The organism is Pseudomonas sp. B26(2017) (assembly GCF_002113045.1).
In the GTDB taxonomy this organism is placed as follows: domain Bacteria; phylum Pseudomonadota; class Gammaproteobacteria; order Pseudomonadales; family Pseudomonadaceae; genus Aquipseudomonas.
Map to the genome: position 1 here is coordinate 1 of NZ_NEJJ01000020.1, position 56,716 is coordinate 56,716.

Consider the following 56,716-nt stretch of genomic DNA (forward strand, 5'->3'; position numbering starts at 1 on the left):
CGAAATCTCCCACGGATCTGTACTGCGCCAACAGTCAGAATCGAGCCTTGTCCCTCCTCCTCCCTTCAAGTACCAGCATACAAGCGAGCTTGCTCGCGAATGAAGGCGACTCGATTCCGGATTATTCCAGAGCAGCAGCCGGCCCGAAGAACTCATACCGGCTCTGCTTCTCCGGCACGCCCAGCGCCTTCAGATGACGCTTGATCGCCCCCATGAAGCCTTTGGGCCCAAGGAAGTAGGCGTCCACATCACGCTCCGCCGGCAACCACTCGCCCAGTTGCTCCTCGCTCAACAACCCGACCTTGTCCGCCGCCGGGCTCACGCCGTCATCTTCGGCGTAGCAATAGAAGCGCTTGAGCTGCGGATGACGCGCGGCGAGCCCGTCGATCCAGTCACGGAACGCATGCACGCTGCCGTTGCGGGCGCTGTGGATGAAGTAAACCGGACGCTCGGTTTCCAGTGCCGCTTCCAACATCGCCAGCGTCGGCGTGATACCGACGCCGCCGCTGATCAGCACCAGCGGTTTGTCGCTGGCAGTCAGGGTGAACTCGCCCGATGGCGGGAACAGTTGGATGCTGGAACCGACATGCAACTGATCGTGCAAATAATTGGAAGCTCGGCCACCCGGTTCACGCTTGACGCTGATGCGGTACTGACCTTTGTTGGCCAGGGCCGACAGCGAGTAGTTACGGCGGATTTCTTCGCCGTCGAGCATCAGCGTCATGCCGATGTACTGACCGGGCTCGGCTGCCAGGATCGGGCCCTTGTCCGCCGGCTCGAAGTAGAACGAAGTGATTTCCGCACTCTCTTCGACCCTGGCTGCGACGATGAACTCCCGCGCCCCGCGCCAGCCGCCGACGGCTTGCTCTTTCTGGTCATAAATGGCGGTTTCGGCGCCGATCAGGATCTCGGCCAACTGACCGTAGGCCGCGCCCCAGGCGCTCATCACTTGCGGGGTGGCGATCTCTTCGCCGAGCACTTCGCTGATCGCGCGCAGCAGGCAGGCGCCGACGATCGGGTAGTGTTCGGGCAGAATTTGCAGGGCCACGTGCTTGTTGATGATCTTGGCCACCAGATCGCCCAACTGGTCGAGCTGATCGATGTGACGGGCGTACATCAACACGCCGTTTGCCAGAGCGCGAGGCTGGTCACCGCTGGCCTGGTGGGCCTGGTTGAACAGCGGGCGGACTTGCGGGTATTCGGAGAGCATCATGCGGTAGAAATGGGTGATCAGCGCTTCACCGCCGCTTTCCAGCAGAGGCACAGTGGATTTGACGATGGCACGATCCTGGACGCTAAGCATAAGGGTGACTCCTGAGCTTTCTCTAAAAGTGCCTTATCCATTCCAGTATTCGTGCCAACTATTTTTTCTATACAAATCAATCACTTGAAAAGTATGTAGTCAGATCGACACAAACACCTCTATAGTCGCTTCGACTACAACATGTCTCTTTGACTACAAATCTATGTCCGCCAAATCATTGCTCACCGCCCTGCTCCCACTGGTCTCCGACCTGTCCCGCGAACTGCCCGAAGGCGAGCGCTACCGACGCCTGCTCGAAGCCATGCGCGCCCTGCTGCCGTGCGACGCTGCGGCCCTGCTGCGTCTCGACGGTGAATGGCTGGTGCCGCTGGCGGTGGACGGTTTGAGTACCGATACCCTCGGCCGCCGCTTCAAGGTCAGCGAACATCCGCGTTTTGAAGTGCTGCTGGCCGGCGAAGGGCCCACCCGCTTCGCCGCCGACAGCGATCTGCCCGATCCGTATGACGGACTGGTCGACGGCCTCGACGATCACCTCGAAGTTCACGATTGCCTCGGTTGCCCGTTGTTCGTCGATGAAAAACTCTGGGGGCTGATCACCCTCGACGCCCTCGATCCCGAACGTTTCGAACCGATCGAACTCGACGCCCTGCAAGCCTTCGCCAGCCTCGCCTCGGCCACGGTCAATGCCGCCGAACGCATTGAGCGCCTGGCGATTCGTGCCGAGGACGAACACCAGCGCGCCGAGGTCTATCGCCAGGCCAGCGGCCAGCAGAACCGCGAAATGATTGGCCAGAGCAAGGCGCATAAACGGCTGGTGGAAGAAATCAATCTGGTCGGTGGCAGCGACCTGACCGTGCTGATCACCGGCGAAACCGGGGTCGGCAAAGAGCTGGTGGCCCAGGCGATCCACGCCGCTTCCAAGCGCGCCGACAAACCGATCATCAGCCTCAATTGCGCGGCCCTGCCGGACACGCTGGTGGAAAGCGAACTGTTCGGCCACGTGCGCGGCGCCTTTACCGGCGCCACCAGCGACCGACGCGGCAAGTTCGAACTGGCCAACGGCGGCACGCTGTTTCTGGATGAAGTCGGCGAGTTGTCGCTGACCGTCCAGGCCAAGCTGTTGCGGGTGTTGCAGAGCGGCCAGTTGCAACGTCTGGGTTCGGACAAGGAGCATCAGGTCGATGTGCGCCTGATCGCCGCGACCAACCGCGACCTGGCCGAAGAAGTGCGCAGCGGCCGCTACCGCGCCGACTTCTACCATCGCCTCAGCGTCTACCCGTTGCGGGTGCCGGCACTGCGTGACCGGGGGCGCGACGTGTTGCTGCTCAGCGGCTATTTCCTGGAGCAGAACCGCTCGCGCATGGGCCTTAACAGCCTGCGCCTGAACAGCGACGCCCAGGAAGCGCTGCTGGCCTACACCTGGCCGGGCAATGTGCGGGAACTGGAGCATTTGATCGGACGCAGCGCACTGAAGGCGCTGGGTAACTGCAAGGTGCGGCCGAAGATCCTCAGCTTGAGCGCGATGGATCTCGATCTGCCGCGCGAGATTGTGGATAACTCGCCGGCGCCGTCCGAAGCGACTGCCACTGCGCCATTGATCAGCGGTGACCTGCGTGCAGCCACCGAGCAGTATCAGCGGCAGTTGATCAGTGCAGCGCTTGAGCGCAATCAAGATAACTGGGCCAGCGCCGCCCGCGAACTGGGGCTGGACCGGGCGAACCTGGGGCGGCTGGCCAAGCGGTTGGGGATGAAATAAAAGTCCCGCCGTCGGATTGGCGCCAGAGTCCCTAAAGCCTGCCGGTTACAAGTCGATAACCCGGCATCGATACCTGCTGGCGATCCGTGCGATCGCCGCTCACCTTTTCCACAGAAGGTTTTTATGTCTTCCAACAAAGCCCGCGCAGATTCACTTTCGCTTCTGCTGTTTACCTTGCGCAGCGGCAAGCTGATGGCGATCAACCTGCTGAAGGTCAGTGAAATCATCCCCTGCCCGCCGCTGACCAAGCTGCCGGAGTCGCACCCGCACGTCAAAGGCATCGCCACCCTGCGCGGTGCTTCGCTGTCGGTGATCGACCTGAGCCGCGCCATCGGCGAGCGGCCGCTGGAAGACCCGAACGGCGGCTGCCTGATCGTCACCGACGTCAGCCGTTCGAAACAGGGTCTGCACGTACAGGCGGTGAGCAAGATCGTGCATTGCCTGACCACCGACATCAAACCGCCGCCGTTCGGCTCCGGCGGTTCGCGCGCCTACATCACCGGCGTGACCTCGGTGGACGGCACGCTGGTACAGGTGCTGGACATCGAAAAAGTGATCCACGGCATCGCCCCGGCGCAGATCGAAATGGCCCCGACCGAGCTGAGCATGGAAGACGCCGAAGTGCTGGGCAACGCGCGAATCCTGGTGGTCGACGACAGTCAGGTGGCGCTGCAGCAATCGGTGCACACCCTGCGCAACCTCGGCCTGCAATGCCATACCGCGCGCAGCGCCAAGGAAGCCATCGACTGCCTGCTGGACCTGCAAGGCACGGCGCAGCAGATCAACCTGATTGTCTCGGACATCGAAATGTCCGAGATGGACGGTTACGCCTTCACCCGCACCCTTCGCGAAACCCCGGACTTCGCCCACCTCTATGTGCTGCTGCACACCTCGCTGGACAGCGCGATGAACAGCGAAAAGGCCCGCCTCGCCGGGGCCAACGGCGTGCTGACCAAGTTCTCCTCGCCCGAGCTGACTCACTGTCTGATCGAAGCGGCCAAGCATGTCGCCGCTCACGGCCACTGAGCCTTGAGCGAGACATTCTGTTTTCTGATGCGGCGCGACCTGAACCTGGACGTGCCGGCCATCGAATGGCCGAACGGTACCAAACTCACCCCCTACAGCGCCGAACGCGCAGCCGCCGTGCATGAACTGATGCTGATCGGCTACCGCGAAGGCGGTGGTCGGGTGCCGGCGCTGGACGTCTGGCAACAGCAGTTCGAAAGCGATCCGGAATACGATCCGGCACTGTGTTTCATTGCAAGCGATGCCGCTGGCGTCATTGGCGTGGCGCAATGCTGGACCAGTTCCTACATCAAGAATCTGGTGGTGCATCCTCGCGCCCAGGGCCATGGACTGGGTCGGGCGTTGCTGCTGCATGCGTTCAAGGTATTTCAGGATCGGCGTGAAGGGTTTGTCGACCTGAAGGTGCTGGAAGACAACCATCGGGCGCTGAGCTTGTACGAAAGGTCTGGAATGTATGTGGTCCGCCGGGAACTGGTGCCGGACTGACAGACGGCCATCGCTGGCAAGCCAGCTCCCACAGGTTTCCGGGTGCTTGCAAAATCTGAATACGTCATCAATCCCCTGTGGGAGCGGGCTTGCCCGCGATGACGGCCGCAAGACAACTTTCCTCGCTCAGGCATACTCCAATCCTGGACTGAACCCAAGGATGCCCGAACCATGAAATGCCTCGCCCTCTCCATACTTTGCCTCATCGCCCCGTTGGCCCACGCCTCCAGCCCCGACGCCTGGGCGGCCTACGACAAAACCGTGCTCGCCAGTTGCACCAAGGCCAGCGGCCTGAAAAACGCCAAACCAGTCGGTAACGCCGCGCAATTCGATGACCGCGTCGGCTACACCGCGCTGTTGCTGCAAGGCCAATACCCGCAAAAACACATGAAGGGCCAGCAAGGCACCGAGCTGTGCCTGTACAACAAGAAGTCGAAAACCGCGTTCGTCACCGAATGGGACTCGATCCGCCCGACCGCCAAACCCTGAGCGAATGGCGCACAACTTGCTTCACTCCGGGCCTGTACGGCGGCTTTATGTCGCCGATTCACACCCTGATTGAAGATTGCCCGCTCAATGAATACGACCTTTTCCTGCGTAGGCTGCGGCAAATGCTGCACCGATCACCATGTGCCCCTGACCCTGGCCGAAGCCCGTATGTGGGCGGCCGACGGCGGTCAGGTGATCGTGCTGGTGGAGGCGTTTCTCGCCAACGGCCTGGGCCTCCCGGAACAGCAGCGCGAACATGCGCAACGTCGTTCGGCGGTGGTGCGCAGCGGAATGTCCGACGCCCATGTGGCAATCACTTTTGCCGCCTACAACGTCGGCCCCTGCCGGAATCTTGACGAAGACAAACTGTGCCGCATCTACGAGCGCCGGCCGTTGGTGTGTCGCATCTATCCCGCCGAAATCAATCCGCACATTGCGCTGAACCCTGCCGCCAAGGACTGCCCGCCGGAGTCGTGGGAGCAAGGGCCGGACCTGATCGTCGGTGGTGAACTGGTGGATCAGGAACTGCTGACACTGATCCAGCGCTCCCGTCAGGCAGATCGCGACGACATCCGGATCAAGGATGCGATCTGCGGTTTGCTCGGCATCCGCACCACCGCGCTCAAGGGCGACGGGTTCACCGCATACCTGCCGGACATGGGCGCGTTTGCCTCGGTGATCGATCAGGTCACGGCGCAGCCACTGACTGCCGGCCACAGCGAATGGCTGTTCCATGTCTCCGGCGACGACATCGCCGGGCAAGTGCGCGCGGCCGGAGCACAAGTGGTGTCCGAGCCGCCGCAGACTTACGCGTTCATTTCGTTGCGGGCGGCCTAAACGCCCTGCCGCCGCCCCCAGAACTCCCGCGCCAGCGAACGCAAATCCCCCGCCAGCCCCGCCACATCCTGTGAGTTGAGCTGGCTCTGGCGCCCTTCATCCACAGTCAGCTCGCAAGCCGTGCGAATGCTGACGATGTTGCGGTTGATGTCCTCGCTCACCGCGCTCTGTTCTTCGACCGCTGCGGCAATCTGCAGACTCATCTCGGTAATCTGCTCGACCCGCCCGCTGATCCCGTCCAGCGCCCGCGCCGCACGTTGCGCCTGTTCGACGCTGTTATCCACATGCTCGCTGCTCTGCTGCATCACCAGCACCGCATCCCGCGCACCGTTCTGCAGGGTGCTGATCATCCGTTGAATCTCGTTGGTCGACTGCTGGGTGCGCTGGGCCAGCCCCCTCACCTCGTCGGCCACCACCGCGAACCCACGCCCGGCATCCCCGGCCCGGGCCGCTTCGATCGCCGCGTTGAGCGCCAGCAGATTGGTCTGCTCGGCGATGCTGCGAATCACCTCCAGCACCCCGGAAATCTCGCTGCTGTGGCCTTCGAGCTGATGAATCACCTCGGTGGCCCGCCCCAACGCCTCGGCCAGCCGCAACACCGCACTGCGACTCTCGCCCACTAGCAGATGCCCTTCACGGGTTTCCGTCCCGGCCATATCCGCCGCCACCGAGGCCTGCTGCGCATGGCTGGCCACCTGCGCGACACTGGCCGCCATCTGATGAATCGCCGCCGCCACCTGATCGGTTTCCGCCTGCTGCGCCAACGTGCTGGTGTGACTGCTGTGCAGATGATCCACCAATTGCGCCGCATGTCCGGCCAGCCGTTGCGACGCATCACCGATCCGCCCGACCACCGCGCCGACCTGTGCTTCAAGCATCTGCAAGGCAAACTCGATCTGCCCGAACTGATCCCGCCGCCCGGTATAAATGCCCTGGCTCAACGGGTTATCAGCAATCACCCGAGCACGCTCGGTCAGCCGCTCCAACGGCCCCAGCAACCAACCCACGCCCAGCGCACACGCGCCACTGCCAGCCACCAGCGCGACGGCTTCGATGCCCATGGATTCAGGCCGCAGCCAGGCTTCCATCCCCAGCACCACCGCCAGCACCGAACTGGTCAACGCCATGATCTTCGCCCGCAGACCCAACACCGGCAGCCGCTGCCACCGCGCCCCCCGTCCCTCGCGCAACTGCGCATACGCCCGCTCCGCCGCCGCAATCTGCCGCGCATCCGGCCGCGTGCGCACCGACTGATACTCCACCGCCGCGTCGTTCTGCGTGACCGGCGTGACATAGGCACTGACCCAGTAGTGATCACCGTTCTTGCAACGATTCTTCACCAGCCCCATCCACGACCGCCCGCGCTTGAGCGTCTGCCACATATGGGCAAACGCCTGCGCGGGCATGTCCGGATGACGCAGCAAATTGTGCGGCGCGCCCAGCAGCTCGTCGCGGCTGTAACCGCTGATCCTGATGAAATCGTCGTTGGCGTAGGTGATCGCGCTGGTCAGATCGGTGGTCGAGAGAATGTTCGCATCCGGCGCAACATCGACATTGCGCCCGGTCACCGGGAGATTGATCTTCATGGAAAGCGCGCTCGTTTTATTGGAAAGAGTCGGCAGGGCTGCTGACTCTAAGCGCACTCATCGGTTAAACGTTGATCTGGCTCAGGAACTGAGCAATTAGCCATCACTGTGACCGAGAATCACAGCGACGGCCGAGGCGGGAATGAATCAGCGCTTGCCCATCGAACGGCGCTTGCCCGACGGCGCCACACCCGGGGTCCTGGCGTGACGGTCACCGTCCTTGCCCTTGAACTGCGGCTGCCTGGCGCCTTTGGCGGCGGCCAGCTCACCTTGCTTGAACGGAAACTTGAAGGCAGGAATGGTCGGTTTGGATTCGCCGGCCTCGGCCAGTTCTGCCGGGACATCGCTCACAGCGTTGTCGATTGGGGAAGTCATGAAAGCTCCGGAAAGCAAAAAGTCCGGCCCGGTGAATGAGCCGCGAAGGCGCGCAGTATACCTGCGCGCGCAGACTTTAAAGAGCCCCCGAAAGGGCATGGCCGGTGCCTTTTCGGGACTCTTCGACTAGCGGATCACGTTGGCGGATCAACCCGATCCAGCGCCCGATTCACTGCAAGCTCAGCCAGCATGATGATCTGCTGGATCCCGAGCGCCGTACTGCGCTGCGGGCCTGTGAGTTCGTTGGCGAAATTGCTGGCGATGGTACTGGCCGAGGCCAGGGATTCGCAGGCATTGACCAACAGGCTTTCGGTATCGACGTTGGGAGTGACCATGTACATCGTGCTCGGGCGTGGTTTCGAGGGCTTCGGGCAAAGGTAATAGTCGAGGGCGCGTTTGATGGCTTCGCGGTTACGGGCGAGGTCTTCGGCGCGCATGGCTTCTTCGAGAGGGGTGGGGGATTCGTAGGGTGGATCGGGTATCAGTTTGTCCATGAAAAACTCCTACTTGGCTATGGAGCCATCCCTTGTCGTTTCCACACGACAAAAGGTGGCAGCTGTACGCAGGGTGGAAAACCGATAAGTAGGCAACCGGCCAGACCGAAGTCTGCCTGCGCACAGCCGCCGCGACGCAGTTTGCAGACGAAAGAAGACGTCGGCAACGGTTACGGGGAGAAGCTTTGCAACTACTTGAAATCAGGTTTCCACACCTGTTCGCTGAATTGGCAGCGACAGCCAAAGACTAGAGAGCGTGCTTCCGACGGACAACCTGAAAACCTTGTGGGAAGGTTCAGTGAATCCCACACATCTTTAAACATTCGAAAATGGAACGCGGAGCGTCCCGGGCTGCATTCCCACGCGGAGCGTGGGAACGATCAAAAGCACTGCAACAACAAACGGTACCCCCCCCCACATTTCCAAACATCCGAAAATGGAACGCGGAGCGTCCCGGGCTGCATTCCCACGCGGAGCGTGGGAACGATCAGAGCAAAAGCAGTCCGCTTTCTGCTTTCTGCTTTCTGCTTCTAACCACTCAACACAATGAGCGTTAGCTCGAGTACCGCTTTTGACGTGCCGGCCCCATCGGAAGGCTGAGTGGAGGGATTTATCCGGGGGTGGGAGCGCAGCGACCGTGCGGCGCAGCCGCATGCATCGAGAGGAGGTGCAGCGAAGCAAACCGTAGGCGATGCCCCCGGATGAATACCGGAACGAAGGAACGCCGAGCCACAGCGAGGCGCCGAACGCAGGGGCCAAGCCTTTTGGTTCCTTTTTGGCGTTTGAAAAAGGGACTCGCCGTAAGGGCGAAACCGCCAGCCGCAACACCCGAAGAAACGGATATACACCCAAACCCAAAACAGCATGGTCGGCCCAAAGGCCGCCAAGTCAAAAGCTGAAACTGACAGCGCCGTCAGTTAGCCGTCACCCTACTGACCCGCAAACAAGTTTATAAAGACAAAACCTGCCCAAACCCCGTCCCCCTGGCGCCCCACAAGCATGCAAATCCAGAAGAAAAAGGCCCTGCTCGCCACCCTGCTGATCGCCCTCGCAGCCGCCGGTCTGTGGTACGCATACAAACCCGCCCCGGCCAAACTCGCCGCCCCCACCGCCATCCCGGTGCGGGTCGTCGCCGTCAGCGAAAAAGACGTCCCCCGCTACACCAGCGGCATCGGCTCGGTCCTCTCGCTACACAGCGTGGTGGTGCGCCCACAGATCGACGGCATCCTCACCAAGCTGCTGGTCAAGGAAGGCCAGCTGGTAAAACAGGGCGACCTGCTCGCCACCATCGACGACCGCTCGATCCGCGCCAGCCTCGACCAGGCCCGGGCGCAACTGGGCGAAAGCCAGGCGCAACTGCAAGTCGCTCTGGTCAACCTCAAGCGCTACAAACTGCTGAGCGTCGACGACGGCGTATCGAAGCAGACCTACGACCAGCAACAGGCACTGGTCAACCAGCTCAAGGCCACCGCCCAGGGCAATCAGGCTTCGATTGACGCGGCTCAGGTACAACTTTCCTACACCCAGATTCGCTCCCCGGTCACCGGCCGCGTCGGGATTCGCACGGTCGACGAAGGCAATTTCCTGCGCATGACCGACACCCAGGGTCTGTTCACCGTGACCCAGATCGACCCGATCGCCGTCGAGTTTTCCCTGCCCCAGCAAATGCTGCCGACCCTGCAAGGCTTGATCAGCGATCCGCAGCGCGCTCAGGTCAAGGCGTACATCGGCGCCGACACCGACGGCGAAACCGGCAACCTGCTGGGCGAAGGTCACCTGACGCTGATCGACAACCAGATCAACGCCAACACCGGCACCATCCGCGCCAAGGCCGAATTCGACAACCCGGACCAGAAGCTCTGGCCCGGCCTGCTGGTGACGGTAAAGATTCAGACAGCGCTGGATAAAGATGCGCTGGTGGTCCCGCCCACCGTCGTACAACGCGGCCTCGATCAACATTTCGTGTATCGGGTCAACGGCGACAAGGTTGAAGCCGTGCAAGTGCAGATGGTCTATCAGGGCAGCGGCCAGGACATCATCAAGGGCGTGAAACCCGGCGACGTATTGGTCAGTGATGGCCAGTCGCGGCTCAAGCCCGGCTCGACCGTGCAGGTCATGAGCGAACCGCCGCAGGTGGTGCAAGCGGAGACCCAGCCATGAAGCAGCACAAAGGCTTTTCGACCTGGTGCATCGATCATCCGGTGGCGACGATTCTGCTGACCATCGCGCTGGTACTGGTCGGAGTGATTGCCTTCCCGCGCCTGCCGGTCGCCCCGTTGCCGGAAGCGGAATTTCCGACGATTCAAGTTTCCGCACAGTTGCCCGGCGCCAGTCCGGACACCATGGCCTCGTCCGTGGCCACGCCGCTGGAGGTGCAATTCAGCGCCATCCCCGGCATGACCCAGATGACCTCCAGCAGTGCGCTGGGCTCCACTCTGCTGACCCTGCAATTCACCCTCGACAAGAGCATCGACACCGCCGCCCAGGAAGTGCAGGCCGCAATCAACACCGCCGCCGGCAAACTGCCAAAAGACATGCCGACCCTGCCGACCTGGAGGAAGGTCAACCCGGCCGACAGCCCGGTGCTGATCCTCAGCGTCAGCTCCACGCAAATGCCCGGCACCGAACTCAGTGACCTGGTGGAAACCCTCCTTGCGCGTCAGATCAGTCAGGTCGACGGCGTAGGCCAAATCAACATCACCGGCCAGCAACGTCCGGCGATTCGCGTACAGGCCTCGGCGGACAAACTGGCAGCCATCGGCCTGACCCTCGCCGATATTCGCGTGGCGATCCAGCAGACCAGCCTCAACCTCGCCAAAGGTGCGCTGTACGGCGAGTCGAGCATTTCCACGCTGTCGACCAACGACCAGTTGTTCCACCCCGAGGAATACAGTCAGCTCATCGTTTCCTACAAGGACGGCGCCCCGGTTCACCTCAAGGATGTCGCCAAAGTCGTCAACGGTTCGGAAGATGCCTACGTGCAAGCGTGGGCTGGCGATCAGCCGGGCGTGAACCTGGTGATCTTCCGCCAGCCCGGCGCCAACATCGTCGAAACGGTGGACCGGATTCAGGCCGCCCTGCCCGGCCTCGAAGCCATGCTGCCAGCCTCGGTGCAGGTCAAAACCCTGATCGACCGTACCCAGACCATCCGCGCCTCGCTGCATGAGGTGGAAATCACTTTGCTGATCGCGATCCTGCTGGTGGTGGCGGTGATGGCACTGTTCCTGCGTCAGCTGTCGGCGACGATGATCGTTTCGGCGGTACTCGGCGTGTCGCTGACCGCCAGTTTCGCCCTGATGTACTTGCTCGGTTTCAGCCTGAACAACCTGACGCTGGTGGCCATCGTCGTGGCGGTAGGTTTCGTGGTCGACGATGCGATCGTGGTGGTGGAAAACATTCACCGCCACCTCGAGGCCGGCGACAGCATGCGCGACGCCGCAATCAAGGGCGCCGGCGAGATCGGTTTCACCGTGGTCTCGATCAGTTTCTCGCTGGTGGCGGCGTTCATTCCGCTGCTGTTCATGGGTGGCGTGGTCGGGCGGTTGTTCAAGGAATTTGCCCTGACGGCCACCTCGACCATCCTGATTTCCGTGGTGGTGTCGCTGACTCTGGCGCCAACCCTCGCCGCGCTGTTCATGCGCAAACCGGTGCATCACGCCCATGACAGACCGGGCTTCAGCGAACGCCTGCTCGGCTGGTACGAGAAGGGCCTGCGCCGCGCCCTCGCCCACCAGAAACTGATGATCGGCGTGTTCGGCCTTTCCGTCGCACTGGCGATTGGCGGCTACGTGTTTATCCCCAAAGGGTTCTTCCCGGTGCAGGACACCGGCTTCGTCCTCGGCACCACCGAAGCTGCAGCCGATATCTCCTACAGCGACATGGTGAAAAAACACCTGGCGATGGCCGAAATCGTCGCCGCCGATCCGGCCGTCCAGGCGTTTTCCCACTCGGTGGGCGTATCCGGCAGCAACCAGACCATCGCCAACGGGCGCTTCTGGATTGCGCTGAAAAAACGCGGCGACCGAGATGTTTCAGCCAGCCAGTTCATCGACCGCATTCGTCCGCAACTGATGAAAGTCCCCGGCATCGTGCTTTACCTGCGCGCCGGCCAGGACATCAACCTCAGCTCCGGCCCGAGCCGTGCTCAGTATCAATACGTGCTCAAGAGCAACGACGGGCCGACCCTCGCCACCTGGACCCAGAAACTCACCGAAAAGCTGCGCAGCATTCCGGCGTTCCGTGACATTTCCAACGACCTGCAACTGGGCGGCAGCATCACCCACATCAGCATCGACCGCAGCGCCGCCGCGCGTTTCGGCCTGACGGCGAGTGATGTCGACGAAGCGCTGTACGACGCCTTCGGCCAGCGGCAGATCAACGAGTTCCAGACCCAGGTCAACCAGTACAACGTGATCCTGGAGCTGGACACCAAGCAACGCGGCAAGGCCGAAAGCCTCAACTATTTCTACCTGCGCTCACCGCTGAGCGGAGAAATGGTGCCGCTGTCGGCGCTGGCCCGCTTCGACGCGCCGACCATCGGCCCGCTGTCCATCGCCCACGACGGCATGTTCCCGGCCGCCAACCTGTCGTTCAACCTGGCGCCCGGTGTGGCACTGGGCGATGCAGTGATTCTGCTCAATCAGGCCAAAGCCGAAATCGGCATGCCGACCGCAATCAGCGGCAACTTCCAGGGCGCGGCCCAAGCGTTCCAGAGTTCGCTGAAAAGTCAGCCGTGGCTGATTCTCGCGGCGCTGGTGGCGGTTTACATCATCCTGGGCGTGCTCTACGAGAGCTTCGTCCATCCGCTGACGATCATCTCGACCCTGCCGGCGGCGGGTCTGGGCGCGGTGATCATGCTGTGGATCTGCGGTCAGGACTTTTCGATCATGGCGCTGATCGGGCTGGTGCTGCTGATTGGTATCGTCAAGAAGAACGGCATCCTGATGATCGACTTCGCCCTTGAGGCGCAGCGTCATCGCGGGCTGTCGCCGCAGGATGCGATTTTCGAAGCGTGTATCACGCGGTTCCGGCCGATCATCATGACCACCCTCGCCGCGCTGCTTGGCGCGCTGCCGCTGATGCTCGGTTACGGCACCGGCGCCGAACTGCGCCAACCATTGGGGATCGCGGTCGTCGGCGGCCTGCTGGTCAGCCAGATGCTGACGCTGTTCACCACGCCGGTCATATACTTGTGGCTTGAGCGGCTGTTCCACAAGCCCAAACCTGCGCCCGTCGCGGCGCTGGCAACGACAGACTGAGGCGGGTCATGCGCGTTCTGATTATCGAAGACGAAGAGAAAACCGCGGACTACCTGCGCCGCGGCCTGACGGAACAGGGTTACACCGTGGATCTGGCCCGCGACGGCATCGAGGGCCTGCACCTGGCGCTGGAAAGCGACTATGCGGTGATCGTCCTCGACGTGATGCTGCCGGGCCTCGACGGTTTCGGTGTGTTGCGCGCATTGCGTGCGCGCAAGCAGACGCCGGTGATCATGCTGACCGCCCGCGAGCGGGTCGAGGACCGGATCAGGGGGCTGCGCGACGGCGCCGACGATTACCTCGGCAAACCGTTTTCCTTCCTCGAACTGGTGGCGCGCCTGCAAGCGCTGACCCGCCGCAGCGGTGGCCATGAACCGGTGCAAGTGAGCATCGCCGACCTGTGGATCGACCTGATCAGCCGCAAGGCCACCCGCGCCGGTACCCGGCTGGATCTGACGGCGAAAGAGTTTTCGCTGCTCAGTGTGCTGGCCCGGCGTCAGGGTGAAATCCTGTCGAAAACCGCGATTGCGGAAATGGTCTGGGACATCAATTTCGACAGCGACGCCAACGTCGTCGAAGTCGCGATCAAGCGCCTGCGGGCCAAGCTCGACGGGCCGTTCGAGGAGAAATTGCTGCACACGATCCGCGGCATGGGTTATGTGCTGGAGAGCCGCGGTGTCCAGTAACTCAATAGCGCTGCGCCTGAGCGGGATGTTCACGCTGGTGGCGCTGCTGGTCTTCCTGTTGATCGGCGGCGCGCTGTATCAACAAGTGGACAAGGGCCTCGGCCTGCTGCCGGAAGCGGAACTGGATGCGCGTTACAGCGTGCTCGAATCCGCGCTCAACCGCTATGGCACTCCCGAGCATTGGGTAAAGATCAATGCCAAGCTCAAGCTGCTCGGCGAAGAAGACAAGCGCATCCATTTCTGGGTGGTCAGCGGCAATCCGGGGTACGAATTCGGCGAGCCGGATGCCTTGATCCGTGCGTTCGCCCAAGGTGCGCCGGGCATGCGCGACCTGCAACTGCCCAACCATCCTTACCCGCTGAAAGTGCTGCTGACCGAACTGCCGGCCAAGGATCAGCGCCCGCCGCTGCGCTTCATGATCGGCATCGACACCGAGACCCTTCACCAGACCCAGCATCAGTTGCTGATCGCGCTGATCAGTCTGGCGGTGATCGGCGTGCTGCTGGCCTCGGCATTGGGTTACTGGGTGGCGCGAATCGGCCTCAAACCGCTGATCAAACTGTCCCATGAAGCCCAACGTCTGGCGCCGCCGTTGCGGGCCGGGCGCCTGCGCATGTCGCCATTGCCGCCGGAACTGGAGCAGTTCGTCGACTCGTTCAACTCGACGCTGGAGCGGGTTGAACAAGCCTATTCGCGGCTTGAATCCTTCAACGCCGACGTCGCCCATGAACTGCGCTCGCCGTTGACCAACCTGATCGGCCAGACCCAGGTCGCGCTGACTCGCGGGCGCTCTGCCGAGCATTATTTCGAAGTGCTGCAATCCAACCTCGAAGAGCTGGAACGCCTGCGCTCGATCATCAACGACATGCTGTTTCTGGCCAGCGCCGATCAGGGCAGCAAGGCCACCAAACTGACCTCGACTTCACTGGCCGATGAAGTGGCGACCACCCTCGAATACCTCGACTTCATCCTCGAAGATGCGCAGGTTCAGGTTCGGGTGAGCGGCGATGCGCAGGTGCAGATCGAGATCGCTCATCTGCGCCGGGCGTTGATCAATCTGCTGAGCAACGCGGTGCAACACACCGCGCCCGGACAGGTGATCGAAGTGCAGATCGCGGTCGAGGAACATCAGGTCAGCATCGGCGTGGCCAACCCCGGCTCGCCGATTGCCAGCGAGCATTTACCGCGCTTGTTCGAGCGTTTCTACCGGGTCGATGCATCGCGCACCAACAGCGGCAACAATCACGGGTTGGGGCTGGCGATCGTCAAGGCGATTGCGTTGATGCATGGCGGCGACGTGTTTGTGCGCAGTGATCGCGGGATCAATACCTTCGGGATTCACTTACCGGTCTGACCCCACCCCTCATCGTTCCCACGCTCTGCGTGGGAATGCCGCCCGGGACGCTCCGCGTTCCATTCCAAAGTCGAACACAGAGCTTCCATCAAGGTGTTCCCACGCCGAGCCCAGTAATGTTCACCTGTTGATCTTTGCTTGTGCTGTAACAGTCATTTATGAAAATCACGCTGTTTCCCAACGCCCGGCAACCTTATCTTTGCCCGCACCAAACAGCACTTGCCAAGCAAGAAGGTTTTCAAGATGTCCAACAGTATGGGTATTGCCAGCGCTTTCGTTTTGTCCTCATTGATCCTGTCGCCGATGGCGATGGCTGAAGAATCGCAGTCGTTCGCAGCGCACAATGCAGCTCGCGCTCAAGCGTATGAACAGCATCAGGCAGAAATGATGGCCAAGGCCAAAGACGCCACGCAAGCCCCGCAGGCCGGCCTTTCCCAAGCGCAGTCCGACTCCGGATCCGACAGCTGAGGCGCGCACCGCTCCGTTTCCCTCGACGCGGTTGTTTGGCTCTTCCCGTTCAACCGTCGTCCTTCCAGGCCGCTGATTTTCAGCGGCCTTTTTTCGTTGTGGTGTGAAAGCTGTCTGGTGCGTCTTTAACAACTGAAACATCCCGCACCTCAAGACATTGAAGTGTCAGTTGACCCAAGGAGCTTTACCGCACGTGCGTTACCCAGTTCGCTTTACCCCGCTGTTCATTGCAATTGCCGCAACGATTGCCCCCGCCGCCCATGCTGCCGAAGCCGAGAAACAAGGTTTCATCGAAGGCGCGAGTCTCAACCTCAACGCGCGCAACTACTACATGAATCGCAACCGTCTGCAGCAGACGGATGACAACATCGAGTGGGGCCAGGGTTTGCTCGGCAAATTCGAGTCGGGTTACACCGAGGGCACGGTCGGCTTCGGCATCGATGCCCACGCCATGCTCGGTCTGAAACTCGACGGCGGTGGTGGCACCGATAACTCCAGCATCCTGCCCGTCAGCGACGGCAACGGCAAAGCGCCGGGCTCGTTCTCCACGGCGGGCGGTACGCTGAAAATGCGTGCGTTCGATACCGAACTGAAGGCCGGTGACCTGTTCCTCGCCAATCCGGTGATCGCCGGTGGCGAGACGCGCATGCTGCCGCAGACCTTTCGTGGTCTCAGCCTGACCAACCACAGCTTCGACGGCTGGATGATCGAAGGCGGCCAGGCCAGTTTCACCAAACCCTACAACCAGAGTGGCCACAAACGCATCGGCACTTCTTACGGCACACTCGCCGACGGCGACAAGAGCCAGCATCTGAACTGGGGCGGCGTGGCCTGGAGCGGTGTCGAAGGCCTGACCAGCAGTCTGTACGCCTCCGAGTTGAAGGACATCTGGAACCAGTACTACTACGACCTCGACTACACCTGGGCGCTGAACGATCGGGTGACCCTCAACCCGGGCCTGCACTTCTATCACACGCAGGACACCGGCGACGCGCTGCTGGGCAACATCGACAACAACACCTACAGCCTGCATTTCACCGTGGGTATCGGCAATCACAGCGTCACCGCCGCGTACCAGCGGGTCAACGGCAACACGCCGTTCGATTACATCAGCCAGGGCGACAGCGTTTACCTCGACAACTCGCAGCAGTACTCGGACTTCAACGGCCCGAACGAGCGCTCGTGGAAACTCAAGTACGCCTACGATTTCGCAGGACTCGGCTTGCCAGGCCTGACCTCTTCGTTGTCCTACTCGCGCGGCACGCTGGACCTGACCAAGGTCGATCCGCAGAGCAAGGGTTACGCCTCGTGGTACAGCGCCGATGGCGGCAACGCCAAACACTGGGAGCGCGATATCGACCTCAAGTACGTGGTGCAGAGCGGTCAGGCCAAAGACCTCGCAGTGCGCCTGCAATGGGCGACCAACCGTGGCGGCAACGGTTACGGTGCGCTGGATACGGACACGGATGAATACCGTGTGATCATCGACTACCCGATCAACGTCTTCTAAGATCGGCGCTACAGTTGAGAGGCCGGCCTTATGCGCTGGCCTTTTTCTTGCGTGTGCGGCAGCGACGTTTGTACAACTACGCTTATAAGACTCCTCAACCGACAACCCAACCATGATCGCGAGCCGTACCCCACCTGCTGCGGGCAAGACCGGACGTCCCGAGCTGCTGCTGATCCTCGGCAGCCTGCTGAGCGTGATCGCGATTGTGTGTATCGTCACGTTCCTGCTGATCCGCGAACACGCCAACGCTCAGGAATCGGCCACCCGCAGCGCCACTACCATTGCCCAGTTGATCGACGCCGATGTGCTGCGTACCGTCGAACTGTACGACCTGACTCTGCAAGGTCTGATTGCCGCCGCCCAGCGCGACGACCTGAAAAACGTGTCGCCGCAGATCCGTCACCTGGCGCTGTTCGACCGCTCCACCACAGCGCGTTTCAAGGGCGACATTCTGCTGCTCGACAAGCATGGCGAGGTCATCGCCGACTCCTCGCGGGTCGAACCGCTACCGGGCAATTTCGCCGACCGCGATTACTTCCTGGCCCACGCCTTCAACCGCGACGCCGGCATGTTCATCAGCCGCCCGTTCAAGCCCCGTTGCGATTGCGACGACGCCAACCAGTGGCGGATCAGTTTCAGCCGGCGGATTTCCTCGGACACCGGCGATTTCCTGGGCGTGGCCGTGGCGTCGATGAAACTCGACTACTTCGATCAGCTGTTCAACAGCCTCGATATCGGCATCGACAGCACCCTGAACATCATCAACAACGACGGCATCCTGCTGGCGCAAAAGCCTTACCTGCAAAGTGATTCGATCGGCAAGAGCTTCGCCACCCGGCCCAATGTGGTGCGGATCCTGCGCGACAGCAACGGCAGCGGCAGTTTCAACAGCATTTCGAGCATGGATTATCAGCAACGGCTGTACACCTATTCGCGGGTCGGCAATCTGCCGCTGACGGTGATCGTTGCCCTGTCCAGCGAAGAAGTATTCGGCGCGTGGCGACGCACGGCGATCCTGATCAGCGGCGCCACCGGCGTGCTGTGTGCCGGCCTGCTGTGGCTGACCTGGCTGCTGGCCCGGGAGCTGCGCCTGCGCCAGCGGGCCGAACGGGAACTGGCGCAATTGGCGGCGACCGATGCCCTGACGGGGGTCGCCAACCGGCGAATGCTCGATCAGTCGCTGCGCCACGAATGGTTCCGCGCCCAGCGCTCGGGCAAGCCGCTGTCATTGCTGATGATCGACGCGGACCACTTCAAGGCCTTCAACGACCAACACGGGCACCAGGCCGGGGATCAGGCGTTGCGTGAACTGGCCAGGGTAATCACCTCCAATGTGCGGCGTCCGGCGGATCTGGTGGCGCGGTATGGCGGTGAGGAGTTTTCGGTGATTCTCGCAGAGACCGACAGCCTGGGAGCACAACAGATCGCCGAGCACATTCGCGCGGCGGTGGAACAACTGCCGGGCGTGAATCAAGACCAGTCACCGATGACCGTGAGCATCGGCATCAGCACCTGGACAGCCACCAGCGAGATCAGCCTGGAGCAGCTGTTGTTCGCAGCGGACAAGGCGCTGTATCAAGCCAAGGAAGGTGGGCGAAACCGGGTAGTCATGGCCTGAGAGCAGGCATAAAAAAAGGCCACCCAAAGGTGGCCTTCAAAAAACTAGAGAGGTTTTTTACTTACACCGCCGCAACCGGGCGCATGTAAGAGATTGGTGCAGTGCTGGCGTCTTCGAACGTCACGACTTCCCAGGCATCTTTCTGCTCAATCAACTTGCGCAGTAGCTGGTTGTTCAGTGCGTGGCCGGACTTGAAGCCCTTGAACTCACCAATCAGGCTGTTGCCCAGCAGGTACAGGTCGCCAATCGCATCGAGGATCTTGTGCTTCACGAATTCGTCTTCATAGCGAAGGCCGTCTTCGTTCAGTACGCCATCGGCATCGACCACGATCGCGTTTTCCACGCTGCCGCCGAGTGCGAGGTTGTGCTTGCGCAGGTACTCGATGTCACTCATGAAACCGAAAGTACGGGCGCGGCTGACTTCTTTTACGAACGAAGTGCTGGAAAAGTCCACGCTTGCACTTTGGGTGCGGTCCCGGAAAACCGGGTGATCGAAATCGATCTCGAAGCTCACCTTGAACCCTTCGAAAGGGACGAAAGTGGCGCGCTTGTCGCCGTCTTCCACTGTCACTTCACGCAGGATGCGGATGAATTTCTTGGCGGCGTCCTGTTCTTCCAGGCCAGCCGATTGAATCAGGAATACGAAAGGTCCTGCGCTGCCATCCATGATCGGGACTTCAGACGCGGAGAGCTCGACGTAGGCGTTATCGATGCCCAGGCCAGCCATGGCCGAGAGCAGGTGCTCCACCGTGTCTACCTTCACGTCACCGTTGACCAGCGTCGTCGACATGGTTGTCTCGCCGACGTTGGCCGCGCGAGCCGGTATCTCGACAACCGGATCGAGATCGGCACGACGAAAGACGATCCCGGTGTCGACAGGTGCAGGCTTGAGGGTCAGGTAAACCTTCTCCCCGGAGTGCAGACCTACACCGGTGGCACGGATAATATTTTTCAGTGTGCGTTGTTTAATCATGGCATGGGCCGCTTCAGCGCAAATTGCGAACTGGTATCAACAAAGGCTGGCGATGATAGCAGACCGAGCCTTTGCTGAACACCAATCACCTGAATACCCCTGATACATTTCATCAATCGGCCTGACGACGCAGGAAAGCCGGGATGTCCAGGTAGTCCAGGTCATCTTGCGGATTCATCTTCGCGGCAGTCGCAGCACCGGCCTGAGCCTGGTTGCGCATGACGGTCGGACGGTCCAGGTCACGGTAGTTCACCGCTGGCTGTTCCTGACGAGCGGGTGCCGGTTGTTGCACTGGCGCAGCCGCCATCGAGGTGTGAACGGTGTTGTCGATGACCTTCACAGGCTTCTCGATTTTCGCGCCCAGACCCGTGGCAACCACGGTCACGTGCAGTTCATCGCGCATGTCCGGATCGATCACGGTACCGACCTTGACCATGGCGTGCTCGGAAGCGAAGGCTTCGATGATCGAACCCACGTCGGAGTACTCACCCAGAGACAGGTCAGGACCGGCAGTGATGTTCACCAGGATGCCGCGTGCGCCTTGCAGGTTCACGTCTTCCAGCAGCGGGTTGCGGATGGCCGCTTCGGTCGCTTCACGTGCACGGTTCGGACCGCTGGCGCAGCCAGTGCCCATCATCGCCATGCCCATTTCGCTCATCACGGTGCGCACGTCGGCGAAGTCGACGTTGATCATGCCCGGACGCTTGATGATGTCGGAGATACCGCGAACGGCGCCGGCCAGTACATCGTCAGCCTTGGCGAAAGCCGACAGCAGGCTTGCGTCTTTACCGAGAATGGTCAGCAGTTTTTCGTTCGGAATGGTGATCAGCGAGTCGACGCTTTCCGAGAGCATGCGGATGCCTTCGTCGGCGATCTGCATACGCTTGCGACCTTCGAACGGGAACGGACGGGTCACGACCGCAACGGTCAGGATGCCCATTTCCTTGGCCACTTCGGCGATGATCGGCGCAGCACCGGTACCGGTACCGCCGCCCATGCCGGTGGTGATGAACACCATGTTGGTGCCGGCCAGCACTTCAGCAATGCGCTCGCGATCTTCCAGCGCAGCCTGACGGCCGACTTCCGGGTTGGCGCCGGCGCCCAGGCCTTTGGTCACGCCGGTGCCCAGTTGCAGAATGGTGCGCGCGCCGATGTTTTTCAGCGCTTGAGCATCGGTGTTGGCGCAGATGAATTCCACGCCTTCGATGTTGCTCTTGACCATGTGGTTGACAGCGTTGCCGCCGCCACCGCCAACACCGATAACTTTGATTACCGGGCTTGCGGGGATGTTGTCTACGAGTTCGAACATTTTCCCTCTCCTTACATTCTCTAGTTTTTTCGCCTACTGCTGATTTGTTGCGGTGCTGCGGTAAAGCGTTAGAAGTTGCCTTGAACCCACTTCTTCAAACGGTCCAGCAACGGCGCCTGCGGCTCATCGCTGCTGTAGCTGTCGCGGTTGCCGATGCCCGAGAACGAGATCCCGTCGGACTGCTTCTGCAGGCCGTACATCAACAAGCCAACGCCAGTGGAATAAATCGGGTTGCGTACCACGTCATCCAGCCCCTTCACGCCGTGCGGCACGCCCAGGCGGACCGGCATGTGGAAGATTTCTTCGGCCAGTTCGGTAGCGCCTTCCATCTTCGAGGTACCACCGGTCAGCACGATGCCGGCCGGGATCAGGTCTTCGTAGCCGCTGCGGCGCAGCTCGGCCTGGATCAGGGTGAACAGCTCGTCGTAACGCGGCTCGACCACTTCGGCCAGGGCCTGACGCGACAGTTCGCGCGGCGGACGGTCGCCGACGCTCGGCACCTTGATGGTCTCGCCGGCACCGGCCAGTTTGGCCAGGGCGCAGGCGTAACGGATCTTGATTTCTTCGGCGTACTGGGTCGGAGTGCGCAACGCCATGGCGATGTCGTTGGTCACCTGGTCGCCCGCGATCGGGATCACCGCCGTGTGGCGGATGGCACCTTCGGTGAAGATCGCGATGTCGGTGGTGCCGCCGCCGATGTCGACCAGGCAAACGCCCAGCTCTTTTTCGTCGTCGGTCAGGACCGAGTAGGCCGAGGCCAGTTGCTCAAGAATGATGTCGTCGATTTCCAGACCGCAGCGACGCACGCATTTTTCAATGTTCTGTGCAGCGTTGACGGCGCAGGTGACCACGTGAACCTTGGCTTCCAGACGCACGCCGGACATGCCCAGCGGCTCGCGCACGCCTTCCTGGTTATCGATCACGTAATCCTGCGGCAGGGTGTGCAACACACGCTGGTCGGCCGGGATCGCCACGGCCTGGGCGGCGTCGAGTACGCGCTCCAGGTCAGCGGAGCTGACTTCGCGGTCGCGGATCGCGACGATGCCGTGGGAGTTCAGGCTGCGGATGTGATTGCCCGCCACGCCGACGAACGCCGAGTGAATGCGGCAGCCCGCCATCAACTGGGCTTCCTCGATCGCGCGCTGGATCGACTGCACGGTGGACTCGATGTTGACCACCACGCCTTTTTTCAGGCCGCGGGACGGATGGGTGCCGATCCCGACGATATCGAGCGTGCCGTCGTCCGCAACCTCGCCGACAAGCGCCACCACCTTGGAGGTGCCGATATCGAGACCGACGATCATTTTGCCGCTTTGCACGTTTGCCATGGGTCCTGCCTCTTCTTAATTCTTTGCGACAGCGGGTTGGGCTGTCGTCGGCGCTACTGGTTCCCGCCAGCCAACAGCGAGGCCGTTGGCGTAGCGCAGATCGATGCGCGCAATGTTCGTAATCTGGTCTTTAAGCGTCTTGTCGTAGATGGCAATGAAGCGGCGCATCCTTTCCACCAGGTTGCCGCGTCCCAGCAGCAGTTCGATCCCGGGACCGGAACTGCCGGCACCGGTGGTCAGGAACCAGCTGCCACGTTCACGCAGCTCGAGCCGCGCAATCGAGAAGCCCAATGGCCGGAGCATCTGGCTCAGTACCTGGTATTGCTGCATCACTTGCTGCTGGGCCCGCTGCGGGCCGAACAGCTGCGGCAGGTGTTCGTAGTTCGCCAGTTCCTTGGGCGTGAACGCCTGGCCCTGGTTGTTGAGCAACGACTCGTCGCCCCAGCGGGCCACCGGCAGTTGCTCTTCGAGGCGGATCACCACCTGATCCGGCCACACCCGACGTACTTCGGCGTGGGCGATCCACGGCATCTGCTCAAGCTCGGTGCGCATGCTCGCCAGGTCGATGGTGAAGAAGCTCGACGCCACGTACGGGGCGATCCGCTGCTGCACCGCTTGCTGGCTGATGTAACTCAGGTCGCCCTGCACGGCGATCTTGGTGATCGGCCGGTCGGCGTACGGCAACAAACGCTGCGCGCCTTCGTAAGTACCGAACCCCAGGGCCACCAGCAGCACCGGCCAGAACAGACTTTTCAAGAAGCCGAAGTTGGCTTTCGGCAGGCGCGCGGACATCGGCTCTTTGGCCACCATTCGGCTGGCACCCCGCGGCACCGGCTTGCGGCCGGGTGCGGGTGGCTGATGTCTGAGATGTGCGCCTTGCATGGTCTTAACCTCGCGCCTCTTTCTTGCCATCGGCATCGACACTGGCGGCCAGAATGGCCAGGACCAGTTGCTGGAAATCCAGACCGGCCGCTTTCGCCGCCATCGGTACCAGGCTGTGATCGGTCATGCCGGGAGCGGTGTTGACTTCCAGAAACCAGAATTTGCCGTCGGCGTCCTGCATCACGTCCGCCCGGCCCCAGCCGGCGATGCCCAGCGCCTCGCAGGCTTGCGCCGTGAGGTCCATGAGTTCCTTTTCCTTGGCGGCATCGAGCCCGCACGGAATCCGATACTGGGTATCGTTGGCGATGTACTTGGCGTCGTAGTCGTAGAACGTGTGTGGCGTGCCCAGCGCGATAGGCGGCAACACCTGGTCACGCAGGGTGGCGATGGTGAACTCGGGACCGTGGATCCATTGCTCGACCAACACTTGCGAATCGTAGGTACTGGCCGCTTTCCATGCGTCGATCAACTCGGACGCAGAACTCACTTTGGCCATCCCGATACTTGAACCTTCATGCGCCGGTTTGACGATCAAAGGGAAGCCCAGTTCCGTCGCTGCCGAAATACAATCGGCCTCGCTGCGCAGCACGGCGTGACGCGGCGTCGGAATCCCGAGCGTGTGCCAGACCTGCTTGGTGCGCAATTTGTCCATCGCCAGCGCCGAAGCCAGGATGCCGCTGCCGGTGTACGGAATGCCGGCCACTTCGAGCAGACCCTGCATGCTGCCGTCTTCACCGCCGCGACCGTGGAGGATGATGAACGCGCGGTCGATCTTCTCGCTCAGCAGGCGCTGCAGAATGTCGGCACCGACGTCGATGCCGAACGCGTCCACACCGGCGCTTTGCAACGCAGAGAGCACCGCGTTGCCGGACTTCAGCGAGACCTCACGCTCGGCGCTCAGGCCACCGTACAGCACAGCCACCCGGCCGAAATCCTTCGGGGCGATGGTGGAAAACAGATTGGCGTAGGCAGCAGTCATTTCAACTTCCCCTCGACCGGTGCCGCCACGGCACCGGCGAACAACTCGCTTTTCAACAGTTTTGGTGCAAGGCCACCGATATCACCGGCGCCCTGGCACAGCAGAATGTCGCCGGCACGCAGTAGCGGCTTGACCAGCGGTGCCAGGTCGACGCCGCGCTCGATGTAGATCGGGTCAAGCTGGCCGCGCTGACGGATGCTGTTGCACAGCTTGCGGCTGTCGGCACCCGGGATCGGCTCTTCGCCGGCCGGATAGACTTCCATCAGCAACAGCACGTTGGCATCGGCCAGCACATTCACGAAGTCGTCGTACAGATCGCGGGTGCGGCTGTAGCGGTGCGGCTGGTAAACCATCACCAGCCGGCGCTCAGGCCAGCCACCGCGCACGGCTTTGATGACTGCCGCGACTTCGGTCGGGTGGTGACCGTAGTCGTCGACCAACATCACCTTGCCGCCGTCCACCGGCAGTTCGCCGTAGACCTGGAAACGCCGGCCAACACCCTGAAACCCGGAGAGGCCCTGGACGATGGCTTCATCGCTGACGCCTTCGTCGGTGGCGATGCAGATGGTTGCCAGTGCGTTGAGTACGTTGTGGTTGCCCGGCATGTTCACGGACACATCCAGCGGCTCACGCTCGGGGCGCAGTACGGTGAAGAAGGTCTGCATGCCCTGCTGGCGAACATTGATCGCGCGCACGTCGGCTTCTTCGCTGAAGCCGTAGGTGACGACCGGACGTTTGACCTGCGGCAGGATTTCACGCACCACCGGATCGTCCAGGCACACCACTGCAAGACCGTAGAACGGCAGGTTGTGCAAAAACTCGACGAAGGTTTTCTTCAGCTTGTTGAAGTCACCGTCGTAGGTCGCCATGTGGTCGGCGTCGATGTTGGTGACCACGGCCACCAGCGGTTGCAGGTGCAGGAAGCTTGCGTCGCTCTCATCGGCTTCGGCGATCAGGTAACGGCTGGTGCCGAGCTGGGCATTGGTGCCCGCGGCGTTCAGACGGCCACCGATGACGAAGGTCGGATCCAGGCCACCGGCCGCGAACACCGAAGCGATCAGGCTGGTGGTGGTGGTCTTGCCGTGAGTACCGGCGACGGCGATGCCGTGGCGGTAGCGCATCAGTTCGGCGAGCATTTCGGCACGCGGAACCACCGGGATGCGGCGTTCCAGAGCGGTCGCCACTTCCGGGTTGGACGTGTTGACGGCGCTCGACACCACCAGCACATCGGCGGCAGCGGCGTTCTCGGCACGGTGGCCGATAAAGATCTGCGCACCGAAGGATTCCAGGCGCTCGGTCACCGGCGAAGCTTTAAGGTCCGAACCGGACACTTCATAGCCCAGGTTCAGCAGCACTTCGGCGATGCCGCACATGCCCACGCCGCCGATCCCGACGAAGTGGATGCGACGGATGCGGCGCATTTCCGGTTGTGGCATGGCTTTCTGATTCTCAACCATGGGCCACCTCCAGACAGGTATCCACCACGCTGCGGGTGGCTTCGGGTTTTGCCAGACGGCGGGCCGCTTGGGCCATTTGTTCGAGTCGTTGCGGTTGCATCAAGACCTCTGTCAGGCGCGCGGCAAGCTCCGCGGCGCCAGTCGTTCTTTGCGGCATCAGGAAGGCAGCGCCTTCGCGGGCCAAATAATCGGCGTTGCGGGTCTGGTGATCGTCGATCGCGTGGGGCAAAGGCACCAGCATCGAGGGCAGACCGGCGGCGGCCAGTTCGCTGATGGTCAATGCGCCGGCGCGGCACACCACCAGGTCAGCCCAGCCATAGGCCTGGGCCATGTCTTTGATGAACGGCTGCACCTGCGCATCCACGCCGGCGGCGCGGTAGCGCTCTGCAGTCACTTCATCGTGGTTTCTGCCCGCCTGATGGAACACTTCCGGACGCAAGTCGGCAGCGACTTGTGCCAGGGCTTCAGGCAGCAACTTGTTCAACGGCTCTGCGCCCAGGCTTCCGCCCAGGATCAGCAAACGCGCCTTGCGTCCGGCCAGGGCCGGGCGCGGTGTTTCGAGGAACAGCTCGCTGCGCACCGGGTTACCGGTGGTACGGCGGCTGTCCGACAGGGTAAAGGTGTCGGGGAAGGCTTCACACACCCGGGCGGCGAACGGCACCAGCAACCGATTGGCGGTCCCGGCCACGGCGTTCTGCTCATGAACGATCACCGGCACGCCGGCCAGTTTGGCGGCGATACCACCGGGGCCGGTCACATAGCCGCCGAATCCGACCACGCACACCGGACGCAACCGGCGAATGATCGCCCGCGCCTGCCATACCGATTTCAGCAACATGAACGGTGCCTTGAGCAACGACAGCTTGCCCTTGCCGCGCAGGCCGGTGGCGTTGATGCGGTGCAATTCAAGACCCGCCGCCGGCACCAGATCGTTTTCGATTCCGCGCGGCGTGCCGAGCCAGTGCACGGTGTAGCCGCGCGCCTGGAATTCACGGGCACAGGCCAGCGCCGGGAATACGTGGCCACCGGTGCCGCCAGCCATGATCAAAACGTTAGCGCCCATGGTTCGGCTCCTCGGCGAAGTCGCTCTCATGGAACTCCATCTCTTCACTGCCCAGGTGGGTCCGGCTCTCCCACTCGATCCTCAGCAACAAGCCAAGGCAGGCGCAGCAGATCACCAGGGAACTGCCGCCATAGCTGAGGAACGGCAAGGTCAGGCCCTTGGTCGGCAGCAGGCCGACGTTCACGCCGATGTTGATCAGGAACTGGCCGATCCACAGGAAGGACAACCCATAGGCAACGTAAGCGGCAAAGAACTGTTTGGCTTTCTCGGCCCACAGACCGATGTACATGCCGCGAATACACACGAACACGAACAGCGCCACGGTGCACAGAGAACCCACGGCGCCGAGCTCTTCGGCCAGAACCGAGAACACGAAGTCGGTGTGTGCTTCCGGCAGGTAGAACTGCTTCTGCACGCTGTTGCCCAGGCCTACGCCCAGCCATTCACCGCGACCGAACGCGATCAAGGCTTGCGACAACTGATAACCGGCACCGAACTGGTCGGCCCACGGGTCGGCGAAGTTGGTCAGACGCGCCATCCGGTACGGTTGCATCTGAATCAGCAACACCACCGCCGCCACGGCCAGCACCACCATCAGCGAGAACCGGAACAGCCCGACCCCGCCGAGGAACAGCATCGCCGCCGCGGCGCCCATCATCACGACGGTGGCACCGAAGTCCGGCTCCATCAGCAACAGGCCGGCCATCGGCAGCAGCACGATGAACGGCTTGAAGAAGCCCATCCAGCTCTCGCGCACTTCTTTCTGGCGACGCACCAGATAACCGGCGAGGTAGATCACCACGAACACCTTGGCGATCTCGGACGGCTGGACGTTGAAGAAGCTGAAACCGATCCAGCGCATCGAACCGTTCACCTCACGACCGATCCCCGGGATGATCACCATCACCAGCAGACCGAACGCACCGATCAGCATCATCCAGCCGAGTCGCTGCCAGGTGGCGATCGGGATCATCATCGTGACGACGCAGGCCCCCAGGCCCAGCACCACGTAAATCAGGTGACGAATCATGTAATACAGCGGGCTGCCCGACTGCACGGCGGCCACTTCGGTGGAAGCCGAGGCGATCATGATCAGGCCCAGGCCGAGCAACGCCAGGCAACCGGCGAGCATCGGGAAGTCGAGGTCGATCCCACGTCCGGTAATGAGCGGCGACGGGTATGGCTTGATGATGTTTCTCAAGCTCATGCCAGACCCTCCACGGCGCGGACGAACTGGTGACCACGGTCTTCGTAGTTCTTGAACATGTCGAAACTGGCGCAGGCCGGCGACAGCAGCACCACGTCACCCGGTTGGGCGGCGGCGCGGCATTTCTCGACGGCGTCGATCAGTGTGGTGGCGCGGATCAACGGCACGGCATCGCCAATGGCTTCGCCGATCTTGTCGGAGTCGCGCCCCATCAGGATCACGGCACGGCAATGGGCCGCCACCGGATCGCGCAGGTCCTTGAAGTCGGCACCCTTGCCGTCGCCACCGGCGATCAGCACGACCTTGCCGGTGATGTCCGCACCCAGGCCCTCGATGGCAGCCAGTGCGGCGCCCACGTTGGTGGCCTTCGAATCGTTGTAGTAACCGACGCCGTCCAGATCACGCACCCACTGGCAACGGTGTTCGAGACCGGCGAAGGTGCGCAGCGCTGCCAGCATGGCGTCGAACGGCAGCTCGACCGCGTGGCCGAGCGCCAGCGCCGCCAAGGCGTTGGACTGGTTGTGGGCACCGCGAATCTTCAATTCGCGCACCGGCATCAGGTTCTGGAATTCGAAGGCCAAGTATTTCTCGCCATTCTCTTCGCGCAGACCGAATGCCTTGAAATCGGGTTTGGTCAGGCCGAAGGTCCAGCAAGGCTGGCCCTCGCCCATCAGTGGCCGGGTCAGGGCGTCCTGACGGTTGACCACGAACTGCTTCGCACCACGGAAGATCCGGTGCTTGGCCAGGTGATAAGCCGGCAGACCGCTGTAGCGGTCCATGTGGTCTTCGCTGATGTTGAGCACGGTCGCCACTTCGGCGTTGAGCTGGTCGGTGGTTTCCAGCTGGAAACTCGACAGCTCCATCACGTACAGCTCGACGTCATCGCTGAGCAGATCCAGCGCCGGCGTACCGAGGTTGCCGCCCACAGCGACGCGTTTGCCGGCCGCAGCCGCCATCTCGCCGACCAGAGTGGTGACGGTGCTTTTGGCGTTGGAGCCGCTGATGGCCACGATCGGCGCCTTCGCGTTACGCGCGAACAGCTCGATGTCGCCTGACAGCTTTACGCCACGGGCCGCAGCGGCTTGCAGGGCCGGGGTCGCCAGCGCCAGGCCGGGGCTCACGTAGAGCTCGTCGGCACGGCACAGGAACTCGACGTCCAGCTCGCCACAACGCACTTCCACGTGCGGATAGTCACGCTGGAGCGTGGCCAGTTCCGGTGGATTTTCCCGCGTGTCGGCCACGGCAAACGCCACGCCCCGGTTCGCCAGGAAGCGAACCAGGGACATGCCGCTCTTGCCGAGGCCGACAACGATGCGGAAGTGGTCAGAAGCGATCAGAGACACTCGTTCTACCTCAGCTTCAGGGTGGCAAGGCCGATCAGCACGAGAATCACGGTGATGATCCAGAAACGGACGATCACGCGCGGCTCGGGCCAGCCCTTGAGTTCAAAGTGGTGGTGAATCGGTGCCATGCGGAACACACGGCGACCGGTCAGCTTAAAGGACGCAACCTGAATGACGACTGACAGGGTTTCCATCACAAACACGCCGCCCATGATGAACAGGACGATTTCCTGACGGACGATCACCGCGATGGTGCCCAGGGCCGCGCCCAGCGCCAGTGCGCCGACGTCGCCCATGAAGACTTGCGCCGGGTAGGTGTTGAACCACAGAAAGCCCAGGCCGGCACCGATCAGCGCGCCGCAGAACACGATCAGCTCGCCTGCGCCCGGTACGTAAGGGATCAGCAGGTACTCAGCGAATTTCACGTTACCCGACAGGTAGCAGAAGATGCCCAGGCCGCCGCCGACCATTACTGTCGGCATGATCGCCAGACCGTCGAGGCCGTCGGTGAGGTTGACCGCGTTGCTCGAACCGACGATCACGAAGTACGTGAGCACGATGAAGCCTGCGCCCAGCGGAATGCTGTAGTCCTTGAGCATCGGCAGGATCAGGGTGGTTTCCACCGGCGTGGAGGCGGTCATATAAAGGAAGATCGCCGCGCCGAGGCCGAACACCGACTGCCAGAAATATTTCCAGCGACTCGGCAGACCACGGGAGTTCTTCTCGATCACCTTGCGATAGTCGTCGACCCAGCCGATGGCGCCGAACAGCAGAGTCACCAGCAACACGACCCACACGTAGCGGTTGCTCAGGTCGGCCCACAACAGGGTGCTGACACCGATCGAAGACAGAATCAGCGCGCCGCCCATGGTCGGCGTACCGGATTTGGACAGGTGCGATTGCGGGCCGTCGTTACGAACGGCCTGACCAATCTGACGGTTCTGCAGGGTGCGGATCATCCACGGGCCGTAGCACAGCGACAAGACCAGCGCGGTCAGCACACCGAGAATCCCGCGCAGGGTCAGGTACTGGAAGACCGCGAAGCCTTTGTAGAACTGTTGCAGATACTCCGCTAGCAGCAGCAGCATTAATGTTTCTCCAGACTGGACCCGCACAGGGCCGCAACGATGTTTTCCATCGCCGCGCTGCGCGAACCCTTGATCAAAATGGTGGTGTTTGTGTCCTGCTCGGCGTCGAGGGCCTGGATCAGTTCGGCCTGTGTGCCGAAGTGATGCGCCTGTTCGCCGAATGCGTTCACGGCGTGGACCATGTTCGGCCCGACGGCATAAAGCGCGGAAACCTTGCCCCGGGCGTACTCGCCCACGTCGCGGTGCCCCTGCTCCGCCCAGTCGCCCAACTCGCCGATATCCCCGAGCACCAGGACGGTGCGGCCGGAAAAGCCGGCGAGTATATCAACGGCCGCGCACATGGAGGTGGGGTTCGCGTTGTAAGTGTCGTCGATCACGCGCATGCCGTTTTTCGCCAGCTGCGCGACGGTGCGACCCTTGACCGGTTGTACCGCGCCAAGCCCCGTGGCGATGCCGAACAGCGACACGCCCAAGGCGTGCGCGGCAGCGGCGGCAGCCATGGCGTTGGCGACGTTATGGGTGCCGAGCAGGTTCAGTTGAACCCGTTCCACACCTTCAGGAGTGTGCAGGTTGAACGCCGGGCAGCCACGGGCATCGGTGGCCAGGTCGCTGGCGTAAAAATCCGCCTGAGAGTTGCTCAGAGCAAACGTCAGTACCTTGCGACCGGCAGCGCGGGTCTTCCAGATGCCAAACGCCTTGTCATCGAGGTTCAGCACCGCGACGCCATCGGCTGCCAGTCCTTCGATGATTTCGCCCTTGGCTTCAACGATTTTCTCCGGCCCGCCAAACTCGCCGACATGGGCGGTTCCGGCATTGTTGAGTATCGCCACGTGCGGCTTGGTCAGCCCTACGGTGTAAGCGATTTCACCCAGACGCGAAGCACCCAGTTCGATCACCGCCGCGCTGTGCTCCGGGGCGAGTTCGAGCAGGGTCAGCGGTACGCCGAGGTCGTTGTTCAGGTTGCCACGGGTCGCGTGTACCGAACCGCGCGTGCGCAGGATGCTCGCGAGCATTTCCTTGACCGTGGTCTTGCCACTGGAACCGGTAACAGCGGCGACCGGTTTGGTGAACGCGGCACGGTTCAGCGCACCCAATTGGCCGAGCGCCTGGCGGGTGTCCTTGACCAGCAACTGCGGCAGCGTGCTGTCGGCGACTTCGCGCTCGACCAATGCAGCAACGGCGCCTTTGGCAGCGACTTCATTCAAATAGTCATGACCGTCGAAACGCGGACCGGTCAGGGCGATAAACAGTTGGCCGGCCTTGATCGCGCGGCTGTCGATGCTCACGCCGTCAAAACTGGCGTCGGCACTGATCAGACGGGCATCGAGCGCGTTGGTCAACTCGCTGAGTTTCAGGGCCTTAAGCATGGGCCACCTCCCACGCGGTCAAGGCGTGATCGGCCTCGACCAGATCCGAGAATGCATGGCGTTCGCCGTTGATTTCCTGATAGTCCTCGTGACCTTTGCCGGCCAGAACGATCACGTCATCCGCCGAAGCACCGGCGATCAGTTGCGCGATGGCCTGACCGCGACCGGCCACGAACGTCACCTTGGCCACAGCCGTGAAACCGGCGCGGATGTCATCAAAAATGACGGCTGGATCTTCGGTACGCGGATTGTCATCGGTCACCAGCACGCGGTCGGCCAGACGCTCGACCACTTCGGCCATCAGCGGACGCTTGCCGCGATCGCGATCACCGCCGCAGCCGAACAGGCACAACAATTGGCCTTTGACGTGCGGACGCAATGCGGTCAGAACTTTTTCCAGGGCATCCGGCGTGTGGGCGTAATCGACCACCACCAGCGGCTGGGTACCGCCGCCGAGACGCTGCATGCGTCCGGCCGGACCTTCGAGTTTCGGCAACACCTTGAGGATTTCGTCGAGCGCGTAGTCGAGACCGAGCAAGGCGCCGACGGCGGCCAGTACATTGCTCAGGTTGAAACGACCGAGCAGCGTGCTGCGCAGATGATGCTCGCCCTGTGGCGTCACCAGCGTGGCGCGCACGCCATGGTCATCGAACTGCGCTTCACGCACATAGAGATAGGCACTGCTGTCGAGCAGGCTGTAAGTGATCAACCGCGACTCGCGTTTTTCAGCGGCCAGTTGCCGGCCGAAATCGTCGTCAAGGTTGACCACGCGGCACTTCAGGTCATTCCAGGCGAACAGCCGGGCCTTGGCCTCGGCGTACGCTTCCATGGTGCCGTGGTAATCCAGGTGATCGCGGGACAGGTTGGTCATCACCGCGACGTCGAACGCCAGCGCGGTAACCCGGCCCTGATCCAGACCGTGGGACGAGACTTCCATGGCCACGGCTTTGGCGCCGGCCTTTTTCAGGTCGCCCAGAGTCGCTTGCATGGCAATCGGGTTCGGCGTGGTGTGCAGGCCGCTTTGCAGCGAGCCGTGGAAACCGGAGCCCAAGGTGCCGACGATGCCGCAATGCTGACCGAGCAGGTCCAGCGCCTGCGCCACCAACTGAGTCACGCTGGTCTTGCCGTTGGTGCCAGTGACGCCAATCAGATTCAGATGATGACTTGGCTCACCATAAAAACGCCCGGCGATGTCCGACAGCTGCGCAGCCAGGCCTTTGACCGGAATCAGCGGCACTTCGGTGATCGGCAGCACGGTGGCGCCTTCCACTTCATAAGCCACGGCAGCCGCGCCGCGCTGCAAGGCGTCGGCGATGTGCGCACGACCGTCGAACTTGCCGCCCGGCACCGCGAGGAACAGGTCACCCGCGCGCACGTTGCGACTGTCGAGCGCCAGTTCACGGATCAACAGATCGTGGCCGGCGTGGGGAAAAATCTTGTTCAGACTCAGAGACATCAGCCGCGCCCTCCATTGGCTTTCAGCGGAACGGCCGGGGTGGCGTTGGCCTGTTGTGTCGTCGGCAGGTTGTCCGGGGTGACGTTCATCAGGCGCAGGGTGCCCGACATCACGCGACTGAACACCGGCGCCGAGACCAGACCACCGAAGTAACCGGCCTTGGTCGGTTCATCGATCACCACGACGATTGCATAACGTGGATCGCTCATCGGGCCGAAGCCGGCGAACAGCGAGCGGTAAGAGTTTTCGGCGTAGCCCTTGGTGCCGACCGATGTCTTGCGCGCGGTACCGGACTTGCCGCCCACGTGATAGGCCGGCACCTGCGCACGGAACACCCCGCGCGGGGCTTCGATCACTTGTTGCAGCATGCCTTGCATGGTTTTGGCGACGGCTTCCGGCAGCACCTGGGTGGTCTGCGGCGCCTTGTCGGTTTTGATCAGGGTCAGCGGTGCGAGACGACCGTTGTTGGCCAACGCCGAAAACGCGTGCACCAGTTGAATCGCGGTCACCGAAATACCGTAGCCGTACGACAGCGTTGCAGTCTCGGCCTTGCGCCACTCGCGGTAGTTCGGCAGGTTGCCGACACGCTCGCCCGGAAAGCCGAGGCCGGTGTCCTGGCCGAGGCCGACTTTCTGTGCGAGGCGGAAAATGGTTTCGCCGCCGATATCGAACGCGACCTTGCTCATGCCGACGTTACTGGAATTGATCAGAATACCGGTCAGATCGAGTACCGGACCTTCGGTTTTCGATACGTCCTTGATCGTGTATTTACCGATCTGCAGGGAGCCTGGATACACCTCGACGGTGTCGCTCGGTTTCCAGCGGCCGGTTTCGATCGCGGCGCTCATCGAGATCGCTTTCATGGTCGAACCGGGTTCGAACACGTCGATCATTGCGCGGTTACGCATCATCGCCGGTTGCAGGTTGCGACGGTTGTTCGGGTTGTAGGTCGGCTGGTTGACCATGGCGAGGATCTCGCCGGTCTTCACGTCCATGATCACCAGACTGCCGGCCTTGGCGCCGTTCTCGATGATCGCGTTGCGCAGCTCGCGGTTGGCCAGATATTGCAGACGCAGGTCAATCGACAACGCCAAGGGCTTGCCGGCCTTGGCGTTTTTGGTGACCTGGACATCCTTGATCAGCCGTCCGCGCCGATCCTTGATGACTTGCCGCTTGCCGGGCACGCCGGCCAGCCATTCATCGTAGGCCAGCTCGACGCCTTCACGACCGTGGTCATCGATGTCGGTGAACCCGACCATGTGCGCCGTCACCTCACCGGCCGGGTAGAACCGGCGGAATTCTTCGATGCCGTAGACGCCCGGCACTTTCAGGTCGAGCACGGCCTGGCCCTGCTCAGGGGTCAACCCGCGCACCAGATAAATGAATTCTTTGTTGGCCTGTGCTTCAAGACGTTCGGCCAGTGCTTTAGGATCCTGCCCCAGCGCCGCAGCGAGTGCCGGCCACTTCTCTTTGGCCAGCTGCATTTCCTTGGCGTTCGCCCACAGGGTGGTCACCGGCGTACTGACGGCCAGCGGCTCGCCGTTACGGTCGGTGATCAGACCACGGTGCGCCGGAATCGGGATATGACGAACGCTGCGCGCATCGCCCTGGCCCTTGAGGAAGTCGCGGTCGACCACTTGCAGGTCGATGATGCGCCAGCAGATCGCGGCCACCATCATACCCAGCAGACCGACCACCAGACGGAAGCGCCACGGGAAGAGTGCCCCTTCGAGCTTCATCATGGCGCCACCATCTTCACGTCAGCTGCGCCGGGGATGTGCATCTTCAGTTGTTCGGTAGCCAGCACTTCGATCCGGCTATGGGCGGTCCAGGTACTTTGCTCCAGAATCAGGCGCCCCCACTCGGCCTGCGCCTTGTCGCGCACGCTCAGCTCGTTGTAAAGGGTGTTGAGCAATTGGCGGTTCCAGTGGGCGCTGTAAGACACGCCGATGGCCGACACCAGCACGCCGATGAACAACAGCAGCATCAAAAAGCTGCCGCCGGGCAATGGCTTGGCGAAAAGCTTGCTCACCGCAATTTCTCCGCGACGCGCATGACGGCGCTACGGGAACGTGGGTTGGCTTTGAGTTCGGCGTCGGAGGCCGTCTGCGCTTTGCCATGGACTTTGATTTTCGGTTCGAACGCAACGTGGCGAACCGGCAGGTTGCGCGGCAAGTTGTCGGCTTCGCCTTTCACCAGCTTGCGCATGAACAGTTTGACGATACGGTCTTCCAGCGAGTGGAAGCTGATTACGACCAGACGACCGCCCACTTCCAGGCATTCGAGCGCGGCTTCGAGGCCCGCTTCCAGATCGCCCAGTTCGTTGTTGACGTGAATGCGCAGGCCCTGGAAAGCGCGGGTTGCCGGGTTCTTGCCCTTTTCCCACGCCGGGTTGGCGACTTTCAGGACTTCAGCCAGATCGGCGGTGCGCTCGAACGGCGTGATGTCACGACGCTCGGCCACGGCACGGGCCATGCGACCGGAGAAACGTTCTTCGCCGTATTCCTTGAAGACACGGGCGATTTCTTCCACCGGCGCGGTATTGACGAACTCGGCGGCGCTGATGCCACGGGACGGATCCATGCGCATGTCCAGCGGGCCGTCGTTGAGGAAACTGAAGCCGCGCTCGGCATCATCGAGCTGAGGCGAAGACACGCCCAGATCCAACAGAATGCCGCTGACCTTGCCTGTAAGCCCCTGTTCGGCAACCACCGAGCCGAGCTCGGCAAAGCTGCGTTGCACAACGACAAAGCGGCCGTCTTCGGCCGCTAGCGTTTGCCCGGTGGCAATCGCTTGAGGATCCTTGTCGAATCCGATGAGCCGACCATCCGGCCCGAGCTTGCTCAGGATCAACCGGCTGTGCCCGCCGCGTCCGAACGTGCCGTCCAGATAGCAGCCATCAGGACGTACGGCGAGAGCCTCGACGGCTTCGTCAAGCAGTACGGTGATGTGGTTGAAGCCGCTATCAATAGTCACAGGATCAGATCACGCAGTTCGTCAGGCATGGCGCCCGGTTGTTGTATGGCAGCCAGGTCAGCGGCAGAAACCGCGTTCCAGGCATCTTCGTCCCACAGTTGGAACTTGTTCAGTTGGCCCACCAGCATTGCGCGCTTGTCGAGCTTCGCGTATTCGCGCAGACGCGGCGGCACCAGGAAACGACCACTGCCGTCGAGCTCGAGGTCAACGGCATTACCAATCAATAAACGTTGCAGACGACGGTTCTCTTCGCGAAGAGAAGGAAGCGCGCGCAACTTGGTTTCAATAATTTCCCACTCATCGAGCGGGTAGACACACAAACACGGATCAACGGCATCAATGGTCACGATCAACTGGCCGGAGCTGCGCGAAACGAGCTCGTCACGGTACCGGCTCGGCATGGCGAGACGGCCCTTTGCGTCGAGACTGATAGCGTTAGCTCCGCGAAACACGTCAGCGTTTCTCCAATTTTTATCGTTTTGAGCTCAAAAAACCCACTTCATGCCACTTTCCGCCACTTGCGCACACTATAGGAATGCGCCCACCACACCGTCAAGGCGCGGATTAAAGGAAAACCCTTACAGAACGGAGATTTAGGAGCATAAAAGGAGGAGCAACGAGAATCTGGCGGATGCTTTTATCCAATAACTTGAAGCAGCACTGAAAGCTGCGCTCGAAAGTTAAAGTAATTTGTTAAGAGTAAGATTTTTTCGGTATTACAAAAGCGCTTCTGCTGTTGATTGAAGCAAGGTGGGAAATGGCTATTACTGCGTTTGCCGCTGCCGGATTTCCAGCGCAGGCCTGCTGATAATAAACAGCCCTGTCGCCTTTAATTCAAGCAGGGAAAAGAAAAAGGTGGAGAGTCGATCTGTAAGCCGGGTTCTGTCTTGAACAGTCATTCGTCTACGATGGCCATCACTGGACATCTTTAGCAACCTACCCGGTCCCAGCGCGGGCCACGCCTTGGGACCCTATTTGGTCTTGCTCCAAGTGGGGTTTACCTAGCCACGAACTGTTGCCAGACGTGCGGTGCGCTCTTACCGCACCTTTTCACCCTTACCGGCGCCGAAGCACTTAGGCGGTTATTTTCTGTGGCACTTTCCGTAGGCTCACGCCTCCCAGGCATTACCTGGCACTTCGCCCTATGGAGCCCGGACTTTCCTCCCCCCTCTAATTTTCATAGAGGGCAGCGACTGTCCGATCGACTCTCCGCCGCGCAGGTTAACGGCAGAGCGGCCGAAGAACAAGCGCTAATAGCCCGCAAACCGGTCTGCGCGACGGGTTACGCGTCTTTTTGCTGATCCAGCGCCACCTGATACAGCACGTTTTTGCGCTCACCGGTGATTTGCGCCGCCAGGGCCGCCGCACGCTTGAGCGGCATCTCTTCCAGCAACAGATTGAGGATGCGCATCGCCTCGCTGCTGACGGCGTCTTCGGATTCCGGCGCAGTCCAGCCCGCCACCACCACGACGCATTCGCCACGCTGCTGATTGCTGTCGGCCTCGACGAATGCCCGCAACTCACTCAGCGGCAATCCCTTGAGTGTTTCAAAGGTCTTGGTGATTTCACGAGCGAGCAATGCCGGACGATCAGCGCCGAATACCGCCTCCATATCCTGCAGGCACTCCAGAATACGATGCGGCGCCTCGTAGAAAATCAGTGTGCGCGATTCTTCCTTGATAGCTTCCAGGCGCGCTTTGCGCCCTACGGCCTTGGCCGGAAGAAAGCCTTCGAAGATGAAACGGTCGGACGGCAGGCCGGCAGCCGATAACGCTGCGATCAACGCGCATGCGCCCGGCACCGGCACCACATTGATCCCGGCGGCACGCGCCTGACGCACCAGGTGATAACCCGGATCGGAAATCAGCGGCGTACCGGCGTCGGAAATCAGCGCGACGTTGTCACCCGCCAGCAGACGGGTAATGAAGCGACTGCCTTCATCCCGCTCGTTGTGCTCGTGGCAGGCTGCAAGCGGAGTGGAGATGCCGAAGTGCTGCATCAGACGCTGGGAATGGCGCGTATCTTCCGCAGCAATCAGTGCCACCTCGCGCAGGATCTTCAACGCCCGGGCGCTGATGTCATCCAGGTTGCCGATGGGCGTCGCCACCACATAAAGCGAGCCCGCAGCGGAATTCAAAGGACCTGGAGCAGTCAAAGCGCACACCTCATGATCGGTAAAAGCCGCCATTGTAGCGCGTCGTGCGCCGGACGATGCGTCCGGGTCGGAAACGGTTTGTCGCACCATTGTGAGGCTGCGCACTCTTTGTATCAGCTAAATTCACGGTTTCACGCCAGTAACATCGCACCCCGGCCAGTGCTTGGGTACAATTCGACGCTAATTTGATCGAGTATCAGGAACACTTACATGATCGCTTGCCTGCGGCTGTTCACTGCCCTCTGCCTCGCTGCCTTGCTGGCGGCTTGCGCCAGCTCCCCTTCCTCCAGCCTTGGCGAACTTCCACGGACCCCGGATGCCACCATCGAGCAACTGCTCGAACAGGCTGCCCAGGCCAAATCGCCGGACAAGGCTGCGCTGCTGCGCCTGAGTGCGGCAGACATGGCCTACCGTCAGGGCAATGCCGGACAGTCCGCGCAAATCCTGCAGCAAGTACCGATGGATCAACTCCAGCCTGGCCAGCAGGCGTTCGCCAGCACGCTGTCAGCTGAACTGGCCATGACCCGTAACCAGCCGAAAGCCGCGCTGACTGCCCTGAGCCATCCAAGCCTGCAACGCCTGAGCGAAATGTCCGTACCGCTGCAAATTCGCGCCGGCACCGTTCACGCCCGCGCCCTTGAGGCCGACGGCCAGACCCTGGCCGCCGCCCGCGAGCGCATCTTCATCGCGCCGATGCTGGAAGGCGAAGCCGCCAGCAAGAACCACGAGGCGATCTGGACCCTGATTGCATCGCTGCCGGCCGATCAACTGCAAGCGAACACCACCGATGATCTCGGTGGCTGGATGAGCCTGGCCCTGGCAGTGAAAACCGCCGGCACTCTGGAACAACAGCAAGCCGCCATCGACAACTGGCGCAACCAGCATCCAAAACACCCGGCCGCGATCAATCTGCCTCTACCCCTGACCAAACTCAAGGAGCTGGCCAGCCAGCCCCTGAGCAAGATCGCCCTGCTGCTGCCACAGGACGGCCAACTGGCCTCGGTCGGCAAGGCCCTGCGTGACGGTTTCATGGCTGCGCACTACCAGGCTCAGCAAGCCGGCCAGAAACCACCAGCCATCGAGTTCTATGACAGCTCGAAGCTGACCAACCTCGACGAGTTCTACCGCAAGGCCCAGGCCGATGGCGTGCAACTGGTCGTCGGCCCGCTGGAGAAGCCGCTGGTCAAACAGTTGAGCACCCGTCCGCAACTGCCGATCACCACCCTCGCCCTGAACTACAGCGAAGGCGATCAAGGCCCGGCGCAATTGTTCCAGTTCGGCCTGGCCGCTGAGGACGAAGCCCGCGAAGTCTCCCGCCGCGCCCGTGCCGACGGCCTGCATCGCGCCGCCATCATGGTGCCGAAAGGCGAATGGGGCGACCGCGTTCTGCGTGCCTTCAGCCAGGACTGGCAGGCCAACGGCGGCAGCATCGTCGCCACCGAACGTGTCGACCAGCCGGTGCAACTGGCCCAGCAGATCGCCGACATGTTCCAGCTGCGTCAGAGCGAAGCCCGCGCCAAGAGCCTGCAGAACGCTGCCGGCACCAACGTTGCCGCCCAGCCTTCGCGTCGCCAGGACATCGAATTCATCTTCCTCGCCGCCACCCCGCAGCAGGCGCAGCAGATCAAGCCGACCCTGAACTTCCAGTACGCCGGTGACGTGCCGGTCTACGCAACCTCCCACGTGTTCAGCGCCAGCGGTGATGTCAACCAGTACAACGACATGAACGGCGTGCGCTTCTGCGAAACCCCATGGCTGCTGGAAACCAGCGACCCGCTGCGTCAGCAGGTCACCGCGCAATGGCCACAAGCCGCCGGCAGCCTCGGCCGTCTTTATGCGATGGGCGTCGATGCCTATCGCTTGGCGCCGCGCCTGGATCAGCTCAAGGCACTGCCGGACAGCCGCATCGAAGGTCAGTCGGGCAGCCTCGGCATGACCCAGTCCCAACGCGTCGTACGTCAGTTGCCATGGGCGCAGTTTGTCAGCGGCCAGATCCAGCGCCTGCCGGACACTCCACGCTGATGCCCGACAGGTCACACCTGCAAAGCGGCAAGGATGCCGAGCGCCAGGCGCTCGAGCATCTGCAGTGCCAGGGTCTGCGCCTTCTGGCGCAGAACTGGTCATGCAAACGCGGTGAGCTTGATCTGGTCATGCTTGATGGCGATACAGTAGTATTCGTCGAGGTTCGTTACCGAAAGAACACTCAATGGGGCGGCGTACTCGATAGCATCGATGGGCGCAAACGGCAGAAACTGATTTTCGCCGCGCAGTTTTTTCTTCAGCGCGAGTCGCGTTGGGCCAATTCCCCCTGCCGCTTCGACGTGGTGGCCATCGACAGCCACCAGGGTCAGCTGAACTGGTTGCAGAATGCGTTCGACAGCTGAGCACCTGCTCCGACCCGGACATTTTCACTCAACACTTTTGCTCTTTGCTTTGCGGGCTGCACATTCACGTGCCGGACAGCCGCGCTAATTAAGGTCACACAGATGGACATGCAATCCCGAATTCGCCAGCTTTTCCAGGCCAGCATCGACACCAAGCAACAGGCGATGGACGTACTTGCACCGCACATCGAGCAAGCCAGCCAGGTGATGGTCAACGCCCTGCTCAACGAGGGCAAAATGCTCTCGTGCGGCAACGGCGGCTCGGCCGGCGATGCCCAGCACTTTTCTTCGGAACTGCTCAACCGTTTCGAACGTGAACGCCCCAGCCTGCCGGCGATCGCGCTGACCACCGACAGCTCGACCATCACCTCGATCGCCAACGACTACAGCTACAACGAAGTGTTCTCCAAGCAAATCCGCGCACTCGGCCAGCCGGGTGACGTGCTGCTGGCCATTTCGACCAGCGGCAACTCGGCGAACATTATTCAGGCGATCCAGGCCGCACATGATCGCGAAATGATTGTCGTAGCATTGACCGGACGCGACGGCGGCGGCATGGCTTCGCTGCTGCTGCCCGAAGACGTCGAGATTCGCGTACCGGCCAACGTCACCGCACGTATTCAGGAAGTCCACTTGCTGGCGATCCATTGCCTTTGCGATCTGATCGACAGCCAACTGTTCGGGAGTGAAGAATGACCCCTAATCGCCTTGGCCTTCTGGCCTTGACCCTGTGCCTCGGCATCAGCGGCTGCACGTCGGTGGTGAATGCCAGCCGTGAAGCGCCGATCGAAGACGACCGTGGTACCCGCACATTCGGCAGCAAGATCGATGACTCGCTGATCGAAACCAAAGTCGGCGTCAACGTGGCCAAGGCCGATCCGGCCCTGGACAACGACTCGCACATCGTCGTCACCAGCTTCAACGGCGTCGTGCTGCTGGCCGGCCAGACCCCGCGTGCAGACCTCAAGGAAAAAGCCGAACAAGCCGCCGCCAACGTTCAGCGCGTGAAAAAGGTCCATAACGAACTGCAAGTAATCCCCCCTTCCGGCTTCATTGCCCGCCAGAACGATTCGTGGCTGACCACCAAGATCAAGACCCAGATGCTCACCGATGCCAGCATTCCCGGCTCGCGCATCAAGGTCGTGACCGAGAACGGTATCGTCTATCTGCTGGGCCTGCTGACCAAACAGGAAGCCGCCCAGGCGACCAACCTGGTTCAGGGTGTTTCCGGCGTGCAGAAGATTGTGAAGCTGTTCGAGTACATCGACTGAACCGCAAAATGCAGGCACAAAAAAAGGCGATCCAACTGGATCGCCTTTTTTATTACTTCACCACTTTCAGGCTTGGCCGGCCGCTTGGGCGCGGTGGCTCGCTGTCCGGTGGAGGAACATCGTCATCCTGCTCGATCTCGTCTCCGTCATCCATCGGCGACTCCAGATCGAACACCATGCCCTGACCGTTTTCCCGGGCGTAGATCCCCAGGATTGCAGCAATCGGCACATAAAGGCTGTGCGGGACGCCGCCGAAGCGACCTTCAAAGGTCACAACGTCGTTGTCCATGTGCAAGTGCCGCACGGCACTTGGCGAAATGTTCAGGACAATTTGCCCGTCGCTGGCAAAACCCTGCGGCACCTGCACTGCCGGGTATTCGGAATTGACCAGCATGTGCGGGGTGCAATCGTTATCCACAATCCACTCGTAGAGCGCGCGGACCAGATAAGGTCGACTGGAGTTCATAGCGGCTCCTTAAGCCTTAGCGCATGTCGCGTTCGACACCAGACAGACTCGCCTGGAAAGCCTCACGCGCAAACTGACGCTCCATATAATCAAGCAGCGGCTTGGCCTGCCGCGGCAGTTCTATACCCAGAATCGGTAAACGCCAGAGTATTGGCAATAGGCAGCAATCCACCAGACTTTGTTCCTCACTGAGGAAAAACGGCTTGTCGGCAAACAGCGGCGACACGCCCGTCAGGCTTTCGCGCAATTCCTTGCGCGCCACGGCACGAGCCGCTTCCTTGGTGCGCGAATCCAGAATCAGATCCACCAGACCACACCAGTCGCGCTGAATGCGGTGAATCAGCAGACGGCTGTTGGCACGCGCCACCGGGTACACAGGCATCAATGGCGGATGCGGGTAACGCTCATCCAGGTACTCCATCACCACGGTCGACTCCCACAACGCCAAGTCACGATCGACCAGCGTGGGCAGACTGCCGTAAGGGTTCACTTCAATCAGTTTAGGCGGCTGACGACCAGCCTCCACAAAAATGATTTCGGCGCTGACACCCTTCTCTGCAAGCACGATGCGCACTCGGTGGGAATAGTGGTCGGCGGGGTCGGAGTAACAGGCCAACCGATTGGTCACGCCCATGGCGATCCTCCTCGCTTGTTGAAATAGTCGGAGCCGGAAAAACGCGCGCGCCCAGAGGGCGCCTCCCGCAACGGCCGGCGAACCAGGCGTTGCGTTTTCAGAGGCGCCCTTGGGCGCGCGCGATTAACAGCAATTGCTTGAAGCGTTATCAGTGCACGTCTTTCCAGTATTCACGCTTGAGCAGGTAGGCGAACACAAAGAAGAACGCCAGGTACAGCAAGACGTAAGTACCGATGCGCTGATGTTGCAGCTTAACCGGGTTAGCCGAGTAAGCCAGGAAGGTTACCAGATTCTTGACCTTCTCATCGAACTGCTCTTCGTTGAGGGTTCCGGTTTTCGGCACGATGGTCAGTTGATCGCACGCTTCATGAGTCAGAGGCGTACCGGTCAGCGGGTCATATTGTTTCTTGCCGTCTTCGACGATCTGTACCTGTTTGCAACCCACAACCTGACGACCTTGCAGGCCGACCAGCACGTTAGGCATGCCGACGTTCGGGAAGACCTTGTTGTTCACGCCCCATGGACGCGCAGGATCTTCGTAGAACGACCTGAGGTAACCGTAGAGCCAGTCGGTGCCGCGAACACGAGCCACCAGGGTCAGGTCAGGCGGCGCTGCGCCGAACCAGGTCTTGGCGTCGGCCGGCTGCATGCCGATGTTCATGTGATCGCCGATCTTGGCGCCGGTGAACACCAGTTTTTCCAGCATCAGTTCGTGCGGGATTCCGAGGTCATCGGCCACACGCTCGTAACGCTGGAACTTGGCACTGTGGCAACCCATGCAATAGTTGGCGAAAGTACGCGCACCATCCTGCAGGGCAGCCTTGTCGGAAACGTCGATGTCGACCTTTTCCAGTTCCGGACCACCGTGTTCGGCGGCAAAGGACAGCACTGGCAGAGCAGCAAAAATCAGAGCAAAAAATAACTTTTTCATCAGCCAGTCACCCTTTCCGGAACCGGTTTGGTCTTCTCGAGCCTGGTGTAGAACGGCATCAGAATGAAGTAGGCGAAGTACAGGAAGGTGCAGACCTGCGACAACAGCGTACGACCTGGCGTCGGGGCCAGAACACCCAGAATGCCGAGGATCACGAACGAAATGCAGAACACCACCAGCCAGATTTTGCTCATCCAGCCTTTGTAGCGCATCGACTTGACCGGACTGCGGTCGAGCCACGGCAGAACGAACAGCACCGCAATCGCTGCGCCCATGGCGATAACGCCCATGAGCTTGTCAGGGACTGCACGCAAGATTGCGTAGAACGGTGTGAAGTACCAGACCGGTGCAATGTGCTCAGGCGTCTTGAACGGGTTGGCTTGCTCGAAGTTAGGTTTTTCGAGGAAGTAGCCGCCCATTTCCGGGAAGAAGAACACAATGAAGCAGAAGATAAACAGGAACACCACAACGCCGACGATATCTTTCACGGTGTAGTACGGGTGGAAGGCGATGCCGTCCAGCGGAACACCGTTTTCGTCCTTGTGTTTCTTGATGTCCACGCCGTCCGGGTTGTTCGAACCGACTTCGTGCAACGCCAGGATGTGCAGCACCACCAGACCGAGAATCACGATCGGCAGGGCAACCACGTGCAGGGCGAAGAAGCGGTTCAAGGTGATCCCGGAAATCAGGTAGTCACCACGGATCCACTGGGTCAGGTCGTTGCCGATGACCGGGATCGCGCCGAACAGCGAGATGATCACTTGGGCACCCCAGTAGGACATCTGGCCCCACGGCAGCAGGTAACCCATGAAGGCTTCGGCCATCAGCGCCAGATAGATCAGCATGCCGAAGACCCACACCAGCTCACGGGGTTTCTGGTACGAACCGTAGAGCAGACCACGGAACATGTGCAGATAGACCACGATGAAGAACGCCGAAGCGCCGGTGGAGTGCAGCAGACGCAGGATCGAACCGTACTCGACGTCGCGCATGATGTATTCGACAGAAGCGAACGCTTCTTCCGCCGACGGGGTGTAGCTCATGGTCAGCCAGACACCGGTGACGATCTGGTTGACCAGAACGAGCAGCGCCAGCGAGCCGAAGAAGTAGAAGAAGTTGAAGTTTTTTGGAGCGTAATATTTGCTGAGATGGTCTTCCCACATTTTGGTGGCGGGGAAGCGCGCATCAACCCAATCCATGAACTTGCTCATCACGCTTTCTCCGTATCGACGCCAATGACAATCAGCTCATCGGTCTCATAGGAATGCGGGGGTACTGGCAGGTTCAAAGGCGCAGGTTGCGACTTGTAGACGCGGCCAGCCAGATCGTAGTGGGAACCGTGGCAAGGGCAGAAATAGCCGCCTACCCAGTCTTTGCCCAGATCCGCGGGTGCAACTTCGGGACGGAAGGTCGGTGAGCAACCCAGGTGAGTACAGATCCCGATCAGCAGGAGGATTTCCGGCTTGATCGATCGCACTTCTGGGTCGACATAAGTGGGTTGCGTGGAGTTTTTGGAGGTCGGATCGGAGAGCTGGCCCTCGATCTTTTTGAGATTCCCCAGGATTTCCTCGGTACGGCGGACAATGAACACCGGCTGGCCGCGCCATTCAGCAATCATCTGCTGCCCTGGCTCGATTTTGCTGACATTCACTTTCACCGGTGCTCCGGCAGCCTTCGCCTTGGCACTGGGAAACCATGACCCCACGAACGGGACCGCAGCCCCCACCGCTCCTGCAGCACCCACCACGGATGTGGCTGCTACCAAGAAGCGACGCCGGCCTGCATTCACGCCGTCATTGCTCATTCAGTCCTCTCCCATCAGCTTTGTGGCCTGTTAAATCAGGCATCTACTAAATTGAAACTATGTACTTATAAAAATTTTGCCGAATGGTAATGAAAACCCCCAATTCTGACAAGGTAATTACCCGGAGGGCTGGCCCTCAAGCCTTGTAGTATAGGGGGTCTACGAATGTGGCAAGTTGTCACAGCGCAATTATTCAAGAAATCGCACGCATAAAAAAACGCCCGGTTCCGTGAGGAATCGGGCGTTCTTTTTGAACGTGGAAGCGAAATTAACGCTTCGAGTACTGCGGACGCTTACGCGCTTTACGCAGACCAACTTTCTTACGTTCAACTTCACGGGCGTCGCGAGTAACGAAGCCAGCTTTGCGCAGAGCGCTACGCAGGGTTTCGTCGTAGTCCATCAGAGCGCGAGTGATGCCGTGGCGGATTGCGCCAGCCTGACCACTTACACCACCACCGATGACGGTGACGTAGATGTCGAACTTCTCGACAGTCTCAGTCAGTTCCAGCGGCTGACGAACTACCATGCGGGCAGTTTCGCGACCGAAGAACGTGTCCAGGGAGCGGTTGTTGATGGAGATGTTACCAGTACCCGGACGCAGGAAAACGCGTGCGGTTGCGGTCTTGCGACGGCCAGTGCCGTAATTTTGAGTCGCCGACATAATGAACTATTCCGTTAAATCTTCAGTTCTTGGGGCTGCTGAGCAGTATGAGGGTGTGCAGCGCCCGCATAGACTTTCAGCTTACGGTACATGTCGCGACCCAGTGGGTTTTTAGGCAGCATGCCTTTAACCGCGGTCTCGATCACGCGCTCAGGGGCCTTGGCGATCAGCTTTTCAAAGTTGATCGACTTGATACCGCCCGGGAAACCGGAGTGGGAGTAGTACATTTTGTCAGTGGTTTTAGCGCCGGTAACACGGATCTGCTCGGCGTTGATTACGACGATGTAGTCGCCGGTGTCAACGTGAGGAGTGTACTCAGGCTTGTGCTTGCCACGCAGACGGCTCGCGATTTCGGTGGCCAGACGACCCAGGGTCTGACCAGCAGCGTCGACGACAAACCAGTCGCGCTTTACTGTTTCCGGTTTAGCAGTAAAAGTTTTCATTCTTTATAGCCTCAGGGGCCGCCTGTAAATAAGACGGCGGATCTTACTGAATAGTGCGTACTTTGACAAGTCAAAGGCAGCCGGATACAGACGCTTTCGGGGGCTCGGGTCGGCGCGTCCGTTCAACGGCAAGATTCTTCGGCGGCGGGGCATCACTTCCACTGCAGAAAGAGGTCGGCAATTATGCAGATTGCGAAAAAAATTTCAACCTGCTTTTATGCTTGTTTTGCCCAAGGAGCACCCGATGGACTATCGCCAGCTAGGCCGTACCGACCTGAACGTGAGTGCAATCTGCCTCGGCACCATGACCTGGGGCGAGCAAAACACTGAAGCTGAAGCCTTCGCCCAGATCGAACGGGCAAAAGAGGCCGGGATCAACTTCCTCGACACCGCCGAGATGTACCCGGTGCCACCGAAAGCCGAAACCTACGCCACCACCGAGCGCTACATCGGCAATTACTTCAAGAGCCGCGGCGACCGCGCCGACTGGATCCTCGCCAGCAAGATCGCCGGCCCCGGCAACACCATCGACTACATCCGCGACAAGAACCTGCGCCACAACCGCCAGCACATCACCGAAGCGGTGGACGCCAGCCTCAAGCGCCTGCAGACCGACTACATCGATCTGTACCAATTGCACTGGCCGGAGCGTAGCACCAACTTTTTCGGACAACTGGGCTACAAGCACCAGACCGAAGCCAACCTGACGCCGCTTGAAGACACACTCGAAGCACTCGATGAGCAAGTGAAGGCCGGCAAGATCCGCCACATCGGTCTGTCCAATGAAACGCCGTGGGGCACCATGCGCTTTCTCGCTCTGGCCGAAGCCCGTGGCTGGCCGCGCGCGGTGTCGATCCAGAACCCGTACAACCTGCTCAACCGCAGCTTCGAGATCGGCCTGGCGGAAATCGCCATCCGCGAACAGTGCGGCCTGCTCGCCTATTCGCCGCTGGCGTTCGGTTTCCTGTCGGGCAAGTACGAAGGCGGGGCGCGTCCGCCGAAAGGCCGCCTTAGCCTCTACAGCCGTTTCAGTCGCTACTTCAACCCGCAATCGGAAGTGGCGTGCAGCCGTTACGTGGCCCTCGCCCGGGAACATGGCCTGGATCCGGCACAAATGGCCCTGGCGTTTGTAAATCAGCAACCGTTCGTCACCAGTAACATCATCGGTGCGACGACGCTGGAGCAACTGGACAGCAACATCGCCAGCTACGAACTGAAACTATCGAAGGAAGTGCTGGAAGGGATCGAAGCGATCCACAAGGATCATCCGAATCCGGCGCCGTAATAAAGGACGATGATCGCTCCCACTTTGCGTGGGAACGATCATGCTCACTGCAAAACTCAAAGCGACCGCGCAATGATCTCTTTCATGATTTCATTGGTGCCGGCATAGATCCGCTGCACCCTTGCATCCGCCCAGGCCCTGGCCACCGGGTACTCCCACATGAAACCGTAGCCGCCATGCAGTTGCACGCACTCGTCGAGCACCTTGCATTGCAGGTCGGTGCCCCAATACTTGGCCATCGCCGCTGTCGGCACATCAAGCTTGCCTTGCAGGTGCAACTCCAGGCAGCGATCGACGAACACCCGGCCGATCTGAATCTCGGTGGCCATTTCCGCCAGTTTGAAGCGGGTATTCTGGAAGTCGGCAATGGACTTGCCGAACGCCTTGCGGTCACGGGTGTAATCCAGCGTCCATTGCAGCGCCGCCTCGGCTGAAGCCAGTCCGCCAATGGCCACGGTCAGACGTTCCTGCGGCAATTCCTGCATCAGATAGGCAAACCCCGCCCCGGCCTGCCCCAACAGGTTTTCCTTCGGCACGCGCACGTCCTGGAAGAACAATTCCGACGTGTCCTGAGCCTTCATTCCGACCTTCTCCAGGCGTTTGCCCTTGTCGAAGCCCGGCGTATTCGCCTCCACCAGAAACAGGCTGGTGCCCTTGGCGCCGGCCTTGGGATCCGTTTTGGCGACGACGATCACCAGATCCGCCAGAAAGCCATTGGTAATGAAGGTTTTCGAACCGTTGATCACATATTCGTCGCCATCCAGCACGGCCGTGGTCTTGACCCCTTGCAGGTCGGAACCGGCGCCCGGCTCGGTCATGGCGATCGCGGTGACCATCTCGCCGGACACCAGTTTCGGCAGGTATTTCTGCTTCAGTGCCTCGCTGCCGTAATGCAGGATGTACGGCGCGACGATGTCCGAATGCAGCGAGAAACCGATGCCGGTCAGGCCCAGCCGCCCGACTTCTTCGATCACGACCGCGCTGTAGAGAAAGTCCGCCCCCAACCCGCCGTATTCCTCTGGCAGATGCGAGCAGAGCATCCCCGCCTCCCCCGCCTTGTTCCATAGATTGCGGTCGATGTAGCCTTGCTTTTCCCATTGTCCATGGAACGGCACGGCCTCTTTTTCGAGGAATGTTCGTACGCTGTCGCGGAACAATTCGTGCTCGGAGCTGAACAAGGTTCTGGGAATCATGCGGCACCTTTTCTTTATTGTTGGAGGGATCAGACCTTCAGAGACTAAGCCTCGCTTCCGATACAGGACACTGGACACATCCGACAAAAAATAAGACGATCCAGCCGTCTGGTGACCACTTTCCCTTATAAAAACAAAAGTTGAATTATGTCCAAGCAAGTCTCCACGCCCTTGCGGCGCGTCAGCATCCTGGCGATCGACCGGGTTTTCGCTTCCACCCTCATGCAAGCCAAGGATTTCTTCCATCTGGCCAGCCTGCGTTACGGCAAACAACTGGGCCACGGCCTGACTCCGGTGTTCGAAACCCGCCTGGTCAGCCCCGACGGCAAACCGGTGAACAGCTTCAGTGATGTGGTCATGCCGGTGGACGGCGGCCTGGAAAACGCCGACGTCATCATCCTCCCGGCGTTCTGGGACGATTTCGATACGCTGTGCCAACGTTATCCACAGATCCTGCCGTGGCTGCGCGAACAGCACGCCCGGGGCGCCGTGCTCTGCGGCGAGGCCACCGGGGTGTTCTGGCTGGCCGAGGCAGGGTTGCTCAACGGCAAGGAAGCGACCACCTACTGGCGCTTCTTCAATGCCTTCGCCGAGCGATTCCCCAAGGTCTATCTCAATCAGGACAAGCACCTGACCGACGCCGACAATCTGTATTGCGCTGGCGGCACCACCTCAGCCTGCGATCTCTACATTTACCTGATCGAGCGCTTCTGCGGTGCCAATGTGGCCCAGGCCGTGGCCCGCGACATTCTCTATGAGGTGCAACGCAGCTACGCACCTGGCCGCATCGGCTTCGGCGGTCAGAAGCTGCACCAGGACGTGATCATCCTGCAGATCCAGCACTGGCTTGAAGAGCATTTCGCCGACAAGTTCCGCTTCGAAGACGTGGCGCGCGAGCACGGCATGAGCATTCGCAACTTCATGCGCCGCTTCCAGACCGCCACCGGCGACAAGCCGCTGCACTACCTGCAACGGCTGCGCATCGAGACTGCCAAGGGCCTGCTCTCCGGCAGTCGCAAGAGCATCAAGACCATCAGCTACGAAGTCGGCTACGACGATGCGAGCTTCTTCGCGCGGCTGTTCCGCCAGCACACCGAACTGTCGCCGAACCAGTACCGGCAGCAGTTCCAGCAAGCTGCCTGACGATTCGACCAGACACAAAAAAGGCCTGCATCTGCAGGCCTTTTTGTTTGCCGATTCCGCTTAAGGCTTGTGTGCCCGGGACAGGAATTCGTGCGATTGCATCTCCAGCAGACGGCTGAGGGTACGCTGGAACTCGAACGTCAGACGCCCGCCGGTGTACAGATCTTTCAATTCGACTTCGGCAGAAATGATCAGTTTGACGTTACGGTCGTAGAACTCGTCGACCATGTTGATGAAGCGTCGGGCGATGTCGTCGGTAGTGACGCTCATCTGCTCCACGCCACTGAGCAGCACGGCGTGGAAGATCTTGCCCAGCTCGATGTAGTCGTTCTGGCTGCGCGGGCCATCGCACAGCTCGCGGAAGTCGAACCAGGCCACGTCATCGCAAGTACGCAGGGCACGGATTTCGCGGTTTTCGATGATCAGCACATCGTTTTCCACGGCGGCGGTGCATTCCGGCGTCAGTGCGCGGAAGCTCTTGCGCAGGCTTTCGTGGGCAACTTCGTCGAGCGGAAAGTGGAACAGTTCCGCTTGTTCGAGGTGGCGCAGACGGTAGTCGACGCCGCTGTCGACGTTGACGATCTCGGTGTTCTGCTTGATCAGCGCGATGGCCGGCAAGAAGCGCGCGCGTTGCAGGCCATCCTTGTACAGGCCGTCCGGCACGATGTTCGAAGTGGCAACCAGCGTTACGCCGTTCTTGAACAGTTCTTCCATCAGCGTGCCGAGGATCATGGCGTCGGTGATGTCGGAGACGAAGAATTCATCGAAACAGATGACCCGCGATTCCGTCGCGAAACGCTTGGCGATGATGGTCAGCGGGTTTTTCTCGCCGCCGAGGGTTTTCATCTCTTCGTGCACGCGCTTCATGAAGCGGTGGAAGTGAGTGCGGGTCTTTTCCTTGAATGGCAGCGCTTCGAAGAAGGTGTCCACCAGGTAAGTCTTGCCACGACCCACGCCGCCCCAGAAGTACAGGCCCTTGACCGGCGTCTGATCCTTTTTGCCAAACAGCTTGCCCAGCAAACCCGGCTTGTTCTGCTCGGCCGCGATCAGGTCGTCGTACAGGCGTTGCAGATGACGCACGGCAGTTTCCTGCGCCGCATCGTGGAAGAAGTCCGGGCGTTTCAGATCAGCTTGATATCGTTCTAGGGGCGTCATAATTCGTTAGCAAGGCAACAAAAACGGGCCGTCACTGTAGCGATGGCCCGTGGGAATGGCAATCGGCCCTTGGTCGGGCCGGCCCGTTGATTATTCCTGAACCGGTGTCAGAGCGATCCGCAAGGCCTCGACGGCCGCGTCCCGCGCCGCCATGTCGGCAAACGCCGGGCTGTCGCCGACACACTCGCCTTCCAGCCAGACACTAAAGCTCAGGTCTTCGCTGCGCACATCCAGTGCCTGACCCGACTGCAGCTGCTTGGTCACCTGACCGGCGGTCTTACCGTCGGCGAAGTTGCGCGACAGCAGCAGTTGCTCGCCATCGGCCGCCAACAGACGGAAACGGAAGCTGCCGTCGTCTTCGCGGAAACTGACGAAACGTGCGGCTTTAGCGGCTTTCTTCTTGGTGGTCGCGGCCACCTGAACCTGATTGACGAAGGAGCGCAGGCCGACGGCTTCGCGCAGCTCGTTGAGGAACGGCGTCGCCACCGCACGGGCCTTTTTGGCACCGTGTTGCAGGATGTCTTCCAGATCGGCCGGACGCTCGATCAACTGGTGATAACGCTCGCGGGACTCGCCCAGCTCGTTATCGAGCAACTGGAACAGACGGTTCTTCGCCTCGCCCCAGCCCAGACCACCCAGCAGTTCGCTGCGGAACTCGTCGGCCTGCGCCGGCGTGGAGAAAGCCTGGAACAGGGTGAACAGGTGCGAGTTGTCCGGATCTTTCGCTTCGCCCGGCGCGCGGGAGTCGGTGACGATCCGCGAGATCGCGTCTTTCATTTCCTTGGCGCTGGAGAACAGCGGAATGGTGTTGTCGTAGCTCTTGGACATCTTGCGACCGTCCAGGCCCGGCAGCGTGGCAACGCTTTCTTCGATCAGCGCTTCGGGCATGGTGAAGAACTCCTTGCCCTGGCCGAACAGGTGGTTGAAGCGCTGGCCGATGTCACGAGCCATTTCCACATGCTGGATCTGGTCGCGACCGACCGGCACCTTGTGTGCGTTGAACATCAGGATGTCGGCCGCCATCAGCACCGGATAGCTGTACAAGCCCATGGTGATGCCGGCATCCGGGTCTTCGCCGGTCTCGAGGTTCTTGTCCACCGAAGCCTTGTAGGCGTGGGCACGGTTGAGCAGGCCCTTGGCCGCGACACACGTCAGCAGCCAGGTCAGCTCGGGGATTTCCGGGATGTCGGACTGACGATAGAAGGTCACGCGATCCACATCCAGGCCACCGGCCAGCCAGGTCGCGGCGATTTCCAGACGCGAGCGCTGAATGCGCAGCGGGTCATCGCATTTGATCAAGGCATGATAGTCGGCCAGGAAGTAGAACGAATCGGCATTGCTGTCGCGGCTGGCGAGAATCGCCGGGCGAATGGCACCGGCGTAGTTGCCCAGGTGCGGGGTGCCGGTGGTGGTGATGCCGGTGAGGATGCGGGTACGGTTCGTCATGGGTAATCGCTTGTCAGACTGCAATCAATTCGAGAGACGCGGCAGGATCAGATCCTTGAGATCGGTCAGCTTGCCATGAAAAAAGTGTCCGCATTCTGCCACTTTCAGCAGCTCATGGGGGCGCTGGAGTTTGTCGGACCAGTCGTAGACCCGCTGCGGCTCGATCACTTCGTCGGTTTCCGGCTGGATCACGGTCAGTTCGCCCTGCTGCGGCAGTTGATCCTGCTCGCCCAGGCGCATCACCGCCGGTGCGACCATGAACAAGTGCTTGAGCGTGATGCCTTGGGCTTCGAGACGGCCGCCGAGACTTGCTGCAACAAATCCACCGAAGGAGAAACCGAACAGGGTCAGTGGCAGACCCGGATGTTTGTCCAGCAGCCATGCGGCGGCAGCCTGGGCGTCGTCGACCTCACCCGTGCCCATGTCATGAGAGCCTTCGCTGGCACCGACGCCGCGATAGTTGAAACGCAAGGTGATCAGGCCGGCATCGCGCGCGGTGCGCTGCAGGGTCGAGACGACCTTGTTGAGCATGGTGCCGCCCTGCACCGGGTTGGGATGGCAGATCAGCGCGATGCCTCGCGGTTGCTCGTTGTCCAGGTACAGAGACTCAAGTTGCCCCACCGGGCCATCAATCACTACAGGGGTTTCACGCATCAGCAAGGAAGGAACTCCGTGACCTCGGATCGGGTCGACTCGTCTAGCAAATTGTCTGTGCCAGTCTATTGCGAGTGAATCGCGGTATACAGCGCAGGTTCGAGCCGTTAACGTAAAGCAAAGCCGTTTATAGAGGAAGGACTCGTGGAACACTCGCTCTTAGTTTGGTTGTTACCGACTCTTGCCCTGGTTGTGGGTGTCGCCATTGGTTTCCTGATCGCTCGCGTTGCGCCGAACGCCGCGCCCAGCCGCACGCAGCGTCAACTGGATGATATTCAGGAACGTTTCGACAGTTATCAGAACGAAGTGGTGACCCACTTCAACAGCACCGCCAATCTGGTCAAGAAACTGACCCAGAGCTATCAGGAAGTGCAGGACCACCTCGCCGAGGGCGCCAACCGCCTGGCCCTGGACGAGCAGACTCGTCAACGCCTGTTGGCTTCTTTGCACTCCGAGGCAGCACAGGCCCCACGGGAACGCCTGACGCCGCCACGGGATCAGGAACCGCCGCGTGACTACGCGCCGAAGACCCCGAACTCGCCGGGCATGCTCGACGAGCATTACGGCCTGAAGAAGTAAGCAGCCTTCGCGCCAACAAAAAGCCCCCGGACAATCACTTGTCCGGGGGCTTTTTTGTACCTGACGGTTACGGGTATTGCTGAACGGTGCCCGGCTGTTGCTGGCCACCGTACTGCTGGCCCGGGATTGCCTTGAGGTTGACCTCGACGCGGCGGTTCTGCGCGCGGCCATTGACGTCACCGTTGCTGGCAATCGGATTATCCGGACCCGCACCACGAGCACTCAGGTTGGCACCGCTGACACCTTGCGACGTCAGGTAGGTCGCCACACTCTGCGCACGACGCTGGGACAGGTCCATGTTGTGCTGACGGCTGCCAGTGCTGTCGGTGTAGCCGACGATTTCGATCTGGTTCTGGTTGAACTCTTTGAGCGAGTTGGCCAGGTTGTTCAACGGCTGATAGAAGCTGGGAGCGATGTTCGCCGAATCGGTGGCGAAGGTGATATTGCCCGGCATGATCAGCTTGATCTGATCGCCCTGACGCTGCACTTCAACCCCGGTGTTGGCCATGCTGGCGCGCAGTTTTTTCTCCTGCTGGTCGGCGTAGTAGCCGTAACCGGCGGCCGAGGCACCGACGACAGCTGCGCCAATGAGCGCTCCCTTGCCGCGGTTGTTGTGGTCGATGGCGGCACCGGCCAGCGCGCCGGCCAGTGCTCCGAGGCCACCGTACTTGGCGGTTTTGCTCATGCCCTGGGAGCCACCGTCGGCCTGACCCTGATTGTCATACGGGTTGGGCGAGGCGCAGCCGGACAAAACGGCCACGGCAGTAGCGACAATAATCAAACGACGCGTGGTGAACATGGAGAGCTCCTACATTTTGCATTCTGTGGTGCAGCGGCCATTGGCAACTGGCCCATGCGGGCGTTGGATCATGACAATGCACAAAAATTCCGCTGCACACCCGTGACAAAATGTTTAGGCACGCACAAACGGGTTCTCGCGCATTTCATCTCCAAGACGCGTATCCGGACCATGCCCGGCCACGACAGTCGCGTCTTCATCCAGGGTGTACAGCCGCTGCTTGATCGATCGCACGATGGTCGCCTGATCGCCGCCCCACAAATCCGTGCGCCCTACTCCGCGACGAAACAGCGTGTCGCCGGCAATCAACAGCTTAGCCTCGGAAAACCAGAAGCTCATGGAACCTGGCGTATGCCCCGGTGTGTGCAGTGCCACGCCACAGCCACAGGCCAGCTCTTCATCGTCGTTCAACCAGCGATCGGGAGACGGCACGGGAGTGTACGGCACGCCGAACATCTGGCACTGCATCTCGAGGTTGTCCCAGAGAAACTGGTCTTCCTTGTGCAGATGCAAGGTGGCGCCGGTCTTCTCTTTCATCTGGCCGGAAGCCAGGAAGTGATCGAGGTGCGCGTGGGTGTGAATGATGCTGACCACTTTAAGGCCCAGCGCATCGAGCCGGGCCATGATCAGGTCAGGGTTGCCGCCCGGGTCGACGACGATGGCTTTTTTGGTGATCGGGTCGCCGATGATCGTGCAGTTGCACTGAAGGGGGCCGACGGGGAAGGTTTCGCGGATGAGAGAAGGCGTTACAACTGACATGAAAAATCCTCGACAGACGGCGGATAGCGTTTGTTCAGGATTCTACTGCACGCGCCGATACAGAATGCCAGGCCAGTAATTTGACGCCACTAATCAGAAAGTAGTGGCTCTATGATATCAAATGTATAAATTCTGGTGCAAAATCGCGTTCTTTTTGTAGCGGCCGCATTCAGGAAGGGTCGCATAGCTCTCAGGAAATTCCATGCCAACGCCCAAGACGTATTCATTCAGTTTGCCCTCCACACTGACAGGCAATGCCCTCGTCGACAGCCTCATCTCAGGCACCTATTGGCTGGGGGCCAACTGGACTCCGACTGGG

Annotated in this window: 54 protein-coding genes, 1 other RNA gene and 1 pseudogene (1 of these 56 cut by a window edge); 20 read left to right on the top strand and 36 right to left on the bottom strand. The window is 61.0% G+C overall.

What is annotated here, in order from left to right; all coding sequences use genetic code 11:
- Positions 1-121: 121 nt before the first annotated feature.
- Entirely contained in the window at positions 122-1,303 is a 1,182-nt protein-coding gene (hmpA, locus tag CAF79_RS25110; RefSeq protein ID WP_085700814.1) for an NO-inducible flavohemoprotein, read from the bottom strand.
- A gap of 163 nt (positions 1,304-1,466) precedes the next feature.
- Between hmpA and norR the strand changes: the two genes are divergently transcribed.
- The 5 genes from norR (at position 1,467) to CAF79_RS25135 (ending at position 5,858) form a co-directional block, all read left to right on the top strand.
- Complete coding sequence (gene norR, locus CAF79_RS25115) at positions 1,467-3,020, top strand: nitric oxide reductase transcriptional regulator NorR (RefSeq protein WP_085700815.1); 1,554 nt, start codon at positions 1,467-1,469, stop codon at positions 3,018-3,020.
- A gap of 123 nt (positions 3,021-3,143) precedes the next feature.
- Entirely contained in the window at positions 3,144-4,046 is a 903-nt protein-coding gene (locus CAF79_RS25120) for a chemotaxis protein CheV (RefSeq protein WP_085700816.1), read from the top strand.
- Positions 4,047-4,073: 27 nt separating this feature from the next.
- Positions 4,074-4,532 carry an N-acetyltransferase gene (locus tag CAF79_RS25125; protein WP_085700817.1) on the top strand — a complete coding sequence of 153 codons (459 nt, stop codon included), beginning with the start codon at positions 4,074-4,076 and terminating at the stop codon, positions 4,530-4,532.
- A 171-nt stretch (positions 4,533-4,703) separates the two neighbouring features.
- Positions 4,704-5,021 (top strand): hypothetical protein, encoded by a 318-nt coding sequence (locus CAF79_RS25130; RefSeq protein WP_085700818.1) that lies wholly within the window; start codon positions 4,704-4,706, stop codon positions 5,019-5,021.
- Positions 5,022-5,108: 87 nt separating this feature from the next.
- A complete protein-coding gene (locus CAF79_RS25135) occupies positions 5,109-5,858 on the top strand; it encodes a YkgJ family cysteine cluster protein (RefSeq protein WP_085700819.1) in 750 nt (249 codons plus the stop codon).
- On the opposite strand, the gene CAF79_RS25140 is transcribed toward CAF79_RS25135, so the two are convergent.
- From CAF79_RS25140 to CAF79_RS25150, 4 genes and pseudogenes are all read right to left on the bottom strand, one after another.
- Positions 5,855-6,919 (bottom strand): methyl-accepting chemotaxis protein, encoded by a 1,065-nt coding sequence (locus CAF79_RS25140; RefSeq protein WP_371917942.1) that lies wholly within the window; start codon positions 6,917-6,919, stop codon positions 5,855-5,857. The two genes, CAF79_RS25135 and CAF79_RS25140, sit on opposite strands and share 4 nt — an antisense overlap.
- Before the next feature lie 243 nt (positions 6,920-7,162).
- A pseudogene (locus tag CAF79_RS29795) lies at positions 7,163-7,444 on the bottom strand (PAS domain-containing protein); the annotation flags it as partial.
- 147 nt (positions 7,445-7,591) lie between these two features.
- Positions 7,592-7,819 carry a hypothetical protein gene (locus CAF79_RS25145; protein ID WP_085700821.1) on the bottom strand — a complete coding sequence of 76 codons (228 nt, stop codon included), beginning with the start codon at positions 7,817-7,819 and terminating at the stop codon, positions 7,592-7,594.
- A 134-nt stretch (positions 7,820-7,953) separates the two neighbouring features.
- Entirely contained in the window at positions 7,954-8,313 is a 360-nt protein-coding gene (locus CAF79_RS25150; protein ID WP_085700822.1) for a DUF6124 family protein, read from the bottom strand.
- A gap of 999 nt (positions 8,314-9,312) precedes the next feature.
- On the opposite strand from CAF79_RS25150, the gene CAF79_RS25155 reads away from it, so the two are divergent.
- The 7 genes from CAF79_RS25155 to CAF79_RS25185 all read left to right on the top strand — a co-directional run bounded on the left by CAF79_RS25155 (position 9,313) and on the right by CAF79_RS25185 (position 19,207).
- On the top strand, positions 9,313-10,473 hold the full coding sequence (locus CAF79_RS25155; protein ID WP_085700823.1) for an efflux RND transporter periplasmic adaptor subunit: 1,161 nt from the start codon (positions 9,313-9,315) through the stop codon (positions 10,471-10,473).
- On the top strand, positions 10,470-13,571 hold the full coding sequence (locus tag CAF79_RS25160) for a multidrug efflux RND transporter permease subunit (protein ID WP_085700824.1): 3,102 nt from the start codon (positions 10,470-10,472) through the stop codon (positions 13,569-13,571). The genes CAF79_RS25155 and CAF79_RS25160 overlap by 4 nt, the downstream gene beginning before the upstream one ends.
- Positions 13,572-13,579: 8 nt before the next feature.
- Positions 13,580-14,257 (top strand): heavy metal response regulator transcription factor, encoded by a 678-nt coding sequence (locus tag CAF79_RS25165; RefSeq protein WP_085700825.1) that lies wholly within the window; start codon positions 13,580-13,582, stop codon positions 14,255-14,257.
- Positions 14,247-15,611 carry a heavy metal sensor histidine kinase gene (locus tag CAF79_RS25170; RefSeq protein ID WP_085700826.1) on the top strand — a complete coding sequence of 455 codons (1,365 nt, stop codon included), beginning with the start codon at positions 14,247-14,249 and terminating at the stop codon, positions 15,609-15,611. The genes CAF79_RS25165 and CAF79_RS25170 overlap by 11 nt, the downstream gene beginning before the upstream one ends.
- A gap of 243 nt (positions 15,612-15,854) precedes the next feature.
- The gene (locus tag CAF79_RS25175) at positions 15,855-16,079 is read left to right on the top strand and encodes a hypothetical protein (protein ID WP_085700827.1); all 225 of its coding nucleotides are present in this window, start codon (positions 15,855-15,857) and stop codon (positions 16,077-16,079) included.
- Between the two features lie 193 nt (positions 16,080-16,272).
- A complete protein-coding gene (locus CAF79_RS25180; protein WP_085700828.1) occupies positions 16,273-17,589 on the top strand; it encodes an OprD family porin in 1,317 nt (438 codons plus the stop codon).
- Positions 17,590-17,701: 112 nt separating this feature from the next.
- A complete protein-coding gene (locus CAF79_RS25185) occupies positions 17,702-19,207 on the top strand; it encodes a sensor domain-containing diguanylate cyclase (RefSeq protein WP_085700829.1) in 1,506 nt (501 codons plus the stop codon).
- A 61-nt stretch (positions 19,208-19,268) separates the two neighbouring features.
- Here the strand turns inward: CAF79_RS25185 and lpxC are convergent, their stop codons facing one another.
- From lpxC to rsmI, 18 genes are all read right to left on the bottom strand, one after another.
- Positions 19,269-20,180: a UDP-3-O-acyl-N-acetylglucosamine deacetylase gene (gene lpxC, locus CAF79_RS25190; protein ID WP_007956752.1), complete on the bottom strand. Its 912-nt coding sequence runs from the start codon at positions 20,178-20,180 to the stop codon at positions 19,269-19,271.
- A 112-nt stretch (positions 20,181-20,292) separates the two neighbouring features.
- Complete coding sequence (gene ftsZ, locus CAF79_RS25195) at positions 20,293-21,489, bottom strand: cell division protein FtsZ (RefSeq protein WP_085700830.1); 1,197 nt, start codon at positions 21,487-21,489, stop codon at positions 20,293-20,295.
- Positions 21,490-21,557: 68 nt separating this feature from the next.
- Entirely contained in the window at positions 21,558-22,817 is a 1,260-nt protein-coding gene (gene ftsA, locus CAF79_RS25200) for a cell division protein FtsA (protein WP_085700831.1), read from the bottom strand.
- A gap of 15 nt (positions 22,818-22,832) precedes the next feature.
- Positions 22,833-23,699, bottom strand: a complete 867-nt coding sequence (locus tag CAF79_RS25205) for a cell division protein FtsQ/DivIB (protein WP_085700832.1) — start codon at positions 23,697-23,699, stop codon at positions 22,833-22,835.
- Positions 23,700-23,703: 4 nt separating this feature from the next.
- Positions 23,704-24,678: a D-alanine--D-alanine ligase gene (locus tag CAF79_RS25210; protein WP_085700833.1), complete on the bottom strand. Its 975-nt coding sequence runs from the start codon at positions 24,676-24,678 to the stop codon at positions 23,704-23,706.
- The gene (murC, locus tag CAF79_RS25215; RefSeq protein ID WP_085700834.1) at positions 24,675-26,135 is read right to left on the bottom strand and encodes a UDP-N-acetylmuramate--L-alanine ligase; all 1,461 of its coding nucleotides are present in this window, start codon (positions 26,133-26,135) and stop codon (positions 24,675-24,677) included. The genes CAF79_RS25210 and murC overlap by 4 nt, the downstream gene beginning before the upstream one ends.
- Positions 26,128-27,198, bottom strand: coding sequence for an undecaprenyldiphospho-muramoylpentapeptide beta-N-acetylglucosaminyltransferase (gene murG, locus CAF79_RS25220; protein WP_085700835.1), 1,071 nt, complete (start codon positions 27,196-27,198; stop codon positions 26,128-26,130). The genes murC and murG overlap by 8 nt, the downstream gene beginning before the upstream one ends.
- Positions 27,188-28,405, bottom strand: coding sequence for a putative lipid II flippase FtsW (ftsW, locus tag CAF79_RS25225; protein WP_085700836.1), 1,218 nt, complete (start codon positions 28,403-28,405; stop codon positions 27,188-27,190). The genes murG and ftsW overlap by 11 nt, the downstream gene beginning before the upstream one ends.
- Positions 28,402-29,748: a UDP-N-acetylmuramoyl-L-alanine--D-glutamate ligase gene (gene murD / locus CAF79_RS25230; RefSeq protein WP_085700837.1), complete on the bottom strand. Its 1,347-nt coding sequence runs from the start codon at positions 29,746-29,748 to the stop codon at positions 28,402-28,404. The genes ftsW and murD overlap by 4 nt, the downstream gene beginning before the upstream one ends.
- A gap of 5 nt (positions 29,749-29,753) precedes the next feature.
- Positions 29,754-30,836: a phospho-N-acetylmuramoyl-pentapeptide-transferase gene (mraY, locus tag CAF79_RS25235; protein ID WP_085700838.1), complete on the bottom strand. Its 1,083-nt coding sequence runs from the start codon at positions 30,834-30,836 to the stop codon at positions 29,754-29,756.
- Positions 30,836-32,203 (bottom strand): UDP-N-acetylmuramoyl-tripeptide--D-alanyl-D-alanine ligase, encoded by a 1,368-nt coding sequence (gene murF, locus CAF79_RS25240; RefSeq protein ID WP_085700839.1) that lies wholly within the window; start codon positions 32,201-32,203, stop codon positions 30,836-30,838. The genes mraY and murF overlap by 1 nt, the downstream gene beginning before the upstream one ends.
- Positions 32,196-33,659, bottom strand: coding sequence for a UDP-N-acetylmuramoyl-L-alanyl-D-glutamate--2,6-diaminopimelate ligase (locus CAF79_RS25245; RefSeq protein WP_085700840.1), 1,464 nt, complete (start codon positions 33,657-33,659; stop codon positions 32,196-32,198). The genes murF and CAF79_RS25245 overlap by 8 nt, the downstream gene beginning before the upstream one ends.
- Complete coding sequence (locus tag CAF79_RS25250; protein WP_170929795.1) at positions 33,659-35,398, bottom strand: penicillin-binding protein 2; 1,740 nt, start codon at positions 35,396-35,398, stop codon at positions 33,659-33,661. Before CAF79_RS25250 ends, CAF79_RS25245 begins: the two co-directional genes overlap by 1 nt.
- Entirely contained in the window at positions 35,398-35,691 is a 294-nt protein-coding gene (ftsL, locus tag CAF79_RS25255) for a cell division protein FtsL (RefSeq protein WP_085700842.1), read from the bottom strand. Before ftsL ends, CAF79_RS25250 begins: the two co-directional genes overlap by 1 nt.
- Positions 35,688-36,635 (bottom strand): 16S rRNA (cytosine(1402)-N(4))-methyltransferase RsmH, encoded by a 948-nt coding sequence (gene rsmH / locus CAF79_RS25260; RefSeq protein WP_085700843.1) that lies wholly within the window; start codon positions 36,633-36,635, stop codon positions 35,688-35,690. Before rsmH ends, ftsL begins: the two co-directional genes overlap by 4 nt.
- The gene (gene mraZ, locus CAF79_RS25265; protein ID WP_003205355.1) at positions 36,632-37,087 is read right to left on the bottom strand and encodes a division/cell wall cluster transcriptional repressor MraZ; all 456 of its coding nucleotides are present in this window, start codon (positions 37,085-37,087) and stop codon (positions 36,632-36,634) included. The genes rsmH and mraZ overlap by 4 nt, the downstream gene beginning before the upstream one ends.
- 403 nt (positions 37,088-37,490) lie before the next feature.
- Positions 37,491-37,844: RNase P RNA component class A (rnpB, locus tag CAF79_RS25270), an RNA gene on the bottom strand.
- Between the two features lie 73 nt (positions 37,845-37,917).
- Entirely contained in the window at positions 37,918-38,823 is a 906-nt protein-coding gene (gene rsmI, locus CAF79_RS25275) for a 16S rRNA (cytidine(1402)-2'-O)-methyltransferase (RefSeq protein ID WP_085700844.1), read from the bottom strand.
- 177 nt (positions 38,824-39,000) lie between these two features.
- Here rsmI and CAF79_RS25280 point away from each other — a divergent pair, with 177 nt between their 5' ends.
- The 4 genes from CAF79_RS25280 to CAF79_RS25295 all read left to right on the top strand — a co-directional run bounded on the left by CAF79_RS25280 (position 39,001) and on the right by CAF79_RS25295 (position 42,445).
- Complete coding sequence (locus tag CAF79_RS25280; protein WP_085700845.1) at positions 39,001-40,812, top strand: penicillin-binding protein activator; 1,812 nt, start codon at positions 39,001-39,003, stop codon at positions 40,810-40,812.
- On the top strand, positions 40,812-41,174 hold the full coding sequence (locus CAF79_RS25285) for a YraN family protein (protein WP_085700846.1): 363 nt from the start codon (positions 40,812-40,814) through the stop codon (positions 41,172-41,174). Before CAF79_RS25280 ends, CAF79_RS25285 begins: the two co-directional genes overlap by 1 nt.
- A gap of 102 nt (positions 41,175-41,276) precedes the next feature.
- On the top strand, positions 41,277-41,870 hold the full coding sequence (locus CAF79_RS25290) for a phosphoheptose isomerase (protein WP_007928463.1): 594 nt from the start codon (positions 41,277-41,279) through the stop codon (positions 41,868-41,870).
- Positions 41,867-42,445 (top strand): BON domain-containing protein, encoded by a 579-nt coding sequence (locus CAF79_RS25295; protein ID WP_085700847.1) that lies wholly within the window; start codon positions 41,867-41,869, stop codon positions 42,443-42,445. Before CAF79_RS25290 ends, CAF79_RS25295 begins: the two co-directional genes overlap by 4 nt.
- A 52-nt stretch (positions 42,446-42,497) precedes the next feature.
- Here the strand turns inward: CAF79_RS25295 and CAF79_RS25300 are convergent, their stop codons facing one another.
- The 7 genes from CAF79_RS25300 to rplM form a co-directional block, all read right to left on the bottom strand.
- A complete protein-coding gene (locus tag CAF79_RS25300; protein ID WP_085700848.1) occupies positions 42,498-42,911 on the bottom strand; it encodes a ClpXP protease specificity-enhancing factor in 414 nt (137 codons plus the stop codon).
- Between the two features lie 16 nt (positions 42,912-42,927).
- Positions 42,928-43,545, bottom strand: a complete 618-nt coding sequence (locus CAF79_RS25305; protein ID WP_085700849.1) for a glutathione S-transferase N-terminal domain-containing protein — start codon at positions 43,543-43,545, stop codon at positions 42,928-42,930.
- 148 nt (positions 43,546-43,693) lie between these two features.
- Positions 43,694-44,476, bottom strand: a complete 783-nt coding sequence (locus tag CAF79_RS25310) for a cytochrome c1 (protein WP_085700850.1) — start codon at positions 44,474-44,476, stop codon at positions 43,694-43,696.
- Positions 44,476-45,687, bottom strand: a complete 1,212-nt coding sequence (locus tag CAF79_RS25315; protein ID WP_085684715.1) for a cytochrome bc complex cytochrome b subunit — start codon at positions 45,685-45,687, stop codon at positions 44,476-44,478. The genes CAF79_RS25310 and CAF79_RS25315 overlap by 1 nt, the downstream gene beginning before the upstream one ends.
- On the bottom strand, positions 45,687-46,280 hold the full coding sequence (petA, locus tag CAF79_RS25320; RefSeq protein ID WP_041479967.1) for a ubiquinol-cytochrome c reductase iron-sulfur subunit: 594 nt from the start codon (positions 46,278-46,280) through the stop codon (positions 45,687-45,689). The genes CAF79_RS25315 and petA overlap by 1 nt, the downstream gene beginning before the upstream one ends.
- A gap of 268 nt (positions 46,281-46,548) precedes the next feature.
- Complete coding sequence (rpsI, locus tag CAF79_RS25325; RefSeq protein WP_007956794.1) at positions 46,549-46,941, bottom strand: 30S ribosomal protein S9; 393 nt, start codon at positions 46,939-46,941, stop codon at positions 46,549-46,551.
- A gap of 14 nt (positions 46,942-46,955) precedes the next feature.
- Positions 46,956-47,384 carry a 50S ribosomal protein L13 gene (gene rplM, locus CAF79_RS25330; protein WP_003228062.1) on the bottom strand — a complete coding sequence of 143 codons (429 nt, stop codon included), beginning with the start codon at positions 47,382-47,384 and terminating at the stop codon, positions 46,956-46,958.
- 244 nt (positions 47,385-47,628) lie between these two features.
- On the opposite strand from rplM, the gene CAF79_RS25335 reads away from it, so the two are divergent.
- Complete coding sequence (locus CAF79_RS25335; protein WP_085700851.1) at positions 47,629-48,669, top strand: NADP(H)-dependent aldo-keto reductase; 1,041 nt, start codon at positions 47,629-47,631, stop codon at positions 48,667-48,669.
- 56 nt (positions 48,670-48,725) lie between these two features.
- Here CAF79_RS25335 and CAF79_RS25340 read toward each other — a convergent pair whose 3' ends face one another.
- Positions 48,726-49,862 carry an acyl-CoA dehydrogenase family protein gene (locus CAF79_RS25340; protein WP_085700852.1) on the bottom strand — a complete coding sequence of 379 codons (1,137 nt, stop codon included), beginning with the start codon at positions 49,860-49,862 and terminating at the stop codon, positions 48,726-48,728.
- Between the two features lie 246 nt (positions 49,863-50,108).
- Between CAF79_RS25340 and CAF79_RS25345 the strand changes: the two genes are divergently transcribed.
- A complete protein-coding gene (locus CAF79_RS25345; protein WP_170929796.1) occupies positions 50,109-51,005 on the top strand; it encodes a GlxA family transcriptional regulator in 897 nt (298 codons plus the stop codon).
- Positions 51,006-51,065: 60 nt separating this feature from the next.
- Here CAF79_RS25345 and zapE read toward each other — a convergent pair whose 3' ends face one another.
- The 3 genes from zapE to CAF79_RS25360 all read right to left on the bottom strand — a co-directional run bounded on the left by zapE (position 51,066) and on the right by CAF79_RS25360 (position 54,260).
- The gene (zapE, locus tag CAF79_RS25350; RefSeq protein WP_085700854.1) at positions 51,066-52,160 is read right to left on the bottom strand and encodes a cell division protein ZapE; all 1,095 of its coding nucleotides are present in this window, start codon (positions 52,158-52,160) and stop codon (positions 51,066-51,068) included.
- A 90-nt stretch (positions 52,161-52,250) separates the two neighbouring features.
- On the bottom strand, positions 52,251-53,606 hold the full coding sequence (locus CAF79_RS25355) for a tryptophan--tRNA ligase (protein ID WP_085700855.1): 1,356 nt from the start codon (positions 53,604-53,606) through the stop codon (positions 52,251-52,253).
- Between the two features lie 24 nt (positions 53,607-53,630).
- Positions 53,631-54,260, bottom strand: a complete 630-nt coding sequence (locus tag CAF79_RS25360) for an alpha/beta hydrolase (RefSeq protein ID WP_085700926.1) — start codon at positions 54,258-54,260, stop codon at positions 53,631-53,633.
- A gap of 144 nt (positions 54,261-54,404) precedes the next feature.
- Between CAF79_RS25360 and CAF79_RS25365 the strand changes: the two genes are divergently transcribed.
- Entirely contained in the window at positions 54,405-54,839 is a 435-nt protein-coding gene (locus CAF79_RS25365) for a YhcB family protein (protein WP_039766275.1), read from the top strand.
- A 67-nt stretch (positions 54,840-54,906) separates the two neighbouring features.
- Here CAF79_RS25365 and CAF79_RS25370 read toward each other — a convergent pair whose 3' ends face one another.
- Complete coding sequence (locus CAF79_RS25370; RefSeq protein WP_085700856.1) at positions 54,907-55,638, bottom strand: OmpA family protein; 732 nt, start codon at positions 55,636-55,638, stop codon at positions 54,907-54,909.
- Between the two features lie 114 nt (positions 55,639-55,752).
- A complete protein-coding gene (locus tag CAF79_RS25375) occupies positions 55,753-56,397 on the bottom strand; it encodes an MBL fold metallo-hydrolase (protein WP_085700857.1) in 645 nt (214 codons plus the stop codon).
- Between the two features lie 202 nt (positions 56,398-56,599).
- Between CAF79_RS25375 and CAF79_RS29565 the strand changes: the two genes are divergently transcribed.
- Positions 56,600-56,716: part of a M10 family metallopeptidase coding region (locus tag CAF79_RS29565; RefSeq protein WP_305880212.1), annotated on the top strand (this coding region is incomplete at its 3' end). 1,739 nt of the annotated region lie beyond the right edge of the window; the window shows 117 of its 1,856 annotated nt.

Excerpts from the sequence above, each read along its gene's own strand:
- hmpA (WP_085700814.1), bottom strand. The coding sequence starts at position 1,303 with ATGCTTAGCGTCCAGGATCGTGCCATCGTCAAATCCACTGTGCCTCTG.
- norR (WP_085700815.1), top strand. The coding sequence starts at position 1,467 with ATGTCCGCCAAATCATTGCTCACCGCCCTGCTCCCACTGGTCTCCGAC.
- CAF79_RS25120 (WP_085700816.1), top strand. The coding sequence starts at position 3,144 with ATGTCTTCCAACAAAGCCCGCGCAGATTCACTTTCGCTTCTGCTGTTT.
- CAF79_RS25125 (WP_085700817.1), top strand. The coding sequence starts at position 4,074 with ATGCGGCGCGACCTGAACCTGGACGTGCCGGCCATCGAATGGCCGAAC.
- CAF79_RS25130 (WP_085700818.1), top strand. The coding sequence starts at position 4,704 with ATGAAATGCCTCGCCCTCTCCATACTTTGCCTCATCGCCCCGTTGGCC.
- CAF79_RS25135 (WP_085700819.1), top strand. The coding sequence starts at position 5,109 with ATGAATACGACCTTTTCCTGCGTAGGCTGCGGCAAATGCTGCACCGAT.
- CAF79_RS25140 (WP_371917942.1), bottom strand. The coding sequence starts at position 6,919 with ATGGGCATCGAAGCCGTCGCGCTGGTGGCTGGCAGTGGCGCGTGTGCG.
- CAF79_RS25145 (WP_085700821.1), bottom strand. The coding sequence starts at position 7,819 with ATGACTTCCCCAATCGACAACGCTGTGAGCGATGTCCCGGCAGAACTG.
- CAF79_RS25150 (WP_085700822.1), bottom strand. The coding sequence starts at position 8,313 with ATGGACAAACTGATACCCGATCCACCCTACGAATCCCCCACCCCTCTC.
- CAF79_RS25155 (WP_085700823.1), top strand. The coding sequence starts at position 9,313 with ATGCAAATCCAGAAGAAAAAGGCCCTGCTCGCCACCCTGCTGATCGCC.
- CAF79_RS25160 (WP_085700824.1), top strand. The coding sequence starts at position 10,470 with ATGAAGCAGCACAAAGGCTTTTCGACCTGGTGCATCGATCATCCGGTG.
- CAF79_RS25165 (WP_085700825.1), top strand. The coding sequence starts at position 13,580 with ATGCGCGTTCTGATTATCGAAGACGAAGAGAAAACCGCGGACTACCTG.
- CAF79_RS25175 (WP_085700827.1), top strand. The coding sequence starts at position 15,855 with ATGTCCAACAGTATGGGTATTGCCAGCGCTTTCGTTTTGTCCTCATTG.
- CAF79_RS25185 (WP_085700829.1), top strand. The coding sequence starts at position 17,702 with ATGATCGCGAGCCGTACCCCACCTGCTGCGGGCAAGACCGGACGTCCC.
- lpxC (WP_007956752.1), bottom strand. The coding sequence starts at position 20,180 with ATGATTAAACAACGCACACTGAAAAATATTATCCGTGCCACCGGTGTA.
- ftsZ (WP_085700830.1), bottom strand. The coding sequence starts at position 21,489 with ATGTTCGAACTCGTAGACAACATCCCCGCAAGCCCGGTAATCAAAGTT.
- ftsA (WP_085700831.1), bottom strand. The coding sequence starts at position 22,817 with ATGGCAAACGTGCAAAGCGGCAAAATGATCGTCGGTCTCGATATCGGC.
- CAF79_RS25205 (WP_085700832.1), bottom strand. The coding sequence starts at position 23,699 with ATGCAAGGCGCACATCTCAGACATCAGCCACCCGCACCCGGCCGCAAG.
- CAF79_RS25210 (WP_085700833.1), bottom strand. The coding sequence starts at position 24,678 with ATGACTGCTGCCTACGCCAATCTGTTTTCCACCATCGCCCCGAAGGAT.
- murC (WP_085700834.1), bottom strand. The coding sequence starts at position 26,135 with ATGGTTGAGAATCAGAAAGCCATGCCACAACCGGAAATGCGCCGCATC.
- murG (WP_085700835.1), bottom strand. The coding sequence starts at position 27,198 with ATGGGCGCTAACGTTTTGATCATGGCTGGCGGCACCGGTGGCCACGTA.
- ftsW (WP_085700836.1), bottom strand. The coding sequence starts at position 28,405 with ATGAGCTTGAGAAACATCATCAAGCCATACCCGTCGCCGCTCATTACC.
- mraY (WP_085700838.1), bottom strand. The coding sequence starts at position 30,836 with ATGCTGCTGCTGCTAGCGGAGTATCTGCAACAGTTCTACAAAGGCTTC.
- murF (WP_085700839.1), bottom strand. The coding sequence starts at position 32,203 with ATGCTTAAGGCCCTGAAACTCAGCGAGTTGACCAACGCGCTCGATGCC.
- CAF79_RS25245 (WP_085700840.1), bottom strand. The coding sequence starts at position 33,659 with ATGTCTCTGAGTCTGAACAAGATTTTTCCCCACGCCGGCCACGATCTG.
- CAF79_RS25250 (WP_170929795.1), bottom strand. The coding sequence starts at position 35,398 with ATGAAGCTCGAAGGGGCACTCTTCCCGTGGCGCTTCCGTCTGGTGGTC.
- rsmI (WP_085700844.1), bottom strand. The coding sequence starts at position 38,823 with ATGGCGGCTTTTACCGATCATGAGGTGTGCGCTTTGACTGCTCCAGGT.
- CAF79_RS25280 (WP_085700845.1), top strand. The coding sequence starts at position 39,001 with ATGATCGCTTGCCTGCGGCTGTTCACTGCCCTCTGCCTCGCTGCCTTG.
- CAF79_RS25285 (WP_085700846.1), top strand. The coding sequence starts at position 40,812 with ATGCCCGACAGGTCACACCTGCAAAGCGGCAAGGATGCCGAGCGCCAG.
- CAF79_RS25290 (WP_007928463.1), top strand. The coding sequence starts at position 41,277 with ATGGACATGCAATCCCGAATTCGCCAGCTTTTCCAGGCCAGCATCGAC.
- CAF79_RS25295 (WP_085700847.1), top strand. The coding sequence starts at position 41,867 with ATGACCCCTAATCGCCTTGGCCTTCTGGCCTTGACCCTGTGCCTCGGC.
- CAF79_RS25300 (WP_085700848.1), bottom strand. The coding sequence starts at position 42,911 with ATGAACTCCAGTCGACCTTATCTGGTCCGCGCGCTCTACGAGTGGATT.
- CAF79_RS25305 (WP_085700849.1), bottom strand. The coding sequence starts at position 43,545 with ATGGGCGTGACCAATCGGTTGGCCTGTTACTCCGACCCCGCCGACCAC.
- CAF79_RS25310 (WP_085700850.1), bottom strand. The coding sequence starts at position 44,476 with ATGAAAAAGTTATTTTTTGCTCTGATTTTTGCTGCTCTGCCAGTGCTG.
- CAF79_RS25315 (WP_085684715.1), bottom strand. The coding sequence starts at position 45,687 with ATGAGCAAGTTCATGGATTGGGTTGATGCGCGCTTCCCCGCCACCAAA.
- petA (WP_041479967.1), bottom strand. The coding sequence starts at position 46,280 with ATGAGCAATGACGGCGTGAATGCAGGCCGGCGTCGCTTCTTGGTAGCA.
- rpsI (WP_007956794.1), bottom strand. The coding sequence starts at position 46,941 with ATGTCGGCGACTCAAAATTACGGCACTGGCCGTCGCAAGACCGCAACC.
- rplM (WP_003228062.1), bottom strand. The coding sequence starts at position 47,384 with ATGAAAACTTTTACTGCTAAACCGGAAACAGTAAAGCGCGACTGGTTT.
- CAF79_RS25335 (WP_085700851.1), top strand. The coding sequence starts at position 47,629 with ATGGACTATCGCCAGCTAGGCCGTACCGACCTGAACGTGAGTGCAATC.
- CAF79_RS25340 (WP_085700852.1), bottom strand. The coding sequence starts at position 49,862 with ATGATTCCCAGAACCTTGTTCAGCTCCGAGCACGAATTGTTCCGCGAC.
- zapE (WP_085700854.1), bottom strand. The coding sequence starts at position 52,160 with ATGACGCCCCTAGAACGATATCAAGCTGATCTGAAACGCCCGGACTTC.
- CAF79_RS25355 (WP_085700855.1), bottom strand. The coding sequence starts at position 53,606 with ATGACGAACCGTACCCGCATCCTCACCGGCATCACCACCACCGGCACC.
- CAF79_RS25360 (WP_085700926.1), bottom strand. The coding sequence starts at position 54,260 with ATGCGTGAAACCCCTGTAGTGATTGATGGCCCGGTGGGGCAACTTGAG.
- CAF79_RS25370 (WP_085700856.1), bottom strand. The coding sequence starts at position 55,638 with ATGTTCACCACGCGTCGTTTGATTATTGTCGCTACTGCCGTGGCCGTT.
- CAF79_RS25375 (WP_085700857.1), bottom strand. The coding sequence starts at position 56,397 with ATGTCAGTTGTAACGCCTTCTCTCATCCGCGAAACCTTCCCCGTCGGC.